Source organism: Alkalimonas sp. (genome assembly GCF_020831925.1).
GTDB lineage: Bacteria > Pseudomonadota > Gammaproteobacteria > Enterobacterales > Alteromonadaceae > Alkalimonas.
The window spans coordinates 1-52,150 of record NZ_JAFIFQ010000026.1; the positions used below are offsets into that span (position 1 = coordinate 1).

Genomic DNA, 52,150 nt, shown 5'->3' on the forward strand with positions numbered 1-52,150 from the left:
AAAATTAAGTGGACACTTAAATTAGAGTATCAACCTGTGATCGCCGGACGCTTACTAACAAAATAAGCATCATTTCAAACCAACTCTTTATTCCCTGACTTTGCAGCTTTAAAAAAACAGGTATATACTCAGACTATCTACTTGCATGCTGGAGCTTGTGATGAGTACTGGTACTGTGTTTAAAAACAACAACACCCAAGCGGTGCGCTTACCGGTTGATGCGCGTTTTCCTGATGACGTAAAAAAAGTCGCAGTTCGTGTTGTTGGTCAGGATCGCATTCTAACGCCGGTTGCTAATAGCTGGGATTCTTTTTTCCTGCATGGTACTGCGGTTACCGACGATTTTATGACAGAGCGTGCATCACAAGAGCAGCAAGAGCGGGAAGCCTTTTGATGCTGAAATACATGCTGGATACCAATATCTGTATCTACGTGATAAAGCGCCGCCCTATCGAAGTGGCTGTAACCTTTAACAAGAATGCAGGCCTGATGTGCATCAGCTCCATTACCTATGCAGAACTTTGCCATGGTGTTGAAAAAAGCGCTAAACCAGAACAAAACCGCCAGGCAGTGGAAGACTTTGTTTCACGACTGGTCATCTTACCCTATGGGGAGAAGGCTGCTCAGCATTATGGTGATATTCGCTCCGAGCTGGAAAAAGCAGGCACCCCAATAGGTGTGAATGATCTGCATATAAGCGGCCATGCCAGAAGTGAGGGGCAAATTCTGGTAACAAACAACCTTAGAGAGTTTGAACGAATTCAGGGTTTAAGGCTGGAAAATTGGATCGAATAGAGAAATAATCTTTTACACACAGCTCGGATGAAAGGAACAGACTGCGCTTTATGGACACTCATGAGAACTGGAGCCACCAAATTACGTTAGCACTGTTGTGTGAGCAGCTTAAGATTGGTACCGAACAACTTGCGCGAGGCGAAGGCATAGCAGTGACATCCAAAACCACGCTTGATGACTTGTTTGATGACATCAAGCGCTGATTTTTATGGCAGCTTACCAGTTGGCTTTTAAGCCTTACTAACAATCGTCTGGCCAATCGGCGCTACCGTGAGTGCCGCCAACTTAATGTGCTGCAGGCCAAATGGAATGCCGATAATGGTAATAAAGCAGATCAGTGCATGAAACAGGTGCCCTATCGCCAGCCAAATGCCGATAAAGATAAACCAGATGATATTGCCAATACTGCCTAAAGCCCCGGTGCCAATATCCTCGGCCCGGTTGATGTAACGCCGGTTGATGCTTTCTTTTCCAAATGGCCAAAAAGCCATTTGGCCAATCACAAAGCAGGAGCGGCCAAAAGGAATGCCGATGATGCTGATAAAGCAGATAAGACCGGCCAGCCACCAGGCCAGCCCCATCACAAAGCCACCCAGCACGAACCAAAGTACATTAAAAATAAAGCGAAACAATCCCATGTTTTATCCTTTCAAAGTGATTTATGTACACGACTTCCTTGTAGTAAGCAGCGAGCATGCCAACTTTTATATTATTTTTAATCAGTAACTTACACTTACAGTGATACCTGCAATAGCCTGCCCAGCCAAAAGGTTAGTCAATCTCACCTTAATTTAGCTGCTATGGCAATAGCCGATGCCTGCTTTATCGTTGCAATGGTTCGCTTCGATCAGGGCAGGATATCTGCGCTAGCGGGGATCAGGCCACCAGGCATACGGCTGGCCATTGCCAGTAAGCGCCCGCGATGCTGCTGCAACGCTGCTTTATCTGCCTCGGTCAGGCAGGGGCCGATGGCCTGGGTCATGTGCTCGGTTTGATCCAACACCTGAACAGTTTGCTGGCGCTGTGGCTCTGGTAAGAATGGTAAAGCGCGCCGCGATACCTGCAGCATGGGCCGCATTGAATCCAGCACCGGCCAACTGCCCTTGGCGGTTAACTCCATAAAAAGCGGCGCTGTCAGCGCGTGCTCTGCCAAAATCCTATCCACCTCGTCCAGATAGCCCTGGCCCTCTTGCTGCGCCCGAACTTCGGCGGCATGGCGCGACCAATCACAATGCGCTTGCAAGCGAACTTGATACAACGAAGCGACGTTGTCCTGCTCTACCTTAGCCAGAGCCGGCAAAGCCGCTTCCAGTTTGGTCAGGTTGGCATCGGTTAGCACCGTATCGGCCCATGCAGTGCCAGCCACTACCAACAAGGGGGCCAGACTACAGAAACTGATCACGCGACTGAGGCTTTTATTCATGCTTAGATACCTTATAGTGGCTAAAGGCTGATGATAGGTTTCACAGCCGGTTGCTTGCTTAAACCCCATAAGAAGCTTCTCAGCCTGAACCTGCGCTGAAATCAACCACAGTGTTGCCTCAACACTCGTTGCGGATAGGCATGATTGTGCCCTGCAAATGACAAAGAACGCCATCGGCAGAGAGCAGCGCAAAATCACAGCCATCTGTTGTTGATTGCCAATGACACTGTACTTTGGCAGGCAGAAAAATGGGCTTGGCAAAACGCACCTCGACCTGATAAGGCGGTTCAGGTAAGGCCCCCTGTGCTGCCAGCTCGGCCAGGCAGCGGGCTTTGCTCCACATGCCGTGAGCGATGTTGGCTTTAAAGCCAAACAAGCGGGCAAGCAAAGGGTGCAGATGAATAGGGTTTAGATCGCCGGATAAACGACCATAGCGCCAGCCCAGGCTGGCTGGCAGCGTCCATAGGGTACTATGCTGTGCCAGGGACAATACAGCATTTGTCGCTGCAGGTGGTAGCCTATCCTGTTTAGGGTCGCTTTGTTGCTGACGTTGCAAATAGCTGGCTCTGCTGCGCCACACCAGTTGTCCATGCTGATAGAAGGCAATCTCCAGCCAAACCAGCTGGCCTTTGGCATGCGGCTCTGGCAAGCCAGAGTGCACCGCCATGCGCACCGGACTGTGCGGATCTGGTGGTGCCAACACTTCAATGCGGTTCGTCAGATGCACCAGGCCAATGGCTGCCAATGGAAATCGGCGCTGAGTTAACAGATAAAGCTGCAAAGGAAAGCTTGCCACCTGAAACCAGCAAGGTGCACTATGCTGGCTTGGATGCTGGCACAGTGTCAGATAATCCACCGGTTGTGGCAAAGCTGGTAACAGCACTTCGGCACTTAGGCTCTCGGATGCTTTGCTACCACGCGCCATCAATGCCCTGAAGTAGCTGGCTGTAAGATTCGGTAATTTCTGCGCTGATAACAAAGAGCGCGCGGCTGGGTTATTTTTATCCAAAATGATCCAATTTGGCTGAAATTCACTAGGCTTTGATACTAACGACTATTGTTTGTTGTTCGCAACCACCCTGGAGATCCTAAATGCGCACATTACAACTACTATCACTGTTCCTCTGCAGTGCTTTGCTACTTTTTAGCGGCCGGGCACTGGCCGACCGCTTTGCCGATGTACAGATAGAAGCTACCGAGCTTGCCCCGGGACTTTATATGTTGATAGGAGCCGGCGGCAATATGGCAGCCCTGACCGGGGATGATGGCATCCTGCTGATTGATGCCCAGTTTGCCGAAATGGCTGGCAAGATTGAAGCCAAACTTGATGAACTGGCGCAAGGGCAAAGGCTGCAAGTATTGGTCAATACCCACTTTCATGGCGACCATGTCGGTGGAAATGCCAAACTGGCCGCAGATGGCCGCATTATCGCTCACGACAATGTGCGAAAGCGCCTGCGAGCGGATAGTAACTTCCCGGCGGAAGGCTTGCCAAACCTGACCTTCACCGACCAATTAAGCCTGCACATGAATGGACAGACAATTTTGCTGACCGCCATGCAGCCAAGCCATACCGATGGCGACAGCATTGTCTGGTTTAAAGCGGCGAATGTGGTGCATATGGGCGATCTGATGTTTGAGGGACGTTTCCCATTTGTCGACACCAATTCAGGCGGCAACCTGCAGGCTTATATGGACGTAACCCGCCATGTCATTGCCAACATTGATGCCAGCACTCAGGTGATCCCAGGCCATGGCGCTTTAACCAACCGAGCTGGCTTAGAACGCGAATTGCATATGATGGAAGCCACTCTGGCTCAGGTACAGCAGTATAAAAGCGAGGGCCTGACACTGGAATCGATGATAACGCGCGGCCTGGGCGAGCAGTGGCGCGGCTGGCACTGGAGTTTCATTACCGAAGAGCGCTGGATCCGCACTTTATATCAGGCACTGGCAGATTAAAGCTGCGCCCTGCTCTCTTATGCTCTCTTAGCCGAAATGGGCTAGCCAGACTGGCTAGCCCGAGTGGTATGAACGCTTTGGCCGCTCGATGCGTGGTTGATGGCCTCGCTTTTTGACACCAGCTCCGGCTCCTTGCGATGCTTCTTCAGTTTTCACCGAGTCTTTCAGCAAATCACTCAGCAAAGCAAACTCAGCTGGGGTTACTTCACGCCACTGACCAGGTTTTAAATCGGCCAGCTGAATGCTCATAATGCGAATGCGTTTTAAGCGGGTCACTTCAAAACCAAGATAAGCGGTCATACGGCGGATTTGCCGGTTTAGTCCTTGGGTCAGAATAATGGAAAACCTATCCGGCCCAATTTGCGTGACCTTGCACGGCTTGGTTACTGTGCCAAGAATGGGCACGCCAGCCGCCATCCGTTGGCAAAACTGGCGGTTGATGGGCTTATCAACACTAACCAGATATTCTTTTTCGTGGGCATTGCCGGCACGCAAAATCTTATTGACGATGTCGCCATCGTTGGTTAGCAAGATCAGGCCGGAAGAAGGTTTATCCAGCCGGCCTATCGGGAAAATGCGCTGTGGATAATTCACCGCATCGACAATATTGCCTTTGACCGCGGTGTCGGTGGTACAGACCACCCCCACCGGCTTGTGGTACACCAGATAGACCGCCTTAGGCTTGGCTTTCAGCGGCTGCCCCGCCACCACGATATAGTCGCTGTCGCTCACCTTCATGCCAGTTTCAGCCAGGCTGCCATTGACCAGCACCTGGCCCTGTTCAATCAACCGATCGGCTTCGCGCCGTGAACAGATACCGGTTTCACTGATGTATTTATTCAGGCGCATGCCTGCTGCTTCGCTCAAAATGCTTACTCCGGCAGATACTGATAGCGGCCATAGCCGTCATCATCCAGGCCAATAAACTGCAGGCGTGGATGCTGTTCAGCTTTGGCTTTGGTTGCTTCCAGGCTGCTGCTGCGAAACTCCAGCCGAGCCCCGACCGGCAGCTTTAGTTGCCAGTTCTGTTGCAATTGCACCGGAATGGCTTCGCCGTGCTGCTTTGCCTGCTCGCGGGTGAAGGCAGCAATGATCTGCCGAACTTCCATTTGACCGGTGTAATGCACCGGTGCTGTTGTGGCATGGGGAAAAAAGCCGCCACCACTGACCCGGTAATTGTTGGTGGCCAGCAAAAAGCGCTGATCGGCACGAACCGGCTGGCCCTGATAGCTCAATTCAACAATACGATGGCTATCACTCACTTGTTGGCCTTCGCCATCAAAACGTGCAGGTTGGCTCAAATCAATGCGGTAGCTAAGCCCGCTCATCATGTCGAAGTTGTAACTGGGAATGCGCGGTGCCAGCAGTTGCTGCCACTCATCCTTACCTGCTTCGACGGTGTTAAAGGTTCGGGCCGACATTTCCAGCCAGTCACGCAGTTCACTGCCACTGAGCTCTATCACCCGCAAGGTATTGGGGTAAATGTACAGATCCGCGATGTTACCCAGGGTCAGTGGGCCAGCAGCCAGATGGGTATAATCTTCCGGCCCGCCAAAGCCACTGCGAAAAGGTGCCGCCGCACTGATAATGGGGAAATCCGGCAGCTCACCTTGCTGCTGCAAGGTTTTTGCATACCAGCTTTGCGCCTGATTGACCCAAGATACAGCCGTATTCGGTGCTACCCGGGCAAAGAAGTTTTCAATGGCGCCATCGGTAGCTCCCAAAGGCTGATTCAGCATCGCCAGGGTTTGCGCTTGCTCGTCGCTCAGTAAGGCCACCAGCAATTCATCGCGCTCTGGACCCACCTGGCGTAACTCACTGGCAGCATGAACCACCTGCCAGCTGCCATCGGTCTGCTTAAGCGTTAAATCTATCACCCCAAGATGACTGCCATACTGGCCTCCCATCACGGCAGGTACGCCATGAATGAAACCACGCTCGGCATCCACCCCGGCCATGCCCTGATAATCCGGCCCCGGTAGTTGCCGGTGCTGATGGCCCAGCAATAAAGCATCTACCCCTTCAACTTGTGCCAGATAAAGCCCGGTTTGCTCGGCACCTTCCGGGTAGTCGCCGTAATCCCTCAGACCGGTATGGGCAATCACCACCACCACATCCGCCCCTTCAGCGCGCATTTTCGGCACAAAATACTGAGCAGTAGCTACCATATCCCGTGCTTGTACCCGGCCCTCGAGATGATGCCGATCCCAACGCAGAATATCCGGCGGTACCAGGCCCAAAATCCCCACCTGAATATCATGGCGCTGCATATCAGTGCCAACAAAGCTATGGCTTTGAATCACATAAGGCGTATAGCGGCTAGCCTGCCAGTCGTCCGCTGCGGCATCCGGCTCAAACACATTGGCCGATAAAAACGGAAAAGTGGCACCTTCAATGGTGGCATCCAGAAACTCCAGGCCATAGTTAAATTCATGATTACCGAGCGCCGCGGCATCATAGCCCAGATAGTTCATCGCCCGGATCACCGGATGGCGTTGCTGCTTAAGATACACCAAACCCTGAGCATGGGCCCAATCGCCAAGCGCACTGCCCTGAATGGTATCTCCGTTATCAAGCAAAAGGCTGTTTGGCTGCTCCAGCCTGGCCTGATGCACCAAAGCCGCAGTATGCGCCAAGCCAAAACGATCGGTCTCACGCTGCTGGAAATAATCGTACCCCAGCATGTGGGCGTGCAAATCATTGGTATGCATAATTCGCAGCTCGAGGTGCTGCACCCGCTCCGGGCTTGGTGAACACCCGGTCAAAGACAAAGCAAACAGCGCCAGCAATGCAAAAGTGGTGGTTTTTCTCATGGAACTCTCTTCATTAGGCTTCACTAAGATCCTGAATCAGCGAATTGTAGCATTTTTTGCGTGACAATTTTACGGCCTTTACTCTCAGCTTGTGTCAAATTGCGCTCAAGTTTCCTGTATTTGAGGCGATAACCTCTATGTACCGGATAACCCGCTCACTCAGATGGAGGATGCAGCATGAACGAACAAAGTCGCTTAGAAAAATTACGCAACCTTGGCGTTCGCCTGCACGAACTGCAGTTGGTTCAGCCTGCGGCTGGGAAGTCCTACACCTCGGTTGCACTGAATTACCTGTTCAGCCGTCATGAGCTCACCCGCCCTTGTGGGCAGTCGCTGGATGTCACCTTACGATCTCTGGCTGACGCCATTGTGCAAAAGCATCAATTGAAATTTAGCCGTTTTGATTCCGACTCCATTATCGACTACTTTTGCCGCCTTTACCGGGCCCACTAACGATTGCTGCTGCGCTGCAACGCAGCAGTTCACTGGACAGACTACTGGCCTTCTTTTAAGCTGTTCCCTTTAATGAAGAGGGCCTGTCCATGAGTTTTTCCGCCGTTCTGGTCGCTTTGCCAGCTATCGTCTGTTCGGCGGTCGTGTTGCATTTGCCTAAGCTGACAGCACCAGCCGATGCCCCGGCCATTCACAACCAACCTTTGGCAACAACGGAGCATAGCAGCAGTTTTTTACTGACCATCACAGGTGTTGTACCCAACCATTACCACCAGCGCCATACCGAGCAAATCTATGTGCTGCAAGGCAGCGCTCGCATGCGCCTGGCCGATGATGAACTAAACATTCAATCGGGTGACTACCTGCTGATCCCGCCAGGTACTGTTCATGGAGTACTGGAAATCACTTCCGAGCAACCACTAAAAGTTCTGTCCATTCAATCGCCCCGCTTTGATCCAACGGATCGGGTGCTGGTAGACGACTGATGGATTCTGTCACTCAGGCCGCGCTTGGCGCAGCTGTCGCCGTTGCCGTCATGGGCAAGTCCACCCCGGTGAAAAAAGCAGCCTTGTGGGGGGCGGTTGCCGGCACCCTGCCCGATCTGGATGTGTTTATCCATTATGGTGATGACCTAAGCAATATGCTGCGCCATCGCGGCGAAAGCCATGCCATTTTTTACCAAACACTTTTCTCGCCACTTCTTGCCTGGCTGATTTGTCGCTGGCATCAGCAACAAGCCCTGTTCCTACGTTGGTGGTTGGCTATCTGGCTGGTACTGGTTACCCACAGCCTGCTGGATACCTTTACCACCTATGGCACCCAACTGGCACTGCCGTTTAGCAACTATCCCTTTGCGCTGGAAAGTATTTTTGTGATTGACCCGCTCTACACCCTGCCACTGCTGATTGGCGTTGGCCTGGCCTGGCGCTTACCCGGGTCTGGGCTTGGCTTTAATAAGTTGGGGTTGCTGCTGTCTTCGCTCTACTTAGGCTGGGGCTTGCTGGCGCAGCAATGGGTGTTGTGGCAACTCGATCAGCAGCATCCCGAGCTGGCGCATTATGAGCGGCTGGTGCAGCCGACAGCGCTCAACACCCTGGTCTGGCGGGTTATTGTGATGGACGCAGAGGGCTATCGCGAAGGCTTTTATGCACTGAATGATGGCAAAACTCTGATCGAGTTTCGTCAGCATGCCTTTCCAGAGCAAGCCAAAGCACTGAGCCAACTTCCGGCGGCGCAAGAACTCACCCGTTTCAGCCATGGCTTTATCGGTTATTTTCAACGCAGCCAGTTGCTCACTATGGCCGATTTACGGATGGGCATGCAGGGCAATTATGCGTTTGAATTCAGCCTGGCTTGCCAGCAAGGCACAGAGCTTAAACCGATAGCCGTAGTGCAATTGGATAAACCCTACCAGATGCTTGAGATTTGGGCCTGGGCCTTTCGTCGTTTTTGGCTGGAAGCCAGGCCACTCTCGGAGATCACAGTGCGCAGCCAGCCAGACTGCGACTGACTTACGGCCAGCTTTTGGCGGTTGCCAAATCAGGCAAGCTCTACCCGGTTGCGGCCATTGTGCTTGGCCTGATACAGCGCCTGATCGGCCCGGTCGATGTTCTCATCGGTCGATTGGCTGGTATCAACCCGGGCCAGACCGGCACTGAAAGTACACTGAAACAACTGCTCCTGAGCACTGAAAGGAATGGCCTGGAACGACTGTCTTATACCATCGATAATGGTTTTGGCTTTTTTCAAAGAGCAATCCGGCAAGGCCAGTAAAAACTCTTCACCACCATAACGCCCTATCACATCGGTTTTGCGCAGTTTTTGTTGCAACAAATTCGCCAGGCTGCTGATGACCTGGTCACCAACCAGGTGGCCGTACTGATCATTGACCCGCTTAAAGTGATCCAAGTCCAGCATCACTACAATCAATTCCTGCTTGCTGCGCTTGGCTTTGGCAATCTCATCGTTTAGTCGTTCTTTAACGGTGGCATGCTGTAGCAAGCCAGTCAGGCTGTCACGGGTCATCATCTCCGCCAGCTGTCTGGCACGTTGGGCTCGGGCAAACACTGTCACGGCCAAGGCCTGATCGGTAATGGGTTTGGATATGAAATCATCACCGGCTTTTACCAATGCATCCAGTTGGCGCTGACTATCTGTTTCTGACGATAGATAGACGATAGGCACCCCAAGCCATTCATCCTTGAAACGGATGATCTGCGCCAGCTCCGGGCCACTGCAATCAGGCATATTCACATCCAGCAGAATGACATCAGGCTGAAAGCCCTGCAAACCTATCAACATCTTGGTGGGATCATTCACCACTTTGGCTTCCATACCAGCCTGCTCAATAATCAGCTGGTAATGCTGTGCCAGCATCACATCGTCGTCGACAATCAGGATCCGAAAACGCGCTTGCTGGCGCAGGGCCAGTAAACGCTGAATACGCAGCTCAATGGCCGCTGCGTCCACCGGTTTGCTAAAGTAACCACCAGCACCCAAACGCACTGCTGTCAGATACTGGTTAAAACTTTCTTTTTCACCGACGACAAACAGTACAGTGGGCTGTTGTTGATTTGCCAGCAATTGCTGCAACAGTTTTTTCAGCCCATCTGCCAGGCGGCTCTGCGGCATATCCAGCACCAGCACATCGGGCTCTTGCACAGCCACAGCTGCTTTTAACTCTTCCAATGTGCGGCAACTGACCACCTGATGACCAAAGGGATCCATCGCCGATGTCAGCTGTTTGCCAAGCTCACCGTCTTTACTGAACACCAGGATATGCGCTTTGCGGGTAAATTCATCATCGGTCGCCTGAAACAGGGGTTCCGGCGCGACTTCGAGTACATAGCTGCTGTGGTTACTGAGCTCCTCTACCATCTGCAGAAACTGCTGCTTAAGCTCAGTTTCGGGCCGTACATCAATCTCCAGCCATGAATCAAGCTCCATTTCCAGCGCCTTAGCTTGCTGGCCAAGTTCTGGCATGCCAAAAGTACCTGCAGAGCCTGCCAGCGTATGGAAGCGCTGTTTCAGTGTTTTAGCGATGCTTTGCCAGCTGGTGTCGCTTACATCAAGCAACTGGCCTGCCATGGCGGTAATCTCCGGCCAATCCTGCTGCAAGCGCACCAAATAACTTTGTTGCAACGCTTCCAATTGCTGCTGAATCTGCTGTTGCGATGCTGGCATTGCCTGCTCTTCATGAGAAAAAAACTACTTTGTAAAAAGTAGCGAATTTCCAGCCTAAAAGCCATTAAAAATAAGTATTTCAAGATTTTTTCCTTAACCCCATAAGCCGGTAAAGTACAACTTAGCGTTTGCAGAAGTGGCAAGAAAGGCTTGCAAAGTGAACTTGAATACTTATAATGCGCCGCAACTTTAACCACTGCGGAGACCCATCGTGGGCGAACAACCTGGAAGTAGGCGTTGGTCTGTCGATTGTCAGTCAACACGAGGAATGTTTTAACGCTTCGCAGTCTGGTCTTTAGCACTATTCTGCCAAGCGCAGAATAGTTATGTTAAGTAGACACTTTTGTCATACTCCTTTCATCTCTATTCAATACCATCGGTTTATAGCAATTGCGTTAATCGCAATTGATTGTATCGCTTTGTCTGCTGCGCACTTGCGCTTGCTTATACAGCAGTAAACGGACCGAACCTTTCCTTTTGCTGAACTGGCGGCCACAGACTGCCTGACACACTCTGTTTTCTCATGCTGGCAACCGCTTCAACCGAAGAGGATAAGGCGCATGTTGACTAAAAACCATGTAGCTTTGCGTGATGCAACCGTAGCCCCAACCAAATCGTTGTCTCTGACAGCTCTGGCCCTTGTTTTACTTGGTGTCAGCAGCCTGGCATACGCCGGTCGTCCGATGATCACCGATGATGCCACCCTTGTCGACGACTGCCAGCTGGAAAGCTGGTGGCAGCGTAACCGTGGCCCCAATGAGTTTTGGCTGGCGCCGGCGTGCCAGCTGGCAGGCGTTGAATGGGGGTTTGGCTATGCCAGCCAAACCGCCGGTGCACCCGAATTGTATGAACTGGCAGCAAAAACCGAACTGCGCGTGCTGGAGCCAAACAACTGGGGCGCCACCCTTGGCTTTAGCCATGGTTTTGCGCAAGGGAGCTTTCGCGGCGATCAGCATCTCAACCTGGCTGTTACGCACAGTTTTGCCGACGATGCCTGGCTGCTGCACAGCAATCTTGGCTATGCCAGCAACCGCGATAGCCGCAATGAATGGACTGCTGGTGTGGCGCTGGAGCGTGAAGTATTCAACAACCACTGGGCTTTTGTTGAAGTTTTCCGTGAGACAGCTGGCCGGCCCTTTTACCAGCTGGGCTATCGCTTTGAGCCCAAAGCTGAGCGGCTGCAGCTGGATATCAGCTATGGCAACCGGCTCAGCAGCAGCGCCAATGAGCACTGGGTCAGTGCTGGCTTTGTCTTTTACTTCACCGCCTTTTAAGCAGGGAGAGATATCATGAATGCACAAGATTTGATTTTTAACCTGCGCACCGTTTTGCTCAGCAAAGACAAAGACGATATGGCGCAACTGGTCAGCCGTTGCCACCCGGCCGATATTGGCGCAGTGCTCAGCAGCTTTACGGTAGCGCAAATTGCCCAGTTACTTAGCCTGACGCCGGTCGAAGAACGTGCCCTGCTGTTTGGCTACCTACCAAAAGAGCTGGAAGCTGAGATTGTACCCAGCCTGGAATCAAAAGCGCTGGGAGAGCTGTTCTTGCATATGGCCTCGGATGAGCGGGCCGATTTGTTCAATCTGCTGCCGGAAGACCAGCAAGGGCGTCTGCTGCCGGTATTGGCTAAAGCAGAGCGGGAAGATATCCGCAAACTGGCGGCCTATGGAGAAGACAAGGTCGGCTCTGTGATGACATCCGACTATGCCTTGCTGGATGCCAAACGCACCGCCAAAGAAGGCATTGCACAGCTACGTAAAGCCGCGCCGGATACAGAAACCATCTATCAGGCTTATGTAGTCGACTCCGATCGCCGTCTGGTGGGCACTGTGTCGCTTAAAGATCTGATTATGGCCGATGAAAGCGCCATTATCGGTGATTTTATGACCCATGATCCGGTGTATGTCAAAGCGGATGCGCCGCGGGAAGTGGCCTCGCAGATGATCGCCAAGTACGACCTGATTGCACTGCCGGTCACCAATGGTGGTGACAAGCTGGTTGGTATCGTGACCTACGACGATGCGATGGATGTGGCAGCTGAAGAAGCCACGACCGATTTTCGTAAAGTCGGTGCGGTCAGTGAAATTGTTGGCAACATCAAGGATGCATCCATCAACTTGCTGTACCGTAAGCGGGTGTTCTGGCTGGTGTTGCTGGTATTTGGCAATATCTTCTCTGGCGCAGGCATTGCCTACTTTGAAGACACCATTGAAGCGTACATTGCGCTGGTGTTCTTCCTGCCCTTGCTGGTAGACAGTGGCGGTAATGCCGGCTCTCAGGCTGCAACCCTGATGGTACGGGCGATGGCAACCGGCGAAGTCATGATAAAAGACTGGGCCAAAATGCTGGGCAAAGAGTTTGTCGTAGCAGGCCTGCTCGGCCTGACCATGGCACTGGCAGTATCCACCCTTGGCTTTTGGCGTGGTGGTCCTGAAATTGCCCTGGTTGTTGCTCTGACCATGCAAATCGTGGTGGTGGTAGGTAGCGTAATTGGCATGTCACTGCCGTTTTTGCTCAGCCGCTTTAAGCTGGACCCGGCAGCTGCCAGTGCGCCGCTCATTACCTCGATTGCAGATGCCTGTGGTGTGATCATTTACTTTGCCATGGCCACCTGGATTCTGGATATCCCGGTCGGCTAAGCGTCATCAAACGGCAATAGCCTCGTTGTGCACTGCCGTGCCGGCTCCCAACCCCGGTTCGGCAGTGGTTCTCCGGGATGCACATTGCGATCGCATCAAACACTCACTCAGCCGTAGATGGCTCAGAATATAGGAGAACGCCATGCTCGCAATACAAAACATACAACTGATCCCATTGCTCGACAGCCTGATAAGCCTGGTCGTAGCCTTTGTACTTGGCTCTTTAATCGGATTAGAGCGTCAGTACCGGCAGCGCACTGCTGGTCTTCGCACCAATGCGTTGGTTGCAGTCGGGGCCGCAATCTTTGTTGATATCGCCTTTAACCTGAATGGCGCCCAAAGCGCTGCTCATGTCATTGCTTATGTGGTATCCGGCGTTGGATTTCTGGGCGCGGGTGTCATTATGCGGGAGCAAGGCAATATTCGCGGTATCAATACTGCGGCTACCCTGTGGGGCTCCGCAGCCATCGGCGCCAGTGCCGGTGCCAGCCTGCTGCCACAGGCCATCCTGGGAACACTATTTGTACTGGCAGCCAATACCCTGCTGCGGCCCATCGTCAATCAAATCAACCGTCAACCCATCGATGTGGCGTCGACAGAAGTAACCTACATCCTGCATGTCATTGCGGATAAACAGCAGCAAAAACATGCCGTAGATGTGGTAGAGCTGGTACTGGAAGCTGCCAGACTACCGGCAAGGGGCATGGAAGTCGCGCCATTTGGCAATGACGATATCGAAATTGAAGCCATGCTGGCCAGCATTTCGATTGATGGGGATGAACTTGATCGCATCAGTAAAAAACTACTGAACAAGCCCTTTATCACTCAGGCGTACTGGAGCACCAGTACGTCGGAGTAAACCTCAACACGAGGCAGCCTTCAAATTCCTCAGCGTCTGCCAGGCAGCCGCTGCGGACACAGCGAAGCAATCAAATATCACATTTTTATCAAGCCAGTGTTCTTGTTCTGTCGTTATACTCGCAATTGAGTTGTATCGAATAAAGGAATATTGATGAAATTCTCAGTATCTTGCGTGCTGCTGTGTTTTGGCCTGCTGCTGAGCTCCCCCCTGCAAGCCGAGCGTATCCTGCTGGCCAGCAGCAATTACCACCCCCACTATGCTGCAGACTTACCACAACAAGGTGTAGTGACTGAAATCATCCGCCAGGCCTTTACGCTGCAAGGCATTCAGATTGACGTGGAATTTATGCCCTTTGGCCGCGCACTGCACGAGGCAAAAATGGGGCATTATGCGGGCCTGATCGCCGCCTGGTACAATGAAGACAGAGTCGAGCACTTTTTGTACTCGCAACCGATGTACGCCAATCAAATCGTATTTTTTAAACGCCGAGCCATGCCACTGGAGTTCCGCAACTACCAGCAACTGGCTGAATCGCGCTTTCGTTTAGGCGTGGTACAAGGCTATGCACAACCGGAAGGTTTAATCCGTGCACGATTAAATACCATTGCAGTTGCCAGTGATGAGCAAGCATTTCGGATGCTGGCACTGGAGCGGGTCGATTTGGTACCCTCGGATAAGCTCAACGGTCTCTACCTGCTGCAAACCTTGCTGCCTGAATACGCCGATGACATTGTGTACATGGAGCCCGTCCTGGAGCAGCGGCCAATGTATCTGGTGCTCTCCAAGCAGGATCCTCGTTCTGAGGAGTTGATGGAGCGCTTCAATCGTGGCCTGCAACAGTTACAGGCCAGCAATCAATACCGCACCATCTTACAAAGCTTACTGCCCGCTACAGACGCACACTAAGGCCATCGGTCAGCGCTCGGCGGTACGCCAGCCAGGAAGGAATACAGCCCAGCAGCAGCGCCAGCCCAAGCACCAGTCCCATCAATTGCAGGCTGCTTTCCCGGATCGGGTTCAAACCGATAAACAAGCCATAGCGACTGGCCAGCAAATCCTGACCAAACCAGAGCCCGACCATCAATACCGCCATCGCCAGCAACAAAGAGACCAGCGTTATCAACAAGACTTCCAGCTGCACCAGCCAGAACAGGGTACGTGGATGGGCACCTACCGCTCGTAAAATAGCAATCTCCCGCTGCCGCTCTTTCATCGAAGCGAGCAGTGTGGTCGTCATACCCACCAGCCCGGCCAGCAGCACCAACACAGTGATCACCAGCAGCAAACGCTCCACCATGCTGAGCATCTGCCAGAGCTCTGCCAGAGCAACGCCGGGTAAAATGGCCGTTAAAGGCTCACCGCGAAACTCATTGATTTGCCGTTGCACCAAAAAAGTGGCGGCCCGGGAGTTCAGCCCCACCAGAAAAGCCGTAATGGCTTTAGGCGTTAAGTCCATCTCCAGTGCCTGCTCGGCACTCACCCGACGACCTGGCATAGGCGCCCCTTGCTGCCAGTCAATATGAATCGCTTCAATCCCTTCCAAGCTGACATGCACGCTCTGGTCGACTGGCGTCCCGGTTGGAGCCAGGATGCCAACTACGGTAAAAGGTTTATCTTTATGTTCGCTAAAACTAACCTGGCCAATACCGTGGGCCAGCACGATCTCCTGCCCTAACTGATAACCAAGCCGTGCGGCAACCTCGGAACCCAGCACAGTGTCGTATACGTCGTCGAAAATTTCGCCTTGCGCCAATTGCAGCTGTTGCTGACCAGCGTAGCGGTAAAACTCGAAGTAATCCTGATTGGTGCCTACCACCCGGTAGCCACGGTGTGAGTCACCCAGCGAAATCGGAATAGTCCAGGCAATCTGCGGGTGACGCTGAATGCGCTGGTACGACTCCCAGCTGATATTGGCGGTAGCATTACCAATACGGAAAATAGAATACAACAGTAAGTTCAGTTGGCCAGAGCGGGCGCCAACAATCAGATCCGTACCGGAGACCGTACTGGTAAAGCTGTTCTTGGCTTCATGACGCAAGTGATCAATACCAAGCAGCAAGCTGATGCTAATGACCAGGGATAACACCGTCATCAGCACGGTACCCCGGCGATTCCAAAGACTTAAACGCGCCAGTTTGATCAGCATGGCTGTACTCCCTGCTCCAATTGATCCATCGGTAAATGCCAGTTGAAGTAGCGTTGTAACGCCTGATCATGGCTGACAAAAATCACTGTGGTGCCACTTTCATTGGCCTCTGCCAACATCAACCGCATGAAAGCATCGCGGTTATCAGCATCCAGCGCCGAGGTTGGCTCATCGGCAATCAGCAAAGCCGGGCGCAGTAATAAGGCACGGGCAATCGCCACCCGCTGTTGCTGGCCGACGCTCAGCTCAGCAGCTTTTTTCTGGTGCAGCGCAACCTCCAATCCCAAATGCTCCAGCAATACAATGGCACGGTCGGTCAGCGAACGGGCCTCTTGATTAGCAAAGCCTGCCACCAGCAGCACATTATCCAGTACCGACAGGTAGGGGATCAGGTTGAGCTGCTGAAATACCACGCCGATTTGTTGTGCCCGCAATGTATCCCGCTTTGCCGCCGACAGTTTGTGCATGGGGGTTTGCTGCAACCAGAGCTCACCTTCATTCGGTGTGGTGATGCCACTGAGTAAATTGAGTAAGGTCGTTTTGCCTGAACCAGATGCACCACGGATAAACAAATGCTGACCAGCTTCCAGCTGCAAGGTATCCAGCGCCAGCTGCCAGCCTTGCCTGCCAGGCCAGCGAAAGCGCAGGTTTTTGAGTTCAATTACATATTTTTTCGGCTTGTCAGTCACCGGTTGTCCAACCTTCATGGTAAGATGATGGGTATGATTTATACCAAAGTTCAGGAGTAAGCTCCAATGATGCGTGTACTGTCTATAGCAATCCTGTTGCTGTCCGTCGCATTTACTTCCGCCCAGTTGCAAGCTGAAGAGGTGCGTACACTGGAATGGACTGATCTGATGCCGGAAGAGGATCTGGCGCTGCTGGAAACGCTGCCGGATATTGAGCACGACTACAGCCAACCATCGCCGTTTGATGATGCGTCCGATGATCCTTACGCCAGCTTATGGCAACAAGTCCTCACTTCAGCCAAAGTGCGGGAAGAATTTAATAACCAGCGCATACGCCTGCCTGGTTTTATCGTGCCGCTAGAATTTGATCAAAACCAGAATGTTACCAGCTTTTTTCTGGTGCCATACTTTGGTGCCTGTATCCATGTACCGCCACCGCCACCAAATCAGATTATCTATGTCACCGATGCAAAAGGCCTGACCGCTGACATGATGTACACGCCGTTTTGGATTACCGGCGTACTTACCACCGACTCAATAAGTCACGATCTGGCTTTTGCGGCCTACAGTTTAAAAGCAGATCACATCGAAGAATACACCTGGTAAAGCTGGTGAACCAAACCAGTTGTGCCAATGAAAAAGCGCCCTCGGGCGCTTTTTCATTGGTTGATGCGACGCACATTAAAAACGAATGCGTCCCTCCCGTAAGGTCGCTGTATTCATGCCCTGGCGCTCATTCACCACCCACTGCACCTGAACCCGCTCTAGCGCTGGCATCAATTGAATGAGTGACAAATCCAGATACTGTAACCGGGCCGGGTTGTGACAGAGCAGAGTAAAATTGGCATAAAAATCACCATGGTTCTGATGGCCTGAGCGAGTTAAATCGGTACTGGCATCGGCCTGCTCTACCTGACAACCGGTATCACGGTTTAACTCAAACCAACTGCCTTTAGATAACATGGATAAAGCGGCTTGCACTTCACGCTTTTGCTCATCAGTTGAGGGCGCATGCTCAAAGCCAACAATATTATAAGCGGCCGTTTGCAACGCAAGGATGGCTTCGTTGCCTTCCAGCACAAAGGTTAACAAGGCTTCACCATGCACATGGGCACCTAGCTGAGTAAATTCATCATCGTGATGATGGTCATGATCATGGCTGTGATCGTGATTGTGATTGTGATTGTGATTGTGATTGTGAGCGTGATTGTGATCATGCGAGGAGCTATGGTCATGGTTATGTTGTGAAGCAGCATGTTCGTGTGATTGCTCTGCGGGCTCACTCTGGTCATGCTGATGCTCATGGCTGTGGGCATGGCGATGTTCGTTCGCTTGCGTTTCAGACGCTATCAAAGCTGAGCTTAATACCAAGCTGCTTGCCAAAGTGGTGACTACCAATGCATTTACTCTTGTCATCATTCTACTCCCGCTCTTTACACCGAGTTTATCTGCCATCATACGCTTTGCCTTGCCGCTTGCAAAGTAGCTAGCCCCGTCGCTTACTAAAGTGTTTTTCCTGCATTTCCTGCCGCTCTTTCGCATCCAGGCTTAGCTCTGCCGTTGGCCTTGCCAGTAAGCGCTTCAAACCAATCGGCTGTCCACTCTCCTTACAATAACCATATTCCCTGCTGGCGATACGATCCAGCGCCTGCTCAATTTTGCGCAGTAAAAAGTATTCACGTTCAACCAGACGCAAGCTTTGGCGGTTTTCCTCTTCAATCAAAGCTCTGTCCAGCTCATCAGGCTCCACCTCGCGGTTACCAAGCGATTGCTTGCTTTGCTCTATTCTCCGCTGTAGATCCTGTTTTTGCTGGCGCAGCAGCTGTTCGAAATAAGCCAGTTGGCTGGCATTCATATAATCATCTGCCGGCATTTGCAGCAACTCTTGTTCTGTTAACATATGAGCCCTCCAGAAAAGATACAATATAACATAACAACTTTCTTTCACCAGCAGACTTAAATGCTTTCATTGCCATTCTTTTGATCGTGCCTTGCCAAGCCTACGTAACTTAAAGCAAACCATAACTGGACAACATCATGCCTCGATTAGTCGTAATACTGGGCGATCAGCTCAGCCCCGCCCTAGCAAGCTTGCAGGCGGTAGCAAACGACGATGTGATTCTGATGGCTGAAGTGATGACTGAAGCCAGCTACGCGAAACATCACAGTCATAAACTGGTACTGATTTTCAGTGCTATGCGTCATTTTGCCGATACTTTGCAGCAACTGGGTCATCAGCTCATGTACTTGAAGTTTGCCGAACATCCGTCTGTGTCCAGTCTAACCGATGCGGTGGCTTACGCTCTCTCACAGCACCCCGAGCTAACCAGCATCCTGCTGACCGAGTGTGGTGAATATCGGTTAGAGCAGGAAATAGCGAGCTGGGCGCAACGATTCAACTTACCGCTAGAACAACTATCCGATGATCGCTTTCTGTGTAGCCGGCAGCAGTTTGCCAAATGGGCCAAAGATCGACAACAGTTCCGGATGGAGTATTTTTACCGTGAAATGCGCCGCTACAGTCGTTTGTTGATGAATGAAAAAAACCAGCCAGAGGGTGGTAAGTGGAATTACGATAAGGCCAACAGAAAAGCTTGTCCGCCTGATCTGGTCCAAGTACCCCCACTGCAATTTGACAACGACAACATTACCCAGGAAGTTATTTTGCTGGTAGAAACGCATTTCCCACATAATATGGGCGATGCCACCGCCTTTCGGCTTGCGGTTACCGGCAAACAGGCGCGGCAGGCATTTTTACATTTTGTCGAGCAGCAGTTAGCTCAGTTTGGTGATTATCAGGATGCCATGCTGCTGGACCAGCCCTTTTTATTTCACAGTATCTGCTCGATGTATTTGAACATCGGCTTACTGGATGTGCGTTGGATGTGCCTGAAAGTAGAGCAAGCCTATAAAGACGGCAAGGTACCGCTGAATGCAGCCGAGGGCTTTATACGCCAGTTGATTGGCTGGCGAGAGTTTGTCCGAGGTCTGTACTGGTTGCTGATGCCGGAGTACAAAACACGCAATACCCTGGCGGCCAACCGCTCCATGCCAGCATTTTACTGGAGCGGCAACACCAACATGCGCTGTATGCAACAAGCGATACAGAGTACCGTTGATCATGCCTACTCGCATCATATTCATCGTTTGATGGTCACTGGTAACTTTGCTCTGCTGGCCGGGCTTAACCCCGATGAAGTGACTGACTGGTACCTGGCGGTTTATGCCGATGCCTTTGAGTGGGTAGAACTGCCCAACACCTTGGGCATGGCGTTGTTTGCTGATGATGCGGTGCTTGCCTCCAAGCCCTATGCAGCCAGCGGTAAGTACATTCAGCGCATGAGCAATTATTGCCAGCACTGCCCTTACGATGTAAAAAAAATGCATGGCGAGGGTGCCTGCCCCTTTAATGCACTGTACTGGGGCTTCCTGGATCGCCATAGTGATCAATTAAGTGGCAATGCACGCTTGCAGTTGGCTTATCAGCAGTGGCATAAAAAGCCAGAGCAGGAGCAGCAAGCTATCCGTCAACATGCGGCTCAGCTGCTAATACAACTAGAGCAGTTATAAAATTGCGCAAGCCCTTTTTAGTCTGTTGGTCGCAATTGCAGCGCTGAACTGGCCTCAACCCAGAGAATCGTCTGCCAGATCACGGTAAACACCTGCTCAAGCATTTCCGGTTTAATCGACTGCCAGTGATCTTGCGCTGTGTGATAATCAGCAAATGGCATGCCGCCAAAAAACAGATAGGGAATTCCGGCCCGATGAAAGTGCGCATGATCGCTGCTGTTTGGCCAATCAAACTCCTGCAACAAGGAGCCGCGACGCTGCGGTCCTCGGTGCGTTAAAAAGGTAAGTCGAAGCTCTCCCGGTTGTTGTTGCAGGTGTCGGCGTAATTCAGGGTAACGTCGCGCCCCGGTGATAAACAACTGCTGCTGCGGCTCAGCACGGGCCAACATATCCAGGTTGATATTTAGCAGCATCTGCTCAAGGGGCACTGGTGGGTTTTCTACAAAAGCCCGGCTGCCATGCAGGCCATTTTCTTCGGCATCGGTTGCGACAAAAAAATAATGATGACTAAGGCATGGCTTAGCCTGCAACTGCAGCTTGCCGGCAATGGCCAACAGGACTGCCACTCCGGAGGCATTGTCGTTGGCGCCATAGTAGACGCGATTGCCGCGCATCCCGAGGTGATCGTAATGGGCAGTTATGACAATGCTGCCACTGGCCTCATCGCAGCCTGGAAGCCAGCCAATCAGGTTGATTCCTGACTGCTGACGTCGACCTTTGTAATAAACAAAATGCGATTGGTAACTGCCTTGCCAGGGGGTGAGCTCCAGTTGTCTGAAGCGCTCTTTCAGATAAGTCCTAGCCTTCGCGGCTCCTGCCGTGCCGGTTTCACGCCCTTGCATTTGTTCAGAGGACAACTGCTGGATATCAAGCAACAATTGCGCCGTAGGGCTTGGTTCAGCCAGAGTAACGGCAGTGCAAAGCCAGGCAAAGCAACACCAAATACCCTTAGATAGCTTCTTCATCTTCCTCGCCGGTGCGGATCCGGATCACCCGCCCAACATCCAGCACGAAGATTTTACCATCACCAATACGGCCGGTGTGGGCCGTTTTGGTGATGGCTTCAATGCAACGCTCAACCTGATCGTCCGTCACTACAATTTCCAGCTTCACTTTTGGCAGAAAATCGACCATGTACTCAGCGCCACGGTACAGTTCGGTATGGCCCTTTTGCCGGCCAAAGCCTTTGACCTCAGTAACCGTCATACCGGTAATGTTGATTTCTGCCAATGCCTCACGCACATCATCCAGTTTAAAAGGTTTGATAATCGCTTCAATTTTTTTCATGCACACAACCACCTGAACAGAGACTAACTCTATGATAGCATTATCTGAAAGCGATTGGGTATTGGCCTACGCCTCAAAGCAGGAAACCAGGATGACACCAGAGCACATCATCGCAGAAATGCGCGTACAACCAAGCATTGACCCTGCCGCAGAAGTCCGGCGCAGGGTCGACTTTATCAAACGCCAGTTGCAGCAATCCGGACAAACAAATCTGGTGCTCGGCATTAGTGGTGGCGTCGATTCAACCACTTGTGGCAGGCTGGCCCAACTGGCTGTTGATGAGTTAAATGAAGCAGGTTCACAGCAGTATCGGTTTATTGCCGTGCGCTTGCCCTACGCCAGCCAGGCCGATGAGGCTGAAGCACAGCTGGCTATTGATTTTATTAAGCCAAGCAAAGCACTAAGCATCAATGTACAACCCGGCGCTGATGCGATTCATCAGGCAACTTCCAGTGCCATGGCGGCCATGGGGATCGCCGTGGACGATCAAAACCGGGTCGATTTTAGCAAAGGCAATGTCAAAGCCCGTACCCGCATGGTGATTCAATACCATCTGGCGGGTTTATTAGGCGGCCTGGTGCTGGGAACCGACCATTCAGCAGAAAATATTACCGGTTTTTACACCAAGTGGGGCGATGGGGCCTGTGATCTCGCTCCTTTGTTTGGCTTGAGCAAACGCCAGGTGCGCGCTCTGGCTGCCTGGCTGGGCGCTCCATCAGAACTGGTAAAAAAAGTACCGACAGCTGATTTGGAGTGTCTGCAACCACAAAAAGCCGACGAAGCAGCTCTTGGCCTGAGCTACGATGAAATTGATGATTTCCTGGAAGGCAAGCCAGTGTCTGAGCAGGTACAGCAGCGGCTAATCGACATCTACTTAAAAACTCAGCACAAACGGCAACCTATTCCAACAGTATATGATTAACGTATTTGCTGGTTCAATGTAAACATAAAATTGACAAAATAAACGTTGTTCATCATAATTTCACGACTATGGGTGATTTTATGATGGCAACATGAAACACAAGGGTTGGACTTTAATTGAAATGATGGTGGCTCTGCTGATCATCATCATTTTCAGTACAGTTGGGGTACCTTCCTGGCATAATTTCATCAGTAAGCAACGTGCCGAAGCTTATATGAAACAGCTGAGCCAGCAGCTGGCTTATGCTAGAGTTCTGGCAAGTGGACAAGCAACCAGCGTTCGGATCTGCCCCGTGAGCGGCAGTGACTGCAGCGATAATTGGTCCCAGCACCCACTACAAATCAGTCAGTGGCAGTTCAATGAATGGCAGCCAGTGCGAGAACTACCTGCCGTACATCCGTCACACCAGCTCAGCTATCACCGTCAGCAGGTAAGCTTTCGTCGGGATGGTAGCCTTGGCCCTCTTGAGAATGGCAGCTTTCGCTATTGCCCGGAGCATGGTATGAACTGGCACTACACCCTAACGCTGAATCAGGCCGGCCGCAGCCGGCTGCAACATAACTCATTCCCTTGCCCAGGTGAATAGTGTATTTGATGCGCTCCGCCATTAACGCCAGCAGCTCTCAGCATAAGGGACAGCGCTATTACGCTGTCCCAGCTGATTTACGCTAAAAGTCGCACATTCTGTATCCTGGCTTTGCGTGCCCAATGCCTGAGCTCGCAACAAAAAGCTCATGCCATCGTCAAACAGCTGCACACTGAGCTGATAACGGCCAGAAAGAGTGATCGGCTCGCTCTTTCCCAGCTCCAAAAGGGAGTCAGTGTAACGACGAAACTCACTAAAGTACAACTCTTGCCTGGCGGCCAATGTCAGCAAAGCTTCTGTCGCCTCTACCCGATGGCTTTTGAGCACAAACTGCACATAGGATGGATAAGCAATCGCAGCCAGCAAAGCCAGTATCACCACCACCAAACAAAGCTCAATCAGCGTGATACCTCGCTCTTTGCATCCTAGTTTATCCATTAATAAGCTCCTTCTTCCAGCCAAAAATGTGCCAGCGGGATCCGTTTAGGCCAGTCGGTTTGCTCGATAGTATCAGTACATAACAAGCAATCAGCGAGAATTTGCCGCAGTTGAGGCTGCAGCAACCAGCTTTGCGTTTCATGCTGCAACCAGAGTCCTAAGTAGCCGCCATCTGCTTTCAACTGCCATTGCAACGGGCCTGGCTGTGACAGCTGCAACGTTTCCGGCGGCGCTACCGTATGACCAGAATGCATATGAACGATATAGACACTCAGATCCAATGGATAAGATGGACAGTCCGCTTCACTAGTAGACTTGGCGACAGGTAAGTACAAAATCCCTGCATAAAGCTCTGGCATCTGGATCGCTTTACCTGTGATGGGCCGCCACCAACCAGCTGCTTGCTGATGTTGCTGCCATAGTGCAGTCACCACCCACTCATCAGTCGTCAGTACAGCATCATCCAGATAAGGCAGCAACTGCTCAAACTGCCAGCTCGCGGACTGTGATTGGAACACACGGATTACCACCAACTGTTCAGACTGCAAGATAGGATCATAAGCAAGCAACAACAATTGCTCAAAGTGTTGCTGCCCTACAAAAGCAGTTTGCGGCAAGTAAGTCGTAACCACCCGATGTTGCGCACTAAACAACCACCCAGATGCGCTCAGATCAGCAACCTTTTTTGGCTCTGACAATGGAGTGCCGTGCAGTGCCTGACGATAAATCACGCCCTGACTTGTAATTTCATAGTCTGTTTGCACCGGTGGTTGTTCAAAACAACTCAAAGGCTCCGAGCTCGTCGCCAGCGCAAGCAACAACATTGCTACACTAATCATAATGAACCTCATCTAGCAATCTAAGCTCTAGCTGGATGCTTCCCACCTGACTACTGAGCCAAAGATCTTTTTCTGGAGCGCTTAATACCAGATAACGCTGGCAATGGAGACTACCAGATTGCCAGGCTGCGTATTGAGCAGGACAACGGACTTGCTCAGCCAGAGCATCCCCTGCGCTGGTTGTTTGTTGCTGTATATGCAAACGCCAGGCTTCCTGACGCAGTTGCAAGGCTTGCTGGCCAGAATCAGCGACCCGCATACTGAGAATACTACTTTGCAATAAGGCGAGGACCAACATCAGCATCACCACCGCCAATAACAGCACCGTAATTAATGCAAAGCCTCGTACAGTTTGCATGCTTTATCCTCCCTGATATTGCAAAGCCACATTATGAAAATACTGAGTACCCTGTAATGGCAGCCTTCGGTAATGATCTCCTGGCGCTTGAAAGCCAGACTGCCCCATGGGATACCATTGCTCGTTCAGGTACTGGCGGTCAGCTTCCAGCGAGCGCAGTAGAAGGTAATAACTGATAGCAACAATTCGCCCACTCTCTTGATACCAGTGTTCTGCCTGCATCTGTTGCAGCGGTAGAAAATAATTGGCTCTGCCGTCAAAGGTACTGTCGATACCGAATTCAAAATAAAGCATTTCCACCCCATCCATGACTGAATCCGTATGGATTCTGGGCTTACCATTATTGCTCCGCACCAGACGCTTACGCATCAACACCGGCATATCACCTTGCCATTGCACATAGAACAACTGATGCAGGTAAGGCCAGAACTCAGTTTTCAACGAAGTGCTGGCAGTATCGCTATCCACCAGTTTCATAGCGTGTGCATCCACTTGAAGGTAATAACGATTCGGTTTCAATTCAGATTGACTTAACGGCTGCGCCAACAAGCGTTTAAACTGCAAAATAGACGAATGTTCAGCAGCATGGCCAAGACAGCTAAGGCCATGGCCGGCGCCAAACTCAGCATAAAGAGGGATCAATAAAGCTGCATCTTGCGGGAAACTACCACTATCAAGTGGTAACCGAATACAGTCACCTATAACAGCATCGGATGGACCCTGCAGCCGACGGATCTGTTCCAGATGAAAGCCAGCCCAAAAACCAAGGTGTTGTAGCTCGGTTTGCAACAGATTTAACAGTAGCTGACCTTGCTGTTGTAACATAGCCAGCTGCATGGTTTCACGGCTCATCTGTGCTTGCTTACTGGTGGTTGTCAGCAGTACAGCGAGTAAGCTCAATGCCAGAGTAGCCGCGATCATCAACTCGACCAGGCTAAGACCATACTGCCGCTTTATTATCAATGTCATAAGGCCGCCTGCAGTCGTAATGACATAACGCCACTCGTTTTCCCACAAGCGGCGTTATCAGCGGTTTGAGTCAACAACTGCCGGCCATGCCAATACACCACAAACTCAGTACCAGCAGCATGCTGTTGGCTGCAATAGCCCCCTTGCGCCAAAGCGCCAGAGCTTTCCCACCATTGCTGCTGCCATTGCTGATGCAACCAGCTGGCCAAAGACTCTGGCGGACAGGGGTTATCGTTATTGCATTCAGGCGAAGGGGTAGTCTGGCTAAAACTATAGCCAGTTGCTTGCATCCGATTTACCCAGTCTGCTGCCATGGCTGCCGCCTGGGTACGTTGCGTTGCTTCAGTCACAATTTGGCGGGCTTGTAGCTGGCCTGCTAAAGCTCCTAACACGGAGACTTTAAGCAGTAACACAGCCAGTAATACTTCAAGTAAGCTGATTCCTTGTTGTAATCGCATGTCCTTATGCTCAATAGTCAACCAACATTAACTATAAAATTACAACAAAAAATCAAAAGATCAATGTTTATATTTATCTTTTTACCAACATTGTTGTACTACCGCAGGATCCATACCGCCCGCTGCACCACGTTGGCCAGCCTGATTCAATGTCAGGGTACCGCAATTATCACTTGCCTGTGGTCCTTGAGGTATCGCAGACAACCGATAAGTACGGGTTCCAAGCTCAGTCAAGGTATACGAGTATCGGGCCGCTGTGTCCGTTCGACATTGAGCATTAGGCAAAGCAGCACCGGCATAGGTCATGTTGGTGGTGTAATGTCGTTCCATAAAATGCGATAACTCATACAGGCAACCAGATGCTGCAGTACGATTCGAGCGCTCAACATGAGCCTGGTATGCCGGGTAAGCAATAGTGCCAAGTATGCCGATAATCGCAACTGCAATCATCAGTTCCACCAAGGTGATACCCCGCTGATAGCTCAATGATCTTGTATTCAATTCATCATCTCCCGCCAGGACACCCGGCCTCTACGCACACCAGAGCTAGTTAACATAGACTCAATACTGGTATCGGTTAAACCAACCACCATTTCATCTCCCATAAAGAGTGGCTCGCCAGGCATGCTGCTAAAACCAACGCCACTGACTGGTACATCACCATGCATCATATCGCCATCATCCACGCTGCCATCCTGATTCACATCAAAGAAGTTGCGCGCCAGCCGTCCACCTTTAAAGGGGTCAATGGCCATGACAAAACCAGAGCCACCCGGATTACAGATATCTGTATCAGGAATAATGGAGTTCACCACCAAAGCCCGGCCAATAATTTTAGGTTGATTTACAATACGCTCACCTTCTTTTTGGCCATTGACCATCAAATCAATATACCAACCTTTGTTGGTAACGGTGTCACCGGATTCAATAGCCCGGACCTGACGGCCACTGGCAAGACTTTGCTCGGTTATTTTTCGCTCCGTTAACTGAGCCCGGCTGGTGATACGGCCATCATCAATCAGACCATACCAGCTTTGAACATCGGTACTGGCTGGATCATCGTTACTCAAATAGCTGCCGGTGCCAAAAAAGACCCAACGTTTGCCTGTATCGGGATCCGCCGCGACGGATATGCCGCCTAAGATATTCTGCCGTATACCTTCGTCATTTTCAGCGCTAAATAAGGGCCGTGGTGAGCTGCCTTGACGATAGTACGAGTCCCATTGGCCCACATTGCTGTGATTCAGATCAAATTTCCAAACATTACCTTGATAATCGCCGGCAAACACATAATTGACGTTGCCATCGTTATCATCATCCCAGGTTTCCACTTGGCTAAGGCCATTGGATAAAGTGCGGCCACTAGCATCCAAACTATTTTGCCCAACTCCAGTATCAATGAACTTGATTAGAGAGCCATTTTGAATGTTGATTAAGAATAAACCTGCCTTATGATTATTGCTGTTGTAGCCATTACCTGTAATCACCGCCCAATTGCCATTTTTGAGACGCCCTACCACAGGCTTACCCACCATAGTCCCTAAGCGCGCATCTGAAAACTCCCACATCACCTGAGGATCTGCCGGGTTGGTTACATCCAATGCAAACAACATATTACCACCGCGTCCCAGACTGCCCACCAAGACGGAACGCCACTCACCACCAATAAATACGTCTGTCACACTAGCATTTCCATCGACATAGTATTCATGCAGATACTCAGGATCTGCCAGTGCAGCAAGCTTTGGCAGCAGTTGTGAAGGAATATAAGCAAACAACTCCTCACCATTTATGGCTGAGAATGCGTGCAACATACCGCTATTTGAGCCAACAAAGACGACAGGATGACGATCCTTTTTATCCCGGATAAAGTTCCGGTAAGAATTCAGCTCATCCCATTGGAAACGATCGTAAAATCGATTCTCAGGCTCTGCTACATAGACGGGTGAGGAATGGGCAATATCACCCAAAATGGAGCTGCGATTACGGAATTTATAAACGGCATGATTGACACTGGCCTCTTTTGAACGATCACCCCGTATAAAATCGACTAAAGCTTCTGACTGCAACCAACCTTTTTGAGTTGGGTTCAAGTTATCCCAGGTAAAAGGTTTTTGATTGCCAGCATCGAAAAACTGGATATTACGGCCTGCCCAATTCCTACTATTTAAAGGCTCTGAAACCTTCCATTTGGGCTCTGAGCCTATATCGTCAGCATCAAAACCCCATAGGTCCCCAGACCAGTCGCCAGAACGGAACCGCCCCTGAAACACCATTTGATCGGTTTCAAGCGAGGTGGTGGTACCGGCTAAATTTGAAGCAGAGCCAACACGATCAACAATATTATTTAAGGTACGTGTCAACTCACGGGCAAAGGTATCTGGATCATTGGCACTGAAAAAGCCACCACGACTGTTCACAGCGGCATGCAGCATATCATCAATCTTTGCATTCAAAGCACCATCAGCTGCCGGATTAGGCCAAATAATGCTGGCGCCGGTTGCAATAGCATCGAATGCTGTTTTAGGATCAATATCCCCCTGCACCCCAAGACCAACCGTGTAGGTCACCATGTGCTGCCAAAAAGCAGGGTTAATGGTATCGTTTGGGGTAGGCACCCGGTTATCCAAATCTGGACGTAAGTCATTTTTCCAATACTTCATAGCAACATCGGCCAGCGTATCGGAAAAACCGTCACTAAATGGTGCTTTTGCCTTGTACTGATAGGTGGTGCCATCAGGACGGCTGTGAATAGGGCCGTCCGTGTTGTCCTGGTTGCCAATATTAGAGGGTGTTGCCCCATTCCAATACCCATCCGACATCAAAATACTAAAGCTTTGACGGCAGGTGAGATGCTCTATGGTTGGTTCAGTACCAAAACCTGGGTTTAACCCCCATGGGCCACGACTATCAGTTCTCGAAAAGTACTGGCCAGCACCATCCAATGCCAACCGAAGTGGAGTGCCCTGAGCAGGAATGGCCCTGTTGTAGAGCTCATGAAAAAACGCATCCCTGTCAGCGCCGGCAAAACGCCGCACTCCCCGAACCACTGTTCGTGTCGATACCCCGTCAATGGAAGAGCTGCCTTTATTGATGGTGCCATAACCAACGCGCAGATTCTCTCCCTGAGCTGAAAAGGCACGACCTATACCTCCCCGGGACGCGAAAATCCGGTTACGGTGGTAAGTATACCAATTCGCAAAGTTCTGAATTTCCTCTTCGTAGGTACAAGCATTGGCAACGGCACAATCGGGACGATTACGGGTACTATCGGCATGTACGACCTCACGGCCATGTCCCGAAAATGGCGCATTCGCTGGACGAATTTCAACCCGCTCGTAACTAGTTTCCAACCACAAATTACCACTGCCGTTGTAGTGGTAATAGACCGCGGGGAAAAAAGTCTGGCTTTCATTGGTATGAGTGCCGTTTTCATTGATCCAATTCGCAGACTGAGTATTGTTTGCGGTCAAATTCCGGGTCCCAAAGCCTCCCAGAGGGTGGTTGGGGGCTGCAGCAGCTGTGGAATTGGCCATCAAAGTGCCATCTGAATTTGACCACGGCTGATAAGTAAAGGCTGGGTTGTAATACATGGTGTTGTTGTGCGGAGAGCGAAAGTGCGCCGCTGTATTTCCGGTAAAGCGCACTACCCGGGTGTTGTTGTAATCCCCAGAACCAAAGAGCCCAGCCACGCGCGGAAACATCCACATAGCATATTGATTGTTTAGATTAGTACCAAAATGGGTCGTCAACTGATCTGGCATGGTTTCCCACATCATTGAACCTGAGTCATCAATGATAAACAAGATGTTTGGTTCTACCGCGCTCCCGGTTTGCAGAGGCATATTGGAAATCGCTACCGAAGCTTCAGCAACCGATAACCCCAATCCAAGGCTTGCAATAAGGCAGTACAACTGACTGGATTTTAACTTGGCCATTTCTAGCTCCTGTATTCGTTAGCGCCGAAACAATACTTGCAGCATGATGCCAGCACGATCGGCTCCGGCACTTCGTGCCGTAATGCGGTAAGTTTGTGATAAACAACCTGGAGGAATGGTAGAGCCACGCGCACAATCTGGTGGATCTGGCCAACGTCCCATATCTTCAATAATAAACTCAGCATCCAGTTGCAATCCGCCAAATGCTAAATCCGCGGCCTGCCACTGGGTTGCAGCATCGCGCCAGCGCGGCAGGTCATTTGGGTCTGGTTGTGGATAGCGGCCCATAAGACCGGTAAAGTCATCATGATTGGGGTTATTCATTAGCCATTGCTCGGCCACCCGTATCGCACTTTCGGTCGCTTGAAACGCCAACTCGCGATCATAGAGGTTGGCACTCATACGCTCTTGCTGACCTGTCCCGCGACTGGCAGCCAGCACAATGATGGTAATCGCCAGCAACAATAACAGGCTAACGATTAACGCCATACCCTGCTGTGCCGTGCTATGTGGAAAACGCGTATGGATAGCTTTCATAGTACGGGATTCCTTAAAGCCACTTCATGCACCAGAGTACGACTCAAACGTTCGCCTCCCTGAGGATTAAGGTGTGGAGCTTCTACCGTTAAATGCACCCGGGTTGAAACCACATCTAACCAGCGATTCAAAGGAACCGCCCCGGTATCGACAAAATTTGCCGAACCTAGTAGCAGAAATTCAAACTGCAAATCTTGTACGCCTTCAATCACCTCTTCTCTAATTACAACACCACGCTCAACCCAGGTGCGGTATAGAGAGCGACCACCTGTTTCAGGCCGGCCGTTGTTACCTACAAACCAGGAGACAGATTCAAATTTTGACAAGACGGCGTTAGGTGGAAAAACATAGGCCGAACCTGAGGCCGCGCTGCAGCTGGTAGGCCCAGGAAAGCCTAGTCGATTGGTACAGTTACCGGGCGAAACCGTTCCCCCGGTATTATGAATCACATTAGTACCACCAGATCCGGTTATATTGGATACCTGAAAAATAGTCGATTGTGACTGATCACACACCATAATAATGTCGCCCTGAGCAATATTGGCACCTGGGGCTATTCGGAAGCTTGCATTTACGCCAGACGGTACATGCTCAATCGCAATGGCTTCATCGCCATCACTGAGAGAATACATCATCTGAATCGCAGAGGTTCCTTGCACCCTATCCCCAATCGCATCTCCAAAAGCAACACCTGGATGAGTAGCATCCCCATCATAAGCAATAAAGTTACTTCCCCCCCAGTCGGCCCACCAAGCGTTGCCTGCAAGAACGTTAACTACTCGACCATTGTTGGTACAACCTGAGCTGCCAGCATTGCGTATGTCTCTGGTAAGTAATTGAAAACCGACGCGAAAACCATCCTGCATCCGGTTGAGGCTGTCATTGACACGGTACGTTTGCTGCGCCGATAGAAAAACCCCAGTGACACCACCTACCAAAATCAGCCCTAATAGCATAGCAATCATCAGCTCGACCAAAGTCAGGCCACTTTGGCTTTTTACTGCATCGAATGAGCTCGCTCTTTTCATAGTACCACCGCCGTTCGGATCAGGGTTTCTGTCGTATCAGACTGACGTTCATCTTTCCAACTAATTTCCACCACATAGCGATCCGTGTTAAATACGATGGAGCACTGAACGCTATCACCGAGCTCTTGCTTTAGCCGGGTTACCCAGTGTGTCAGCTGTTCTGCAATCAAACCACCGGATGCAGGGCTGCAATCACTCATCGCATAAGCACCCGGTGCTGCATTAGGATTCGCCCGAATACTCTCAATTACGGAGTCAACCATTACGATTGCCATGGTTCTCTCGTAGGAGTTCTGGGTGTTTCGGACTGAGCTCGCCTGTAAAGCCGCAACTCCAAGTAAGCCAATACCCAAGACCAACATGGCAATCATGACTTCCAGTAAACTGACGCCACTCTGAAATTTTTTGCACTGCATGGATATCGCTCCTTCAGTTGTCCGGAGTAGCACAGGCAGGGCTACTAGCTGAGGTAACAGTGGCGCGTCCACCAGAAATAAAGCGCACATCCCGCGCATTTTGCTCTGGAATACCAGATGGATGACAAACCCGGATGGAGCCACTCAGTAAATTATTGTTACCCGCCTGGCGAATGAATCCCTGAGCGTTGTAGCGCAAGCTAAAAGCAGCATTGGTTAGGTTAGAGCTTGATAAAGTACGTAACTGACCATGCAACCGACCAGCAGCGATGACGGTAGATGGATCTGCATTCGCAAATAAGATCCACCCCTGCCAGTTGCCTCCTGCCGGTGCTGAACAACTGGTGCCATCCTGACTATGGCAGAAAATAACATCCGCATTGCGTCGGATAGCCTCACTGCGCGCATAGCTAAGCGCACTCAGTAATTCATTCGCCTGGCTGGTAAGACGATTGCCATTAATGAGATTGGTAAAAGAAGGGATTGCAACTGTCAGTACAATCGCCATCACAGCCACAGTGACCATCAACTCAATCAGGGTAAAGCCAGTTTCTTTGCCAGATTCGACAGCAAGCATAGGCAGTTCAACGTAGATAATAACGGATGCTATTAGCTTAATAAGTCACTGACAAATTACCAGCTTTAGCAGATAAGCGGTGTGACCTGCCGATAAACGGTTCAGACTTAGTAGATCACAATGTGGTTTGTTGCAGTAATTGCTTTAGGCGGGTCGCTTCGCGGCGACTCACATCCAGACGTTGCGCACATCCGGCCAGCTCCACCTGATAGCCCTGCGTATTTTGATGCAAAGCAACAAAATGCTGGCGATTGATCAAAACTTTACGGTGAATACGCAGTAACTGAGGATAGCGTTGCTCCAATTGACGCAGACTTTGCTCCAGCAATGCTTCACCCTGCTCTGAGACCAAACGGACATACTTATCTTCAGCCACCAGATACAGCACAGCAGACAGTGGTACCTGCCGCAAACAGCCTGCCAGCTGGTAGCTGATGACACTCTCTTTTTGCGTTTCAAGCTGTGCCCGGGTTAACTTACCTATGCGCTGTAGAACCTCGGCCAAAGCGTCTGCTTCTACCGGCTTCACCAGATAGCCCGCGGCTGCCACTTGCAACGCATCCAGCGCATGCTGTGGATGAGCCGTCACAAACACCAGCGCCGGCGGTATTGGCTGTTGTGATAATGCCTTCGCAACCTCAAGACCTGTCAGATTCGGCATTTCAATATCCAGCAGTACCAAATCCGGTTGATGCTGCGCTGATAATTGCAACGCCTGCTCACCATCTTCCGCCTCACCAACTAACACGAAATCATTGTGGGCAAGCATCAAACGCTTTAGCCTGGCACGCGCCAAAGGCTCATCATCCACCAGTAAAAATTTCATGCCACTATCTCCGGCTGATTTTTCGGCAGAACCAGCTTGACACGAAACTCAGCCTCTGTCCTGCTGCAGTGCAGCTTTGCCTGATCTTCATAGAGTAAGGCCAGACGTTGGCGAATATTTTCCAGCGCAATACCATTGCCTTTGCTGGATCGGTTCTGCTGTGACAGGGTGTTGGTAATAAGTAGAGTAACCGCCTGATTACCGGGCACCAGCTCAATGCAAATTTTCCCTCCCTGACGATTTGGCTCAATGCCGTGGTAGATCGCATTTTCCAGTAAAGGCTGCAGAGTCAGTACTGGCATCATAACCTCAGGTAGCGCTTGACCCAGCTGCCAATGCACTTGTAAACGAGAACCCAGTCGCCAGTGTTCCAGCGATAAATACTGACGTGCTAACGCCAATTCGTGCGCTAACGTTGTCTGCCCTCCAGCCTGCATAGCCGCCCGAAATAACGCCGATAAGTCCAACAAAGCCTGCTCCGCAGCCTTGGGATCCTGATGGATTAATTCAGCCGTTGTATTCAAACTGTTAAACAGGAAGTGAGGTCGGATCCGGGCCTGCAGCGCATCCAGTTCCGCTCTGGACTGGGCCGCTATGCGCATGCTACGTTCGGCATGCATCACACTGAATTGAATGGCTAAAAGCCCAACAATGAAGGCAATCAAGGCGTTGGTCAGCATAAAATAGAAAGGCGAGGTATAGGATTGCCAACCATGCCCTGTCAAAAACAAAAAAGCCAGAAAGCTGACTAGCAAGGTAAAAGCCAGCAGCACTACCAACACCAAGACACCTTGCAGCAATGCGCTAAATTGCGTCAACCATGGACGTAATCTGCAAATTAGCGCCATACTGAGCAAGCTTACCCATTGCACGAATAAGCTGATCACACCAAGTCGCAACCAAGGGTCACCCGCAGTTCCTGGAGCGAAAGCAAGCACAATGGCCACAGCCTGTGCCAGCACAACCACTGCCAGAATACCTCTATTCTGGCAGAATGCTGGTAATAGCATAGGGTTGGATATAGACGGGCTTGGATTCATTGCAACACTGCAGTCACTTGGTTTACAACAAACTATAGCGCTGTCAATGCGTTAACACCAGCTTTGTCTTACTACGAATTGATTACCGCAGCTCTGCAGGAATCGCAAAGACGATGTTTTCCTCACGGCCAGGATGCTCTGTCACGGTGCGGCCACCCCAGCTTTGTAGTTTTGCTACCACTTGCTGTACCAATACCTCAGGGGCAGAAGCGCCTGCAGTGACTGCTACCCGCTCCATACCATCCAGCCAGCTTTGCTGGATATCATCAGCGGTATCAATCAGGAAAGCTTTGGCGCCCATTTTCTCAGCCAGCTCACGCAGACGATTGGAATTGCTGCTGTTTTTAGCCCCTACCACCAGTAACAGTTCGGCTTTACCGGCCAGCTCCCGTACCGCATCCTGACGGTTTTGCGTGGCGTAGCAGATGTCGTCTTTGCGCGGCCCTTCAATATCCGGAAAACGCTGGCGCAGAGCTTCTATCACATCAGCGGTATCATCGACAGATAAGGTGGTCTGGCTACTGAAACACAGCTGCTGTGGATTTTTCACTTGCAGCTTTTGCACATCTTCCACCGATTCCACCAGGTAAATACCGCCTTGCGGGTTGTCGTACTGGCCCATGGTGCCTTCCACTTCCGGGTGGCCGGCATGGCCAATCAGAATGCACTCAATGCCTTTTCGACTGGCCCGGGTGACTTCCATATGCACCTTGGTAACCAGCGGACAGGTGGCATCAAACACTTTCAGGCCCCGATCTTTGGCCTGTTGACGCACTACTTGCGACACACCGTGGGCACTGAAAATCACAATCTGGCCATCCGGTACTTCATGCAATTCATCAACAAAGACGGCACCACGCCGGCGTAGGCCATCCACCACAAACTTGTTGTGCACCACTTCATGGCGGACGTAAATCGGGTGATCGTACAATTCCAGTGCCCGCTCGACGATGCTGATGGCACGATCGACCCCGGCGCAAAAGCCTCTCGGGTTGGCCAGTAAAATATCCATCACTGCACCTCCAGAATTTCCAGCTGGAAAGTCAAGGTCTGACCTGCCAGCGGATGATTAAAATCGACGGTCACCGACTGACCGGCAACCTCGCGGATCAGGCCCGGCAACTCAGAACCATCCGGCATAGTAAAACCAATGATCATGCCGACTTCGGCCGGGCTGTCACTGCTAAACTTGCTGCGATCCAGGTAGTAAATATTATCCGGATTCGGTTGGCCATAGGCATCCTCCGGTGCCAGCGTGAACGTCAGCTTGTCACCGGCAACTTTGCCCAGTAATTGGGCTTCAAAAGCTGGGGAGACACTGCCATCACCCATCCGCATGCGGGCCGGTTTGTTGTGCACCCGGGTACTTTCAGCCGCGCTGCCATCGGACAACGTGATATCCACATGAAAAATCACGGCGCTGTCGGCACTAATCGGTTGTTTACCGGGGTTTGGCGTGGTCATGGCCCTGCTCCTGATTGCTGAAACTGTCCCATATCAATAAACCAGCGCCAATCACGATGGCCGAATCGGCAATGTTAAAAGCCGGATAATGCCAGTTTTGATAATAAAAATGAAAAAAGTCGATTACATAACCGTGCCACAGGCGATCGATTAAATTGCCGATAGCACCGCCTATAATCAGGTTCAGGCCAATGGTCAGTTTGCTGGCTTTGGCACTGAGCCGTGTTAGCCAAACACTAAGCACAGCAATAATGACTATAGCGACTATGGTAAAAAACCAGCGTTGCCAGCCACCGGCATCGCTTAAAAACGAAAAAGCGGCGCCCGGATTCCGTACATAGGTCAGATTAAAAAACGGCAACAGTTGAATCGAATCGTACAGGGCCATGCTGTGATGCACCCACTGCTTGGTCACTTGATCCAACACCAGTACCAGCAGTGCCAGCCACCAGAAAGCCCAGCCGGTTTGCTGAAGCAACCGCATCAGGCAAACTCCCTCTGCTCTCCGGCACCGCTGACGTTATCAACACAGCGCAGACAGATGGTCGGATGCGCTGCATCAGCGCCCACATCATGGCGATAGTGCCAACAACGCTCACATTTAACCGCACTGCTGGCCTGCACCAGCACCTTCAGACCGGCGATTTCTGTTTCAATCGCTTCTGCTGGTGCCGCATCGCTGCTAACGGTCGCCGTACTGGTGATCAGCACAAAGCGCAGCTCATCCTGCAACTGCTGCAATTGTGCCGCCAATGCAGCGGTGGTGTATAAAGTCACTTCGGCTTGCAATGATGCACCGATCAGCTCTTGCTTACGGGCTTTTTCCAGCACCCGGTTGACTTCATCACGCACTTGCAGCAGTTGCTGCCAGAACGTATTGTCAAAACGACCGGCGGGCACCTGCGCAAGCCCGGGGTACCAGATATCCATAAACACATAAGGCTGCGGCTGAGCGGGCAGTTGCTGCCAGATCTCCTGCGCCGTGAAGCTCATAATAGGCGCCATCCAGCGCACCAGAGCCTGCACAATATGGTACATCGCCGTTTGACAGGAGCGTCTGGCCTGGCTATCCGCTTTGGCGGTGTATTGCCGGTCTTTGATCACATCCAGATAGAAACTACCCAGCTCGATGGTACAGAAGTTCATCAGCTTCTGACTAACCTGGTGGAACTGGTACTGATCATAGGCCTCGATGATTTCCGTTTGCAGCTGCGCTGCCCGGTTAACCATCCAGAGATCCAGCTCCACCAGTTCATGAAACGGCAGCTGATCGGTCGCAGGGTCAAAACCATTCAGGTTGGCCAGTAAGAAGCGGGCAGTATTGCGGATACGGCGGTATTTATCGGCCGCCCGATTTAAGATCTCATCCGACACCGTCATTTCCGAGGTGTAATCGGCGGTGGCCACCCAAAGCCGCAGGATATCCGCGCCTAGCTTGTTCATCACCTGTTGCGGCGACACCACATTACCTAGCGACTTGGACATTTTGCGGCCCTGACCATCGACGGTAAAACCATGCGTCAGCACTTGTTTGTATGGCGCATGGTTTTTAATGCCAACACCGGTCATCAGCGATGACATAAACCAGCCGCGATGCTGATCGGAACCTTCCAGGTACAAGTCGGCTTGGGTCGCGCCCTGAAACTCGGCTCTGGCATCGACCACACAGGCATGGGTCACGCCTGAGTCAAACCAGACATCCAATGTATCTTTCACTTTGACATAACAGCTGGCATCTTCCGCACTTAGCAATTCTTCCGGCTTTAAATCAAACCAGGCCTGAATGCCGTGCTGCTCGACCTTTTGCGCCACCTGCTCCATCAGCGCTGCAGTATTTGGATGCAAGGCACCGGTGTCTTTATCAACAAAAAGCGCGATCGGCACACCCCAGGTGCGCTGACGGGAAATACACCAGTCTGGCCGGCCAGCGACCATTTTCTCAATCCGACTTTGCCCCCAATCCGGTACCCAGCGGGTGTTGGCAATTTCCTGCAACGAAGTAGCCCGTAAGCCTTGCTGCTCCATGCTGATAAACCACTGTGGGGTAGCACGGAAAATAATCGGCGTTTTGTGACGCCAGCAATGCGGGTAGCTGTGCTGGTAGGCTTTGTGCACCAATAAAGCCTGGCGCTCTTTGAGTGCGTCCACCACGGAGTCGTTGGCTTTAAACACATGCTGGCCGGCAAATAGTGGTGTGTCCGGTAAGTAGACACCGTTGGCGCCGACCGGATTGGCGACTTCCAAACCGTATTTTTGCCCGACCACGAAATCTTCCTGGCCGTGGCCTGGTGCGGTGTGAACGCAACCGGTACCCGAGTCTGTGGTAACGTGCTCACCCAGAATCACTGGCACTTCAAAGTCATACAGCGGGTGCTTTAAAGCCACCAGCTCCAGCTGCTTGCCTTTGCAAAAACCAAGGGCATGGTAATGCTCAATCCCCGCCCGCGCCATTACATCCGTCACCAAATCAGTGGCAACAATCAGGCGCTCCAGGCCATGCTCGCCCTGCTCCACCTGGATCAGGCTGTAATCCAGGTCGGCGTGCACGGCGACTGCGCGGTTGGCAGGAATGGTCCAGGGAGTGGTAGTCCAGATCACCACAGAAACCGGGCCCTGGCCTCGGTGTTCCTCCGGGTGATCAAAGCGATCCACCACGACTTCGTCCACCAGCTTAAAACGCACATCAATGGCCGGTGAGGTTTTGTCTTGATACTCAACTTCGGCTTCAGCCAATGCCGAGCCACAATCAGTACACCAGTGCACCGGCTTAAAGCCTTGCTGCAAATGGCCATTCTCGATGATTTTGCTCAGCGAGCGAATAATATTGGCTTCAAAATCATAATCCATGGTGCGGTAGGGATTGTCCCAGTCGCCAAGCACACCCAGCCGGACAAAGTCGACTTTTTGTGCTTCGATTTGCGAGGCGGCGTACTCACGGCACTTTTGCCGAAACTCAGCATCGCTTAATTTCACACCCGGCTTGCCATATTTCTTTTCCACCACCAATTCAATGGGCAGACCATGGCAATCCCAGCCGGGGATATAGGGCGCATCAAAGTCAGACAAGGTTTTAGCTTTGACGATCATGTCTTTCAGGATTTTGTTGACCGCATGGCCGATATGGATGCTGCCGTTGGCATAAGGGGGACCATCGTGCAAAATAAATTGCGGCTTGCCCTGTTTAGCGGCACGAATTTGCTGGTAAAGCCCGTCTTGTTGCCACTCGGCCAGCATCGCTGGCTCACGCTGCGCCAAATTTCCACGCATAGCAAACTCGGTTTCCGGCAGGTTCAGGGTATGCTTGTAGTCACTCATCCGTTATTCGTCCGTCATCGTTATTGATTGGCTTCAACCTGCTCTGAGGCTGACGACTGAAAATAGGCGCGGGCCGCTTCGGCGTCCCGCTGAATTTGTTGCTGCAGTGCTTCGATACTGGCAAAGCTCTGCTCGTTACGCAGCTTCTGCCGTAACAATACTTCAATTTGGCTACCGTACAAATCATCTTTAAAATCAAATAAGTGTGCTTCTAGTTGTTCGGTTTTACCCGACACCGTTGGCCGTGAACCGATATTGGCCACACCCTGATAGCGTCCCAAATCAGTGATGGCCTCTATCGCATAGACGCCATGCACCGGCAGTTTTTTGCGGTACAACCAGACATTGGCGGTAGGAAAACCCAGTTGCCGCCCAAGCTGCCGGCCATGCCGTACCTTACCGGTTAACGAAAATGGCCTGCCCAACATGGCCTCTGCCAATATTAAATCGTCAGCGGCCAACGCCTGGCGAATGGCCGTACTGCTAATGCGTTGCGTCTGTTGCTTCAGACTGGCAGTTGGGGTCAGACCAAACTGAAAACGTGCCGCCTCCTGTTGCAACAAAGCATAATTACCGGCACGGTTCTTGCCAAAACAAAAATCATCACCGACGATCAAGTGCTGCACACCCAATTGTTGCAGCAGGAGCTGCTCTACAAAGTAATCCGGCGCCAGATCAGCAAAACGTCGATTAAAATTGACACACAACAAACGATCAATACCCAGCCTGGCCAGGCCAAGGTATTTTTCCCGCAACCGGCTTAACCTTGCCGGCGCTTTGTCGGGGGCAAACAGCTCCAGCGGCTGAGGCTCAAACACCATCACGCAGGATGGCAGTTGACGCTGCTTTGCCACCCGGATCAATTGAGCCAGCACGGCCTGATGCCCCAGGTGCACACCATCAAAATTGCCAATGGTCAGCACGCAGCCACGATGCTCCGCTTTGATGTTGTGTAAACCGCGAATAAACTCCATGCCTGCCTTAACCGCTCTAACCCGCACCCAGGTGCAATAAGCAGGCGATTATACCTGCTAATGCGTGGTTTTTCATCCTGTATGACGCTGCCGGCGGATATGGCCTGGCCGCCCTCCGAACAAAGCCAGTAACGCAAAGTAACTTGTGGCGCCAAGCGTACAGGTCAGCAACAATTGTTGCAGCTGCCAACCGGTACTTTGCTGATACCAATAGGCCATCTCTGGCAACCACCACCACAACAGAGCTGCCATGCTAAAGCTTGCAGCCACAACTCGTACCAAAAACCACAGACTGAAACTCGAAATCTGATAGACCCCAATGGCTTTAAGGCCCCGATAGAGTAAGAAGGCGTTCAGGCTGGCCGACAGCGCTGTGGCCAGCGCCAATCCGACATAACTGAGAAAGGGAGCCAACAACAGGTTCAGCCCCATGTTAGCGACCATGGCAATGATGCCAATGCGTACCGGTGTTTTCATATCCTGACGGGCATAGTAAGCCGGTGCCAAAATTTTAATCAGCATAAAACTGAACAAACCGCAGGCGTAGGCAAACAGGCTGTAGGATACTTTATCCACATCCAATGCCGTGAACTCACCGCGCATAAATAGCACCGCGATAATAGGCTTACCAAGCACCATCAAAGCCGCCATTGCTGGCAGGCCAAACAAAGCAATAAAGCGCAGCGCCCAATCCAGGGTGGCACGAAATTCATGCATGCTGGCATTGGCATGCATACGCGATAAGGTCGGCAGAATAACGGTTGCAATGGCAATACCGAACAAGCCAAGTGGAAATTCCAGCAAACGATCCGAGTAGTACAACCAACTGACAGCACCAGTCAATAAAAAGGAAGCGATCACCGTATCCAGCAACAGATTGATTTGACTAACCGAGACACCGAAGATGGCAGGCAACATCAGAGTCCGGATTTTCACCACCCCGGGATCGCGCCAGCCCCAACGCGGCCGTACTAAAACCCCAGCTCTGGCCAAAAACGGCAACTGGAACAATAGTTGAATCAAACCACCGAAGAATACCCCCCATGCCAGCGCCAGCGCAGGCTCATGGAACCAGTCTGCGGTGTATACCGCTGCGACGATGATGGCAATATTCAAGAAAACGGGGGTAAAAGCAGCGACAGCGAATTTATTGTAGGTATTGAGCACCGCACCGGAAAGTGCCACCAGGCTGACAAAAAACAGATACGGGAAGGTAATTTTCAGCATCAGGCTGGCCAGCTCAAAACGCTCGGCATCCGGACCGCCTTGCAACCACTCGATAAACCAGCCCATGCCAAACAACATGGCCACTAATGGCGATGCTAATACACCGAATAAGGTGACCAAAATGACGATCACCCCCAAAGTGCCGGCCACCTTAGCAACCAGTTCACGCACAGCATCGTCCCCATGCTGCGCTTTTACCTCGCTAAGCACCGGGACAAAGGCTTGGGCAAAAGCACCTTCAGCAAATAAACGCCGCAAGAAGTTAGGAATACGATTGGCAAAGAAAAAGGCATCAGCGGCAGCCCCGGCGCCGACAAAAGCAGCAATCACCACATCACGCAGTAAACCCAAAACCCTTGAAATCAGCGTCATGCTGCTGACAATAATGCCTGACTTTAATAACTTTTCAGCCACCGGCCATCCTCTGTTTCAGTGGTTTATCATCGCTACTGGCTATTTTCACCTGTAGCGGCACGCAAATACCAGTACTAAATTCAGCAACTGGTTTAAATGATATGCAAGAAGCCAACACAAGCCCTGATAAACCATTTGACAAGCGCTGGTAAAGTAGGCATATTATGCGGCCTTTAAAGAGTCCGGTTTATCTAGTTTTAGGAGTGTTACCTTGGCTAACATCAAGTCTGCTAAGAAGCGCGCAATTCAATCTGAAAAACGCCGTAAGCATAATGCCAGCCAGCGTTCAATGATGCGTACTTTTATCAAAAAAACCTATGCGGCTGTGCTGGTGAGTGATGCCACCGCTGCTCAGGATGCATTTAAGAAAATGGTGCCAGTTTTGGATCGTATGGCAGACAAAGGTCTGATCCATAAGAACAAAGCCGCTCGCCATAAGTCGCGCCTGAATGCCCACATCAAAGGGCTGTCTGCTGCTTAATTGCAGTAGATACAAGAAACCGGCTATTAAGCCGGTTTTTTTGTGTCTGTGAACCGGTGTGCCGGTTCACAGCATGTTGAGCTGACACCCCTCAGGCGCAATACAGATCGTGCAGTACTTTCATCACCGCTTTCACTTCATCACTTTCAATGCGATAAAAGACAGTTTGTGCTTCTTTACGGGTTTTTACCAGTTGATTGCGACGTAGCAACGCCAGATGCTGTGATAAGGCTGACTGACTGAGTTCCAACCGATCATTCATCTCACCGACGGACATTTCACCCTCCAGCAAATAACACAAGATAAGCAAACGACGCTCGTTGGAGATGGCTTTCAGTAACTTAGCAGCCTTGGCGGAGTTTTTCCGCATTTCTTGTAAGTTCATATTCTTTTACACCTAAATGTCTAGACGGCTTATTATCACCTGACGACAGAAAATTCACAAGTAATTCGCTTGTCACTTTACAAAAAGTTGCATGATATGCATTTTAATTGCGATAAATGTAAAATTAATTCAGATAAGGTTGAACCAAATGGCTGATACGTTTCACGGAGAATGGTTTCACCACAAAGGCATTAGCACCTGCGGCTATACTATCGCGCAGGTTTTCAACACTTGAAAATGCCGACACCATCACAATATGACTGGATTTGTTGATGGACTTAAACTGGCGCAACAATTCTTTGCCATTAATATCTGGCAGTTGGATATCCAAAAATACCAGCTGAGGCTGCAGACGATCATAAAGCGATGCGGCTTCGGCACCATCAGCGGCTTCGAGAATATCCGGAACCCCCAAGCTTACTAAGATCTGTTTGAGATAACTGCGCACAGCAGCCACATCATCTACAATCAAGACGCGCAGTGTCGATTTGGTCATCCATTACCCTTTCTTGCTCTATCAGGCTTGCCGCCTGTGCGTTGCATCCATTTCAATGGTGAATAGTATCAAAAGTAGACACAGCCTACAACTAATCCATGTGCAGACCAAGGAATATTCATTAGTTTTATTAATTGAAATCAAGCAAAATTACTCAGTTGAGTAAAACCTGACTTGCTCAGATAATGCGCGCATTCGGTGCAGCTTTTCAGGAGGAACTAATGGAAGCCATGGTATACGATGTGATTAGCTGGATTGGTCTGGCTATCTGTATTGGTGCCTTCTTTATCAAAGATGTGTTCTGGCTTCGGCTAGCGACTCTGGTTGGCTGTGCATTGATGTTTGTTTATTATCTGTTTATTGCCATCCCTCAAGGCGTGATTTCCAATTTACTGGTATTGCTGATCAATGCTTATTATTTAGGCTTATTTGCCTGGCAGCGCCACAAAACCAACCAACTGATGGCTGCCGAACCTGATGTTGAAACCACAGTGACAGCGGAGCCATTGCAAGTTACCACCACTCGCGTCAATCCGGATGCCGTAACTGCGGCATGACGTCTGCGGTCAGACAGCGTATACTGCTCTCATCACGAACTGAATTATCGGGTTGAGCTGTGTCGACGGATGAGTTGGATGACTTCCTGAAAGAAATGGCCGGTGTACGGCCTTTGCAGCATGATGAAATTGTCCCGGAAACGGCTGAATTTCAGCCTTCACTGGCTCAATTGGCCAGGCGCGAAGCTGCTGAACAAGAGATGGAGTTTGATCCCAATTACCTGAGCATGGAGTACGTGGATCTTATCAAACCGGACGATCTGATTGCCTACAAAAAAGATGGCGTACAAGAAGGTGTATATCGCAACCTGCGTCTTGGTAAATACCAATTGGATGCAACGCTAAATTTGCTCGGCAAAAACCTACAGCTAGCTCGAAAGCAATTATTCGACTTCATTCAGGATTGCCATCAACGCGGTATTCGTACTTTATTAATCCATCACGGCATGGGCCGTCACAGTAAACCGCATCCAGCTATTTTGAAAAGTTATTGCGCAAAGTGGCTCAGTCAGATCCCAGAAGTACTCGCTTGCCATACCGCGCAACGCCATCATGGTGGTTACGCAGCTAGTTATGTGCTGCTACAAAAGAACCAACAGCAAAAGCGCGATAACAGAGAGCGCCACAGCAAACGAATTTAACTATCTGAATAAAAAGGAAAACCCCGATAAATCGGGGTTTTTTGATCATCCTTAACCATCCATTCCTGGCTTCAACAAAGGAAGCAGCAGGCTTCAGCTTTCGTCAAAAATGCTGATAGTGCCATCAGACAAACAACAATGACAATTGCGGTAAAGCCAAAACCACGACTGGACGCTTTACTCATAAAGATTACCTCAGCGCTTAATTTTTTATTGTTGTGAGCAAGTTAGCTTAACTTCTTAAGCTGTCGCTTAGTGTAGACAACTTGTAGTTTATTTACAACAGGTGTGTTTTTATACAGTTATTTTAACGCTCAATATTCTTTGCTTAAATCAACTGGGTGTAACAAAGGCTGACCACGCTGACTACGTTGATAATTTTCAGCAATCTGCCGGGCTGCTGTGTCTATATTCGTGACTGCAGAAATATGGGGCGTGACGGTTACTTTGGGATGAGACCAGAAAGGATGCGCCGCCGGTAAGGGTTCCTGACTAAAGACATCCAGGCAGGCAGCCTCCAGCTGCCCACTATCAAGTGCGGCCAGCAAGGCACGCTCATCAACAATGGCACCGCGGGCAACATTGATCAAAATGGCACCAGCTTTGAACATGGCCAAATGTTGCTGATTCAGTAAAGCTTCCGTAGTCGAGGTTAGTGGTAATAAGCAAATCACCAAGTCCGCATCGGTCACAGCCGCCGCGAAGCTATCCATCCCGGCAAAACATTGCACGCCTGGCAATTGCTTTAAGGTTCTGGCCCAGCCCGTGACGGTAAGGCCCTCCGCAACAAAATGCGCTGCAACAGCCTGACCCAACTCACCCAAACCGAGCACCGCAATGGAAGTGAGCTTACGGGGGCCTTTGGGTCGCCACTGCGCTAGTTGCTGCTGACGCGCGAATTGATCCAACCGCAACTGATACATCCGAACCATCGTATCCAGATAACGGACCATTGCTGTAGCCAGCATAGGATCCACAATGCGGCTGATCGGCAAAGATGGTAATTGCAGATCACGTAAAATTGAGTCCACTCCGGCTCCATAACTTTGAATCGCTTTTAACGCTGGAAAATGTTGCAAACTTCCTGCAGGCTGCTTCCATACCACGACAAACTCGACCTGCTCTGGCTGCTGAATGTCCGGCCATTGCTCTATCACAACCTCAGGCAAGTGGAGTTGCAAAGCTGCAACCAAGCGGCTCAGATCCCTATCTGGGATAACCAGGGCAATTGAAGACATAAAAGGCTCACTGTCATAAAAGTTTCAGGGCATTGTCACCCCACTGACGCAAAGCATCGGCAAGCTGACTATATCGCTAAGATACCATGGTGCCTACCGATGCTGAACTGCCGAACCTTGTTTTTATCCGATATCCATTTGGGTTGTAAAAACTGCCAGGCCAGCTACCTGCTGAATTTTCTGAAGCATTGCCAGGTCGACAAGATTTATCTGCTGGGTGATATCGTCGACTTATGGGCCATGCAGCGCCAGGTATTCTGGAAAGTTCAGCAAAACCAGGTGGTACGTCAACTGCTTAAAATGGCAGAACAAGGCACTGAAATCATTTATGTACCGGGCAACCATGACGAAGCCTTTCGACTGTATGCTGGTAAAAATTTTGGTGCCATCCAGGTGCAGTTACGCAGCCAACATATTACCCATACAGGCCAGCGTTTGTTATTGCTGCACGGTGATGAATTTGACAAGCATGTGCAGTTGGCACACTGGCATCGCCGGCTGGGTGATCATTTGTACGATTTGCTGTTATTCCTAAATCGTTGGAATCAACGACTACGGCGTAAATTAGGCCAGCCTTACTTTAGTTTATCGGCTTACATTAAAAGCAAAGTGCCTGGCGCTCGTCAGGCCATAGCACGCTACCGGGATGCCGCCGTACAGCGTGCCAAGCGCGGCGGTTACGATGGCATTGTTTGTGGTCATATTCATCATCCTGAAATTACCCTGCAAGATGGAATTCTCTACTGCAACGATGGTGATTGGATTGACAGCTGCACCGCTCTGGTTGAAACCATAGACGGCAGCCTGGCACTTTATCATTGTGCCGAGAGCTGCCAACAGCTCTCCGTCTGGCCAGAGCCTGTCCGTGCAAATGTCACGGCCTTGAGCAAAGTCGCCTGAGCAGGTCACGAAACAGTCATAAAATAGCCATCAAACTGCCATATCGCTGCTCTAGGCTAAAATAGCCAAACCAGTTCGGAGCAGTACCATGTTTAATGTCGAGCAAATGCTGCAACAACAAGCACCACAGCTTGATCACAAGCCTCGGCTAAAAAAGCTAACTACCTGGTTGTTACGCCAGTTGCTGCATGAGAAAGACTTCATGCATTTTGCCGAAAGCTACCCGCATTTACAGGGCCTGGACTTTGTCGAGCAAGTGCTGGACTACTTCCAATTCCAAACCACAGTGCGTGAACAGGAACTGGAGCGTATCCCAAGCGATGGCCGGGTGGTGATTATCGCCAATCATCCGATTGGTTCACTGGATGGGCTAGCCCTGATCAAGCTGATTAGCGAAATCCGACCCGATGTAAAAATTGTCGCCAACCAGATGTTGATGACCTTGCCCCCTTTGCATGCCCTGTTATTTCCAGTCGATGCCATGCAAGGCAAAACTCGACGTGAGCTGTTGGATAACATAACCCAGCATTTACAGCAGGACGGGGCGCTGATAATTTTTCCTGCCGGTGAAGTATCCCGGCTAAAACCGAACGGCATTCGTGATGGCCGCTGGCACCATGGTTTTCTGCGCTTTGCCACCCAAGCAAAGGCACCTGTGCTGCCCATCTATTTACAAGGCCGCAACTCCTGGCAGTTCTATCTGGCGTCCATGCTTTACAAACCGCTGGCTACCTTGCTGCTAGTCCGTGAAATGTTCCGCCAGCGGCAAAAACAGCTCCAAATTCGCATCGGTGAGTTGATTCCCTTTGAAAGTTTTTCCAGCCTGGCGCTGGAACCTCAGGCCAGAACCAAGCTGTTTAAAAAGCATCTGTATCGTATTGGCACCGATAAAGCCCCCTTGTTTAAAACTCAAAGCGGTATTGCCCTGCCGGAAGATCGCAAAGTGCTGAAGAAAGCTGTCGAAGCCTGCCAGTTATTGGGTGAAACAGCCGATCAGAAACAAATCTATCTGTATCAACACCAAGGCAGCTCGCCCGTACTGCGTGAAATTGGTCGTTTACGTGAAGTGGCTTTTCGAGCGGTTGGTGAGGGCAGCGGGAAACGCCGTGATATCGATCCTTTTGATAGCTGGTACCAACACTTGATTCTATGGGATCCCAAAGAGTTGGATATCGTTGGCAGCTATCGTTTTGCCGATACAGCGGCCGTTCTGGCACAGCATGGACAAACGGGCTTGTACTGCGATGCTCTCTTTCATTTGTCGAGTGGCATGAAACCCTATCTGAACGCTGGGTTGGAGCTGGGCCGAAGTTTTGTCCAGCCGAAATATTGGGGCAAGCGTAGCCTGGACTATCTATGGTATGGCATTGGTGCCTACCTGAAACAGCGGCCGGATATCCGTTATCTGTATGGGGCCGTCAGTTTATCCAACAGCTATCCCCAGGCCGCTCGCGATCTGATGGTGTACTTTTACAACCTCTATTTTCAACATCCGGCATCCCCGGCAGTATCCCGTCATCCCTATGTTTTGCATGAACAACTGTTAGCAGAATTACGCCCGCACTTTAGCGGCAACGACTATGCCGCTGATTTCTGTCAGCTCAAACATTTGCTGGCGAATATGGGGCTAAGCATACCCACCTTATACAAACAGTACAGCGAATTGTGTGAGCCTGGTGGCGCTTACTTTTTAAGTTTTGGACTGGACCCGGATTTCTCAGACTGTATGGACGGCCTGGTACTGGTCGATACCACAAAAATTAAAGCCCATAAGAAACAACGCTATATGGGATGAAGGCTGTCAGCTGCCTGGCAGATTGTGCCAATTCAGGTTAAGTTAAGCTTGTACCGTCTATAAATTAGTCAAATGCGTGACTCTTTCACGCTGCACTGATCGCTTGCCCCGGTAAGATCCCGTTGGCAATGGCGAGTACAGGAGGACACACCATGTCTGACTTAGCACGTATCTTCAGTTTTTGGCTGCCGTTGGTTCTGGGTACCATGCTGCTTAGCCAAGCAGCCAAGGCCCAGGATGAGTCGTTCGAACAGGCTCAACTGGATCAGGTGCTGGCACCGATAGCTTTGTATCCAGACAGTATTCTTAGTCATGTGCTGATTGCCTCAACCTACCCACTTGAAGTCGTTCAGGCAGCACGCTGGGTCGCCCAAAACCCAGAGCTGGATTCAGAAACAGCCCTGCAGCAGGTTGAGCAACACCCCTGGGATCCTAGTGTCAAAGCCTTGGTTGCGTTTCCCGATCTGTTAGAACGCATGAGCGATGATCTGGACTGGCTGGAGCAATTGGGCGAAGCTTTTCTGACCGATGAAACCTGGGTGATGCAAAGCATCCAGCAACTGCGTGAGCGGGCTTATGCCCACGGTGCTTTCGATGAAGTCGAACACATAGTGGTGCAGCGTGAACAGCATGTGATCGTGATCGAGCCGCGTCAGCGTGAAGTGGTGTATGTTCCTTACTACAACACCCGGGTCGTCTATGGTGACTGGTGGTGGCCACATCATCAACCCTACTACTGGCACTACCCGGGGGCTTATTATACCCACAGTGCTTTCTACTGGGGACCATATTACCGGGTCACACCACGCTTTTATTTCAGCAGCTTCCACTGGCACCATCGCCATGTGATTGTGAACCATCATCACTTTTATCACCCACCACGCTATTACCCTACCCGGGTAGTCCATGTGCATCATGGCAAGCGCTGGCAGCACAATCCGGTGCATCGTCGTGGCGTGGTCTATCGTCGTGAAGCACTGAGCCGGCAGTACGATTCAAGACCCAGAAGTACCACCCGGGAAGAACGTGGTCCGGCCCGAGAGTGGCGCCGTCCGCGCGCGCAGCCGAGTGGTGATTACAGCACAAGTTTCCGCCAGCATGCCCGGAGCCAGCAAAGAACTGAGCAAGAACAACGTCAGGAGTACGATCGCCCTGATCGAAGCCAACAGCGCTCACGTAGCCTGCGAGCAGATGCTACACCGCAGCAGCATGAATCCAATCTGCAGCAACGCAGAGAACAGCTGCAAGTGCGTCAGCAAACGACAACGGAGCGTTCTGCCAATCTGAATCAACGGCAACAACAATTAGCTGAACGGCAAGAGCGCCGTCCGGCCACCGATAGCGCAGCGGCCATTCCAGTTCGGGAGCAGCGCCAGCGTGCTGCAGAGTATCGGGGTGCCCGCGAGGTTCAGCAGAGCCCTCGGACAACCGAGTACCGGGGTGCCCGTGAGGTACAGCAGAACCAAAGCGTGTCTAACACTCAGCCTGCTATGCAGCAGCGCCCTCAGGTCAGAAACTCTGAACAGCAATCTCCTGCCCGACCGAATCGCCAGATAGAGCAACGAGCCATGCCGCAACCGGAGCCTATTCGCCCAAGCAGTCAACCACAGCAAAGGACTCAACGCCCGGTTGAGGCTATTCGCAGCCAAAGCACTGTGCAGCCTCAACCCAGCACGCCAAACCGGGTACAGTCGCAGCCAAGTGCGCCCAGCCGGGTTCAGAGTTCAACTCCGGCTCAGCGCCCTCAACGGGTTGAGCGCTCAGCCAACCCACGACCGCAAGTCACTGAGCGAAGTAGCCGTGGTGGCGAGCGCCGGCAACGGCAGATTGACTGAACCAAGGTTACAGTGTCAGCTCAAGCTGGCACTGTAAATTTTCCCGCCACTAAATCGTAAATATTTTATAATTTCATTTCAAACACTTAGCTTGTTATCAGAACTTTATCATTTGACAACGCTGTCATTCTGTAAATAGTTAGGACTGACATGCAATACGTAGCAACGAGTATCATGGAGCCGTTCGTCAAGCAGACATACGTTATCGCATGCAAGCACTGCTCTTATGACAGAGTAGTGATAACAATAAAAAATGTCTTTTGTGGAGGACACCATGCAACAACGAATGAACCAGCTATGCCTGGCGGCTTCGCTGCTTTTTGTCAGCAGCTCAACCTTCGCCAGCGTGCCTGGCACCCCAACTATCAGCTGGATGCCAACTCAGTTCGAGCTGCAAAATGGCAGTGTCACTATCCCTGTACAATGGGATATGTGGTGGGGTACCAATGGCAACAAGTGGACATTGCTGCAAAATGACAGCGCTGTCTACAGTGCCGCCTTAACACCAAATGGTCAGCAAGGCCAAAGTGGCCAGGCCAATTTAACGCTGACGCAGCCGGGTAGCTACCAACTGCAAGTTCAGCTCTGTCTAGTAAGCGGTGGTACCGAGCACTGTCAGCCCAGCGGCATTACCACCATTCAGGTCAGTGGCAGTGGTGGCTCGGATCCAATTGATCCAGTGGATCCAGTCGACCCTGTTGATCCGGTCGATCCTGTGGACCCCGTTGATCCGGTAGACCCGGTTGATCCCGAACCAGTCAATCCAGCAGCTCCGGCAAAACCAGTGATTGCCTGGCTTGACAGCAACCAGACGCTAAGCAATGGCAGTGCCAACTTTACCCTCAGCTGGAATATGTGGTGGGGCAATAACGGCAACCTGTGGCAGTTAAAACAGGACGATACGGTTATCCACTCAGCCCCATTAAGCCCTGGCGGCCAACAGGCGCAAAGTGGCAGCCACCCGATCAGTGTCGGTCAGACCGGCCAGTACCACTACGTAGTGAGTTTGTGCCAACAAAGCAGCACAGCCTTATTGTGCACCGACAGTGACAGCACAACCGTTACGGTAAGCGCGGGCTCTGGTAATGGAGGTGGCAATGGCGGCGGTACCAATCCGGACTTTGATCCCTGGACGGATCTGGATATGAGCTATTGGCCACACCCACTGAAAGAACGCAACCGCAGTTACCAGAACACCACCGGCAAGAAGGTGGCTGCCTACTTCGTGGAATGGGGCATCTATGGTCGCAATTATCATGTCGCCGATATCCCGGCCGAGAACCTGACTCACATCTACTACGGCTTTATTCCGGTCTGTGGCCCGAATGAATCGCTGCGCCAGGCCAACCCGGAAGGCTACGCCGCCTTAAACAGCCAGTGCCAGGGCAAACCGGATTACAGTGTGGTGGTACACGATGCATTCGCTGCGCTGGAAAAATCCTACCCGGGTGATCGTTGGGATCAACCGATCCGCGGTATTTTTGCCGAGCTGTACCGTCTGAAACGGGCGCATCCAGAGGTGAAAATTCTGCCATCGGTCGGAGGCTGGACACTGTCCGATCCGCTGTACGACATAGGGGTTGATCCAGCTGCCAGAGCTGTCTTTATCGACTCGATGATCGACTTTATCCGCACCTATGACTTCTTCGATGGCATCGATATCGACTGGGA

55 protein-coding genes and 1 pseudogene are annotated in these 52,150 nt (G+C 51.1%); 22 read left to right on the forward strand and 34 right to left on the reverse strand.

Features of this window, described 5'->3' with window-relative positions; translation table 11 throughout:
- The first annotated feature begins 160 nt into the window (after positions 1 to 160).
- The 3 genes from vapB to JJU14_RS09620 are packed head-to-tail and all read left to right on the forward strand — an operon-like array spanning position 161 to position 998.
- Positions 161 to 394 (forward strand): type II toxin-antitoxin system VapB family antitoxin, encoded by a 234-nt coding sequence (vapB, locus tag JJU14_RS09610; RefSeq protein WP_228612955.1) that lies wholly within the window; start codon positions 161 to 163, stop codon positions 392 to 394.
- Entirely contained in the window at positions 394 to 795 is a 402-nt protein-coding gene (locus JJU14_RS09615) for a type II toxin-antitoxin system VapC family toxin (RefSeq protein ID WP_228612957.1), read from the forward strand. The genes vapB and JJU14_RS09615 overlap by 1 nt, the downstream gene beginning before the upstream one ends.
- Positions 796 to 845: 50 nt before the next feature.
- Positions 846 to 998: a hypothetical protein gene (locus tag JJU14_RS09620; protein WP_228612959.1), complete on the forward strand. Its 153-nt coding sequence runs from the start codon at positions 846 to 848 to the stop codon at positions 996 to 998.
- Positions 999 to 1,025: 27 nt separating this feature from the next.
- Here JJU14_RS09620 and JJU14_RS09625 read toward each other — a convergent pair whose 3' ends face one another.
- The 3 genes from JJU14_RS09625 to JJU14_RS09635 all read right to left on the reverse strand — a co-directional run bounded on the left by JJU14_RS09625 (position 1,026) and on the right by JJU14_RS09635 (position 3,143).
- Entirely contained in the window at positions 1,026 to 1,433 is a 408-nt protein-coding gene (locus JJU14_RS09625) for a YccF domain-containing protein (RefSeq protein ID WP_228612961.1), read from the reverse strand.
- Positions 1,434 to 1,642: 209 nt separating this feature from the next.
- Positions 1,643 to 2,218 (reverse strand): hypothetical protein, encoded by a 576-nt coding sequence (locus JJU14_RS09630; protein WP_228612963.1) that lies wholly within the window; start codon positions 2,216 to 2,218, stop codon positions 1,643 to 1,645.
- A gap of 118 nt (positions 2,219 to 2,336) precedes the next feature.
- Positions 2,337 to 3,143 (reverse strand): MaoC/PaaZ C-terminal domain-containing protein, encoded by an 807-nt coding sequence (locus JJU14_RS09635; RefSeq protein WP_228612965.1) that lies wholly within the window; start codon positions 3,141 to 3,143, stop codon positions 2,337 to 2,339.
- Between the two features lie 167 nt (positions 3,144 to 3,310).
- Here JJU14_RS09635 and JJU14_RS09640 point away from each other — a divergent pair, with 167 nt between their 5' ends.
- The gene (locus JJU14_RS09640; protein WP_228612967.1) at positions 3,311 to 4,180 is read left to right on the forward strand and encodes an MBL fold metallo-hydrolase; all 870 of its coding nucleotides are present in this window, start codon (positions 3,311 to 3,313) and stop codon (positions 4,178 to 4,180) included.
- A 135-nt stretch (positions 4,181 to 4,315) separates the two neighbouring features.
- Here JJU14_RS09640 and rluF read toward each other — a convergent pair.
- Together rluF and JJU14_RS09650 are read right to left on the reverse strand one after the other, a co-directional pair.
- A pseudogene (gene rluF, locus JJU14_RS09645) lies at positions 4,316 to 5,029 on the reverse strand (23S rRNA pseudouridine(2604) synthase RluF); the annotation flags it as partial.
- Positions 5,030 to 5,052: 23 nt separating this feature from the next.
- A complete protein-coding gene (locus JJU14_RS09650; protein WP_228612969.1) occupies positions 5,053 to 6,993 on the reverse strand; it encodes a bifunctional 2',3'-cyclic-nucleotide 2'-phosphodiesterase/3'-nucleotidase in 1,941 nt (646 codons plus the stop codon).
- 177 nt (positions 6,994 to 7,170) lie between these two features.
- Here JJU14_RS09650 and JJU14_RS09655 point away from each other — a divergent pair, with 177 nt between their 5' ends.
- From JJU14_RS09655 to JJU14_RS09665, 3 genes are all read left to right on the forward strand, one after another.
- On the forward strand, positions 7,171 to 7,446 hold the full coding sequence (locus JJU14_RS09655) for a hypothetical protein (protein ID WP_228612971.1): 276 nt from the start codon (positions 7,171 to 7,173) through the stop codon (positions 7,444 to 7,446).
- A gap of 89 nt (positions 7,447 to 7,535) precedes the next feature.
- On the forward strand, positions 7,536 to 7,931 hold the full coding sequence (locus JJU14_RS09660) for a cupin domain-containing protein (RefSeq protein ID WP_228612973.1): 396 nt from the start codon (positions 7,536 to 7,538) through the stop codon (positions 7,929 to 7,931).
- Positions 7,931 to 8,956: a metal-dependent hydrolase gene (locus tag JJU14_RS09665; protein WP_228612975.1), complete on the forward strand. Its 1,026-nt coding sequence runs from the start codon at positions 7,931 to 7,933 to the stop codon at positions 8,954 to 8,956. The genes JJU14_RS09660 and JJU14_RS09665 overlap by 1 nt, the downstream gene beginning before the upstream one ends.
- Before the next feature lie 29 nt (positions 8,957 to 8,985).
- Here the strand turns inward: JJU14_RS09665 and JJU14_RS09670 are convergent, their stop codons facing one another.
- Positions 8,986 to 10,629 (reverse strand): diguanylate cyclase, encoded by a 1,644-nt coding sequence (locus tag JJU14_RS09670; protein WP_228612977.1) that lies wholly within the window; start codon positions 10,627 to 10,629, stop codon positions 8,986 to 8,988.
- A 560-nt stretch (positions 10,630 to 11,189) separates the two neighbouring features.
- Between JJU14_RS09670 and JJU14_RS09675 the strand changes: the two genes are divergently transcribed.
- From JJU14_RS09675 to JJU14_RS09690, 4 genes are all read left to right on the forward strand, one after another.
- Positions 11,190 to 11,903, forward strand: coding sequence for a hypothetical protein (locus tag JJU14_RS09675; RefSeq protein ID WP_228612979.1), 714 nt, complete (start codon positions 11,190 to 11,192; stop codon positions 11,901 to 11,903).
- A gap of 15 nt (positions 11,904 to 11,918) precedes the next feature.
- Positions 11,919 to 13,271 (forward strand): magnesium transporter, encoded by a 1,353-nt coding sequence (gene mgtE, locus JJU14_RS09680; RefSeq protein ID WP_228612981.1) that lies wholly within the window; start codon positions 11,919 to 11,921, stop codon positions 13,269 to 13,271.
- Positions 13,272 to 13,413: 142 nt separating this feature from the next.
- Positions 13,414 to 14,130: an MgtC/SapB family protein gene (locus tag JJU14_RS09685; RefSeq protein ID WP_228612983.1), complete on the forward strand. Its 717-nt coding sequence runs from the start codon at positions 13,414 to 13,416 to the stop codon at positions 14,128 to 14,130.
- Between the two features lie 153 nt (positions 14,131 to 14,283).
- Positions 14,284 to 15,039 (forward strand): transporter substrate-binding domain-containing protein, encoded by a 756-nt coding sequence (locus JJU14_RS09690; RefSeq protein WP_228612985.1) that lies wholly within the window; start codon positions 14,284 to 14,286, stop codon positions 15,037 to 15,039.
- Here JJU14_RS09690 and JJU14_RS09695 read toward each other — a convergent pair.
- Together JJU14_RS09695 and JJU14_RS09700 are read right to left on the reverse strand one after the other, a co-directional pair.
- The gene (locus JJU14_RS09695; protein ID WP_228612987.1) at positions 15,023 to 16,279 is read right to left on the reverse strand and encodes an FtsX-like permease family protein; all 1,257 of its coding nucleotides are present in this window, start codon (positions 16,277 to 16,279) and stop codon (positions 15,023 to 15,025) included. The two genes, JJU14_RS09690 and JJU14_RS09695, sit on opposite strands and share 17 nt — an antisense overlap.
- Positions 16,273 to 16,986, reverse strand: a complete 714-nt coding sequence (locus JJU14_RS09700) for an ATP-binding cassette domain-containing protein (RefSeq protein WP_228612989.1) — start codon at positions 16,984 to 16,986, stop codon at positions 16,273 to 16,275. Before JJU14_RS09700 ends, JJU14_RS09695 begins: the two co-directional genes overlap by 7 nt.
- Before the next feature lie 48 nt (positions 16,987 to 17,034).
- Between JJU14_RS09700 and JJU14_RS09705 the strand changes: the two genes are divergently transcribed.
- Positions 17,035 to 17,574 carry a DUF3299 domain-containing protein gene (locus JJU14_RS09705; RefSeq protein ID WP_228612991.1) on the forward strand — a complete coding sequence of 180 codons (540 nt, stop codon included), beginning with the start codon at positions 17,035 to 17,037 and terminating at the stop codon, positions 17,572 to 17,574.
- 75 nt (positions 17,575 to 17,649) lie between these two features.
- Here JJU14_RS09705 and JJU14_RS09710 read toward each other — a convergent pair whose 3' ends face one another.
- Together JJU14_RS09710 and JJU14_RS09715 are read right to left on the reverse strand one after the other, a co-directional pair.
- Entirely contained in the window at positions 17,650 to 18,384 is a 735-nt protein-coding gene (locus JJU14_RS09710) for a DUF2796 domain-containing protein (RefSeq protein WP_228612993.1), read from the reverse strand.
- A 70-nt stretch (positions 18,385 to 18,454) separates the two neighbouring features.
- Positions 18,455 to 18,868 (reverse strand): TraR/DksA C4-type zinc finger protein, encoded by a 414-nt coding sequence (locus JJU14_RS09715; protein ID WP_228612995.1) that lies wholly within the window; start codon positions 18,866 to 18,868, stop codon positions 18,455 to 18,457.
- A 137-nt stretch (positions 18,869 to 19,005) separates the two neighbouring features.
- Here JJU14_RS09715 and JJU14_RS09720 point away from each other — a divergent pair, with 137 nt between their 5' ends.
- Positions 19,006 to 20,538: a cryptochrome/photolyase family protein gene (locus JJU14_RS09720; protein WP_228612997.1), complete on the forward strand. Its 1,533-nt coding sequence runs from the start codon at positions 19,006 to 19,008 to the stop codon at positions 20,536 to 20,538.
- A gap of 17 nt (positions 20,539 to 20,555) precedes the next feature.
- On the opposite strand, the gene JJU14_RS09725 is transcribed toward JJU14_RS09720, so the two are convergent.
- Positions 20,556 to 21,503: a M28 family peptidase gene (locus JJU14_RS09725; RefSeq protein WP_228612999.1), complete on the reverse strand. Its 948-nt coding sequence runs from the start codon at positions 21,501 to 21,503 to the stop codon at positions 20,556 to 20,558.
- Complete coding sequence (gene glnB / locus JJU14_RS09730; protein ID WP_091344933.1) at positions 21,487 to 21,825, reverse strand: nitrogen regulatory protein P-II; 339 nt, start codon at positions 21,823 to 21,825, stop codon at positions 21,487 to 21,489. The genes JJU14_RS09725 and glnB overlap by 17 nt, the downstream gene beginning before the upstream one ends.
- Before the next feature lie 91 nt (positions 21,826 to 21,916).
- Here glnB and nadE point away from each other — a divergent pair, with 91 nt between their 5' ends.
- Together nadE and JJU14_RS09740 are read left to right on the forward strand one after the other, a co-directional pair.
- Positions 21,917 to 22,747: an ammonia-dependent NAD(+) synthetase gene (nadE, locus tag JJU14_RS09735; RefSeq protein WP_228613054.1), complete on the forward strand. Its 831-nt coding sequence runs from the start codon at positions 21,917 to 21,919 to the stop codon at positions 22,745 to 22,747.
- Between the two features lie 91 nt (positions 22,748 to 22,838).
- Positions 22,839 to 23,333: a GspH/FimT family pseudopilin gene (locus JJU14_RS09740; protein ID WP_228613001.1), complete on the forward strand. Its 495-nt coding sequence runs from the start codon at positions 22,839 to 22,841 to the stop codon at positions 23,331 to 23,333.
- 21 nt (positions 23,334 to 23,354) lie between these two features.
- Here the strand turns inward: JJU14_RS09740 and JJU14_RS09745 are convergent, their stop codons facing one another.
- The 19 genes from JJU14_RS09745 to murJ all read right to left on the reverse strand — a co-directional run bounded on the left by JJU14_RS09745 (position 23,355) and on the right by murJ (position 42,151).
- Complete coding sequence (locus JJU14_RS09745) at positions 23,355 to 23,771, reverse strand: type IV pilin protein (RefSeq protein ID WP_228613003.1); 417 nt, start codon at positions 23,769 to 23,771, stop codon at positions 23,355 to 23,357.
- On the reverse strand, positions 23,771 to 24,610 hold the full coding sequence (locus JJU14_RS09750; RefSeq protein ID WP_228613004.1) for a hypothetical protein: 840 nt from the start codon (positions 24,608 to 24,610) through the stop codon (positions 23,771 to 23,773). Before JJU14_RS09750 ends, JJU14_RS09745 begins: the two co-directional genes overlap by 1 nt.
- Positions 24,603 to 24,968 (reverse strand): hypothetical protein, encoded by a 366-nt coding sequence (locus JJU14_RS09755; RefSeq protein WP_228613006.1) that lies wholly within the window; start codon positions 24,966 to 24,968, stop codon positions 24,603 to 24,605. The genes JJU14_RS09750 and JJU14_RS09755 overlap by 8 nt, the downstream gene beginning before the upstream one ends.
- Before the next feature lie 3 nt (positions 24,969 to 24,971).
- Positions 24,972 to 25,937 carry a PilW family protein gene (locus JJU14_RS09760; RefSeq protein ID WP_228613008.1) on the reverse strand — a complete coding sequence of 322 codons (966 nt, stop codon included), beginning with the start codon at positions 25,935 to 25,937 and terminating at the stop codon, positions 24,972 to 24,974.
- Positions 25,934 to 26,395 (reverse strand): hypothetical protein, encoded by a 462-nt coding sequence (locus JJU14_RS09765; RefSeq protein ID WP_228613010.1) that lies wholly within the window; start codon positions 26,393 to 26,395, stop codon positions 25,934 to 25,936. The genes JJU14_RS09760 and JJU14_RS09765 overlap by 4 nt, the downstream gene beginning before the upstream one ends.
- 81 nt (positions 26,396 to 26,476) lie before the next feature.
- Positions 26,477 to 26,896 carry a type IV pilin protein gene (locus tag JJU14_RS09770; protein WP_300976209.1) on the reverse strand — a complete coding sequence of 140 codons (420 nt, stop codon included), beginning with the start codon at positions 26,894 to 26,896 and terminating at the stop codon, positions 26,477 to 26,479.
- On the reverse strand, positions 26,893 to 30,333 hold the full coding sequence (locus tag JJU14_RS09775; RefSeq protein ID WP_228613012.1) for a PilC/PilY family type IV pilus protein: 3,441 nt from the start codon (positions 30,331 to 30,333) through the stop codon (positions 26,893 to 26,895). The genes JJU14_RS09770 and JJU14_RS09775 overlap by 4 nt, the downstream gene beginning before the upstream one ends.
- An 18-nt stretch (positions 30,334 to 30,351) precedes the next feature.
- Positions 30,352 to 30,870 (reverse strand): PilX N-terminal domain-containing pilus assembly protein, encoded by a 519-nt coding sequence (locus JJU14_RS09780; RefSeq protein ID WP_228613014.1) that lies wholly within the window; start codon positions 30,868 to 30,870, stop codon positions 30,352 to 30,354.
- Positions 30,867 to 31,898 (reverse strand): prepilin-type N-terminal cleavage/methylation domain-containing protein, encoded by a 1,032-nt coding sequence (locus tag JJU14_RS09785; protein ID WP_228613016.1) that lies wholly within the window; start codon positions 31,896 to 31,898, stop codon positions 30,867 to 30,869. The genes JJU14_RS09780 and JJU14_RS09785 overlap by 4 nt, the downstream gene beginning before the upstream one ends.
- The gene (pilV, locus tag JJU14_RS09790; RefSeq protein WP_228613018.1) at positions 31,895 to 32,314 is read right to left on the reverse strand and encodes a type IV pilus modification protein PilV; all 420 of its coding nucleotides are present in this window, start codon (positions 32,312 to 32,314) and stop codon (positions 31,895 to 31,897) included. Before pilV ends, JJU14_RS09785 begins: the two co-directional genes overlap by 4 nt.
- 13 nt (positions 32,315 to 32,327) lie before the next feature.
- Entirely contained in the window at positions 32,328 to 32,891 is a 564-nt protein-coding gene (locus JJU14_RS09795) for a GspH/FimT family pseudopilin (protein ID WP_228613020.1), read from the reverse strand.
- 115 nt (positions 32,892 to 33,006) lie between these two features.
- The gene (locus tag JJU14_RS09800) at positions 33,007 to 33,717 is read right to left on the reverse strand and encodes a LytTR family DNA-binding domain-containing protein (RefSeq protein ID WP_228613022.1); all 711 of its coding nucleotides are present in this window, start codon (positions 33,715 to 33,717) and stop codon (positions 33,007 to 33,009) included.
- On the reverse strand, positions 33,714 to 34,757 hold the full coding sequence (locus JJU14_RS09805) for a histidine kinase (protein ID WP_228613023.1): 1,044 nt from the start codon (positions 34,755 to 34,757) through the stop codon (positions 33,714 to 33,716). Before JJU14_RS09805 ends, JJU14_RS09800 begins: the two co-directional genes overlap by 4 nt.
- A gap of 82 nt (positions 34,758 to 34,839) precedes the next feature.
- Positions 34,840 to 35,769: a 4-hydroxy-3-methylbut-2-enyl diphosphate reductase gene (gene ispH / locus JJU14_RS09810; RefSeq protein WP_228613026.1), complete on the reverse strand. Its 930-nt coding sequence runs from the start codon at positions 35,767 to 35,769 to the stop codon at positions 34,840 to 34,842.
- Positions 35,769 to 36,221 carry an FKBP-type peptidyl-prolyl cis-trans isomerase gene (gene fkpB, locus JJU14_RS09815; RefSeq protein ID WP_228613028.1) on the reverse strand — a complete coding sequence of 151 codons (453 nt, stop codon included), beginning with the start codon at positions 36,219 to 36,221 and terminating at the stop codon, positions 35,769 to 35,771. Before fkpB ends, ispH begins: the two co-directional genes overlap by 1 nt.
- On the reverse strand, positions 36,199 to 36,705 hold the full coding sequence (gene lspA / locus JJU14_RS09820; protein WP_228613030.1) for a signal peptidase II: 507 nt from the start codon (positions 36,703 to 36,705) through the stop codon (positions 36,199 to 36,201). Before lspA ends, fkpB begins: the two co-directional genes overlap by 23 nt.
- Positions 36,705 to 39,536 carry an isoleucine--tRNA ligase gene (ileS, locus tag JJU14_RS09825; RefSeq protein WP_228613031.1) on the reverse strand — a complete coding sequence of 944 codons (2,832 nt, stop codon included), beginning with the start codon at positions 39,534 to 39,536 and terminating at the stop codon, positions 36,705 to 36,707. The genes lspA and ileS overlap by 1 nt, the downstream gene beginning before the upstream one ends.
- Before the next feature lie 20 nt (positions 39,537 to 39,556).
- On the reverse strand, positions 39,557 to 40,510 hold the full coding sequence (gene ribF, locus JJU14_RS09830) for a bifunctional riboflavin kinase/FAD synthetase (protein ID WP_228613033.1): 954 nt from the start codon (positions 40,508 to 40,510) through the stop codon (positions 39,557 to 39,559).
- A 72-nt stretch (positions 40,511 to 40,582) separates the two neighbouring features.
- Entirely contained in the window at positions 40,583 to 42,151 is a 1,569-nt protein-coding gene (gene murJ / locus JJU14_RS09835; RefSeq protein WP_228613035.1) for a murein biosynthesis integral membrane protein MurJ, read from the reverse strand.
- Positions 42,152 to 42,362: 211 nt separating this feature from the next.
- Here murJ and rpsT point away from each other — a divergent pair, with 211 nt between their 5' ends.
- Positions 42,363 to 42,632, forward strand: coding sequence for a 30S ribosomal protein S20 (rpsT, locus tag JJU14_RS09840; protein ID WP_091344958.1), 270 nt, complete (start codon positions 42,363 to 42,365; stop codon positions 42,630 to 42,632).
- 91 nt (positions 42,633 to 42,723) lie between these two features.
- On the opposite strand, the gene JJU14_RS09845 is transcribed toward rpsT, so the two are convergent.
- Both JJU14_RS09845 and JJU14_RS09850 read right to left on the reverse strand, forming a co-directional pair.
- The gene (locus JJU14_RS09845) at positions 42,724 to 43,017 is read right to left on the reverse strand and encodes a metalloregulator ArsR/SmtB family transcription factor (RefSeq protein ID WP_228613037.1); all 294 of its coding nucleotides are present in this window, start codon (positions 43,015 to 43,017) and stop codon (positions 42,724 to 42,726) included.
- Positions 43,018 to 43,141: 124 nt separating this feature from the next.
- Positions 43,142 to 43,513 carry a response regulator gene (locus JJU14_RS09850; RefSeq protein WP_228613039.1) on the reverse strand — a complete coding sequence of 124 codons (372 nt, stop codon included), beginning with the start codon at positions 43,511 to 43,513 and terminating at the stop codon, positions 43,142 to 43,144.
- A 221-nt stretch (positions 43,514 to 43,734) separates the two neighbouring features.
- On the opposite strand from JJU14_RS09850, the gene JJU14_RS09855 reads away from it, so the two are divergent.
- Positions 43,735 to 44,070: a hypothetical protein gene (locus JJU14_RS09855; RefSeq protein WP_228613041.1), complete on the forward strand. Its 336-nt coding sequence runs from the start codon at positions 43,735 to 43,737 to the stop codon at positions 44,068 to 44,070.
- Positions 44,071 to 44,129: 59 nt separating this feature from the next.
- Positions 44,130 to 44,711, forward strand: coding sequence for a DNA endonuclease SmrA (gene smrA, locus JJU14_RS09860; protein WP_228613043.1), 582 nt, complete (start codon positions 44,130 to 44,132; stop codon positions 44,709 to 44,711).
- A 314-nt stretch (positions 44,712 to 45,025) separates the two neighbouring features.
- On the opposite strand, the gene JJU14_RS09865 is transcribed toward smrA, so the two are convergent.
- Entirely contained in the window at positions 45,026 to 45,949 is a 924-nt protein-coding gene (locus JJU14_RS09865; protein WP_228613045.1) for a glyoxylate/hydroxypyruvate reductase A, read from the reverse strand.
- A 99-nt stretch (positions 45,950 to 46,048) separates the two neighbouring features.
- On the opposite strand from JJU14_RS09865, the gene JJU14_RS09870 reads away from it, so the two are divergent.
- From JJU14_RS09870 to JJU14_RS09885, 4 genes are all read left to right on the forward strand, one after another.
- Positions 46,049 to 46,849 (forward strand): UDP-2,3-diacylglucosamine diphosphatase, encoded by an 801-nt coding sequence (locus JJU14_RS09870; protein ID WP_228613047.1) that lies wholly within the window; start codon positions 46,049 to 46,051, stop codon positions 46,847 to 46,849.
- Between the two features lie 88 nt (positions 46,850 to 46,937).
- On the forward strand, positions 46,938 to 48,644 hold the full coding sequence (locus JJU14_RS09875; protein WP_228613049.1) for a lysophospholipid acyltransferase family protein: 1,707 nt from the start codon (positions 46,938 to 46,940) through the stop codon (positions 48,642 to 48,644).
- Positions 48,645 to 48,796: 152 nt separating this feature from the next.
- Positions 48,797 to 50,479 carry a DUF3300 domain-containing protein gene (locus JJU14_RS09880; RefSeq protein ID WP_228613050.1) on the forward strand — a complete coding sequence of 561 codons (1,683 nt, stop codon included), beginning with the start codon at positions 48,797 to 48,799 and terminating at the stop codon, positions 50,477 to 50,479.
- Positions 50,480 to 50,753: 274 nt separating this feature from the next.
- Positions 50,754 to 52,150: glycosyl hydrolase family 18 protein (locus JJU14_RS09885; RefSeq protein ID WP_300976210.1), on the forward strand; the 1,397-nt coding region annotated here is incomplete at its 3' end.

What these genes read in the sequence shown, in the direction of transcription:
- vapB (WP_228612955.1), top strand. Translation starts at nt 161, where the DNA reads ATGAGTACTGGTACTGTGTTTAAAAACAACAACACCCAAGCGGTGCGC.
- JJU14_RS09615 (WP_228612957.1), top strand. Translation starts at nt 394, where the DNA reads ATGCTGAAATACATGCTGGATACCAATATCTGTATCTACGTGATAAAG.
- JJU14_RS09620 (WP_228612959.1), top strand. Translation starts at nt 846, where the DNA reads ATGGACACTCATGAGAACTGGAGCCACCAAATTACGTTAGCACTGTTG.
- JJU14_RS09625 (WP_228612961.1), bottom strand. Translation starts at nt 1,433, where the DNA reads ATGGGATTGTTTCGCTTTATTTTTAATGTACTTTGGTTCGTGCTGGGT.
- JJU14_RS09630 (WP_228612963.1), bottom strand. Translation starts at nt 2,218, where the DNA reads ATGAATAAAAGCCTCAGTCGCGTGATCAGTTTCTGTAGTCTGGCCCCC.
- JJU14_RS09635 (WP_228612965.1), bottom strand. Translation starts at nt 3,143, where the DNA reads ATGGCGCGTGGTAGCAAAGCATCCGAGAGCCTAAGTGCCGAAGTGCTG.
- JJU14_RS09640 (WP_228612967.1), top strand. Translation starts at nt 3,311, where the DNA reads ATGCGCACATTACAACTACTATCACTGTTCCTCTGCAGTGCTTTGCTA.
- JJU14_RS09650 (WP_228612969.1), bottom strand. Translation starts at nt 6,993, where the DNA reads ATGAGAAAAACCACCACTTTTGCATTGCTGGCGCTGTTTGCTTTGTCT.
- JJU14_RS09655 (WP_228612971.1), top strand. Translation starts at nt 7,171, where the DNA reads ATGAACGAACAAAGTCGCTTAGAAAAATTACGCAACCTTGGCGTTCGC.
- JJU14_RS09660 (WP_228612973.1), top strand. Translation starts at nt 7,536, where the DNA reads ATGAGTTTTTCCGCCGTTCTGGTCGCTTTGCCAGCTATCGTCTGTTCG.
- JJU14_RS09665 (WP_228612975.1), top strand. Translation starts at nt 7,931, where the DNA reads ATGGATTCTGTCACTCAGGCCGCGCTTGGCGCAGCTGTCGCCGTTGCC.
- JJU14_RS09670 (WP_228612977.1), bottom strand. Translation starts at nt 10,629, where the DNA reads ATGCCAGCATCGCAACAGCAGATTCAGCAGCAATTGGAAGCGTTGCAA.
- JJU14_RS09675 (WP_228612979.1), top strand. Translation starts at nt 11,190, where the DNA reads ATGTTGACTAAAAACCATGTAGCTTTGCGTGATGCAACCGTAGCCCCA.
- mgtE (WP_228612981.1), top strand. Translation starts at nt 11,919, where the DNA reads ATGAATGCACAAGATTTGATTTTTAACCTGCGCACCGTTTTGCTCAGC.
- JJU14_RS09685 (WP_228612983.1), top strand. Translation starts at nt 13,414, where the DNA reads ATGCTCGCAATACAAAACATACAACTGATCCCATTGCTCGACAGCCTG.
- JJU14_RS09690 (WP_228612985.1), top strand. Translation starts at nt 14,284, where the DNA reads ATGAAATTCTCAGTATCTTGCGTGCTGCTGTGTTTTGGCCTGCTGCTG.
- JJU14_RS09695 (WP_228612987.1), bottom strand. Translation starts at nt 16,279, where the DNA reads ATGCTGATCAAACTGGCGCGTTTAAGTCTTTGGAATCGCCGGGGTACC.
- JJU14_RS09700 (WP_228612989.1), bottom strand. Translation starts at nt 16,986, where the DNA reads ATGAAGGTTGGACAACCGGTGACTGACAAGCCGAAAAAATATGTAATT.
- JJU14_RS09705 (WP_228612991.1), top strand. Translation starts at nt 17,035, where the DNA reads ATGATGCGTGTACTGTCTATAGCAATCCTGTTGCTGTCCGTCGCATTT.
- JJU14_RS09710 (WP_228612993.1), bottom strand. Translation starts at nt 18,384, where the DNA reads ATGACAAGAGTAAATGCATTGGTAGTCACCACTTTGGCAAGCAGCTTG.
- JJU14_RS09715 (WP_228612995.1), bottom strand. Translation starts at nt 18,868, where the DNA reads ATGTTAACAGAACAAGAGTTGCTGCAAATGCCGGCAGATGATTATATG.
- JJU14_RS09720 (WP_228612997.1), top strand. Translation starts at nt 19,006, where the DNA reads ATGCCTCGATTAGTCGTAATACTGGGCGATCAGCTCAGCCCCGCCCTA.
- JJU14_RS09725 (WP_228612999.1), bottom strand. Translation starts at nt 21,503, where the DNA reads ATGAAGAAGCTATCTAAGGGTATTTGGTGTTGCTTTGCCTGGCTTTGC.
- glnB (WP_091344933.1), bottom strand. Translation starts at nt 21,825, where the DNA reads ATGAAAAAAATTGAAGCGATTATCAAACCTTTTAAACTGGATGATGTG.
- nadE (WP_228613054.1), top strand. Translation starts at nt 21,917, where the DNA reads ATGACACCAGAGCACATCATCGCAGAAATGCGCGTACAACCAAGCATT.
- JJU14_RS09740 (WP_228613001.1), top strand. Translation starts at nt 22,839, where the DNA reads ATGAAACACAAGGGTTGGACTTTAATTGAAATGATGGTGGCTCTGCTG.
- JJU14_RS09745 (WP_228613003.1), bottom strand. Translation starts at nt 23,771, where the DNA reads ATGGATAAACTAGGATGCAAAGAGCGAGGTATCACGCTGATTGAGCTT.
- JJU14_RS09750 (WP_228613004.1), bottom strand. Translation starts at nt 24,610, where the DNA reads ATGATTAGTGTAGCAATGTTGTTGCTTGCGCTGGCGACGAGCTCGGAG.
- JJU14_RS09755 (WP_228613006.1), bottom strand. Translation starts at nt 24,968, where the DNA reads ATGCAAACTGTACGAGGCTTTGCATTAATTACGGTGCTGTTATTGGCG.
- JJU14_RS09760 (WP_228613008.1), bottom strand. Translation starts at nt 25,937, where the DNA reads ATGACATTGATAATAAAGCGGCAGTATGGTCTTAGCCTGGTCGAGTTG.
- JJU14_RS09765 (WP_228613010.1), bottom strand. Translation starts at nt 26,395, where the DNA reads ATGCGATTACAACAAGGAATCAGCTTACTTGAAGTATTACTGGCTGTG.
- JJU14_RS09775 (WP_228613012.1), bottom strand. Translation starts at nt 30,333, where the DNA reads ATGGCCAAGTTAAAATCCAGTCAGTTGTACTGCCTTATTGCAAGCCTT.
- JJU14_RS09780 (WP_228613014.1), bottom strand. Translation starts at nt 30,870, where the DNA reads ATGAAAGCTATCCATACGCGTTTTCCACATAGCACGGCACAGCAGGGT.
- JJU14_RS09785 (WP_228613016.1), bottom strand. Translation starts at nt 31,898, where the DNA reads ATGAAAAGAGCGAGCTCATTCGATGCAGTAAAAAGCCAAAGTGGCCTG.
- pilV (WP_228613018.1), bottom strand. Translation starts at nt 32,314, where the DNA reads ATGCAGTGCAAAAAATTTCAGAGTGGCGTCAGTTTACTGGAAGTCATG.
- JJU14_RS09795 (WP_228613020.1), bottom strand. Translation starts at nt 32,891, where the DNA reads ATGCTTGCTGTCGAATCTGGCAAAGAAACTGGCTTTACCCTGATTGAG.
- JJU14_RS09800 (WP_228613022.1), bottom strand. Translation starts at nt 33,717, where the DNA reads ATGAAATTTTTACTGGTGGATGATGAGCCTTTGGCGCGTGCCAGGCTA.
- JJU14_RS09805 (WP_228613023.1), bottom strand. Translation starts at nt 34,757, where the DNA reads ATGAATCCAAGCCCGTCTATATCCAACCCTATGCTATTACCAGCATTC.
- ispH (WP_228613026.1), bottom strand. Translation starts at nt 35,769, where the DNA reads ATGGATATTTTACTGGCCAACCCGAGAGGCTTTTGCGCCGGGGTCGAT.
- fkpB (WP_228613028.1), bottom strand. Translation starts at nt 36,221, where the DNA reads ATGACCACGCCAAACCCCGGTAAACAACCGATTAGTGCCGACAGCGCC.
- lspA (WP_228613030.1), bottom strand. Translation starts at nt 36,705, where the DNA reads ATGCGGTTGCTTCAGCAAACCGGCTGGGCTTTCTGGTGGCTGGCACTG.
- ileS (WP_228613031.1), bottom strand. Translation starts at nt 39,536, where the DNA reads ATGAGTGACTACAAGCATACCCTGAACCTGCCGGAAACCGAGTTTGCT.
- ribF (WP_228613033.1), bottom strand. Translation starts at nt 40,510, where the DNA reads ATGGAGTTTATTCGCGGTTTACACAACATCAAAGCGGAGCATCGTGGC.
- JJU14_RS09845 (WP_228613037.1), bottom strand. Translation starts at nt 43,017, where the DNA reads ATGAACTTACAAGAAATGCGGAAAAACTCCGCCAAGGCTGCTAAGTTA.
- JJU14_RS09850 (WP_228613039.1), bottom strand. Translation starts at nt 43,513, where the DNA reads ATGACCAAATCGACACTGCGCGTCTTGATTGTAGATGATGTGGCTGCT.
- JJU14_RS09855 (WP_228613041.1), top strand. Translation starts at nt 43,735, where the DNA reads ATGGAAGCCATGGTATACGATGTGATTAGCTGGATTGGTCTGGCTATC.
- JJU14_RS09865 (WP_228613045.1), bottom strand. Translation starts at nt 45,949, where the DNA reads ATGTCTTCAATTGCCCTGGTTATCCCAGATAGGGATCTGAGCCGCTTG.
- JJU14_RS09870 (WP_228613047.1), top strand. Translation starts at nt 46,049, where the DNA reads ATGCTGAACTGCCGAACCTTGTTTTTATCCGATATCCATTTGGGTTGT.
- JJU14_RS09875 (WP_228613049.1), top strand. Translation starts at nt 46,938, where the DNA reads ATGTTTAATGTCGAGCAAATGCTGCAACAACAAGCACCACAGCTTGAT.
- JJU14_RS09880 (WP_228613050.1), top strand. Translation starts at nt 48,797, where the DNA reads ATGTCTGACTTAGCACGTATCTTCAGTTTTTGGCTGCCGTTGGTTCTG.